We start from the raw sequence: 57,671 nt of genomic DNA, 5'->3' as shown, positions 1-57,671 counted from the left end.
AAGTCACGCTGCGCCGCACCCGGGCCCGCCACCACCGCCCGGTCAGCACCTGCCGACGATGGACGCGTCCGCGCCGTCGTCTCGACGACGGGCCGACGACGTCCCGACCCCCATCGGATCTCCCCGTGAGGACGGATCACATGGCGCTCACGCCAGTTCACCAGCAGTTCAGCACCGTTCCCGCTGCTGCGGGCCTGTACGACCCGCGCAACGAGAAGGACGCCTGCGGCCTCGCCATGGTCGCGACGCTCCGCGGGACCCCGGGCCACGACATCGTCGACGCCGCGCTCGGCGCGCTCCGCAACCTCGAGCACCGTGGTGCGATCGGCTCCGACGCGGGCACGGGCGACGGCGCCGGCATCCTCTGCCAGGTCCCCGACGCGTTCCTCCGCGCCGTCGTCGACTTCGAGCTGCCCGAGGCCGGGCAGTACGCCGTCGGCATCGCGTTCCTCCCGACCGACGAACAAGAGCGAGCCGAGCTGAAGACCGGCGTCGAGCGCATCGCGAACCTCGAGCAGCTCGACGTCCTCGGCTGGCGCGAGGTGCCCGTCCGACCCGACGAGCTCGGCTCGCTGGCCCGCGGGGCGATGCCGGCGTTCGAGCAGCTCTTCGTCCGCAGCCGTCGTCACGACGCCGACGGCGTGCCGCTCTCAGGCGTGGCGCTCGACCGCCAGGCCTACCGTCTGCGCAAGCGCTCCGAGTCGAAGCTCGGCGCCTACTTCACCTCGCTCGGCAGCCGCACCATGGTCTACAAGGGCATGGTCACGACGCTGCAGCTCGAGCCCTTCTACCCCGACCTCAGCGACGAGCGCTTCGCGTCGAAGCTGGCCGTCGTGCACTCCCGGTACTCGACGAACACGTTCCCGTCCTGGCCGCTCGCACAGCCGTTCCGGATGATCGCGCACAACGGCGAGATCAACACCGTCCGGGGCAACCGCAACTGGATGCGAGCGCGCCAGTCGCAGCTCGAGTCCGAGCTCCTCGGCGACCTCAAGCCGCTGCTGCCGGTGGTCAGCCCCGGCGCCAGCGACTCCGCGTCGTTCGACGAGGTGGTCGAGCTGCTGAGCCTCACAGGTCGCTCGCTGCCGCACGCCATCATGATGATGGTCCCCGAGGCGTGGGAGAACCAGGTCGACATCGACCCGACCCTGCGGGACTTCTACGAGTACCACTCGATGCTCATGGAGGCGTGGGACGGCCCCGCCGCCATCACCTTCACCGACGGCAGCCTCGTGGGCGCCACCCTCGACCGCAACGGCCTGCGCCCCGGTCGCTACCTGGTCACCGACGACGGCCTCGTCGTGCTCGCCAGCGAGATCGGCGTGCTGCCCGACATCGACCCCGCGAAGATCGTCCGCAAGGGGCGGCTGCGCCCCGGCAAGATGTTCCTCGTCGACACCGAGGCAGGCCGCTTGATCGAGGACGACGAGATCAAACGCGACCTCGCGGCGTCCGAGCCCTTCGGCGAGTGGCTCGCCGAGGGCCGCATCCGCCTCTCCGAGCTGCCCGAGCGCGAGCACATCGTGCACACGCCGGCCTCCGTCATCCGTCGCCAGCGCACCTTCGGCTACACCGAAGAAGAGGTGCGCATCCTGCTCACGCCGATGGCGAAGACCGGGGCCGAGCCCCTCGGTGCCATGGGCAGCGACACGCCGATCGCGGTGCTGTCCGAGCGCCCGCGCCTCCTGTTCGACTACTTCACCCAGCAGTTCGCACAGGTGACGAACCCGCCGCTCGACTCGATCCGGGAGCAGGTCGTCACGTCGCTGTCGCTCGGGCTCGGCCCGGAGCGCAACCTGCTCTCGGCGACCCCGGAGCACGCGCGCCAGGTCGTGCTCGACTTCCCCGTCATCGACAACGACGAGCTCGCGAAGATCCAGCACATCGACCCCAGCCCCGGTTCTCGCGTCACCTCGACGATCCGCGGCCTGTACCGGGCCGACAAGGGGCCGCGCGCGCTCGAGAAGCGCATCGCGGCCATGTGCAACGAGGTCGACGACGCCATCGAGGCCGGGGCCGAGTTCATCGTGCTCTCCGACCGCGACTCGAACCAGGACTTCGCGCCCGTCCCGTCCCTCCTCATGCTCGCTGCGGTCCACCACCACCTGATCCGCACCGAGAAGCGCATGTCGGTCGGCCTGATCGTCGAGGCCGGCGACGTCCGCGAGGTGCACCACGTCGCCACCCTGATCGGCTACGGCGCCTCGGCGATCAACCCGTACCTCGCCATGGAGACCTGCGAGAACCTCGTCCGGTCGGGCATGATCACCGGCATCTCGCCGGAGGACGCCGTCCACAACTTGATCAAGGCGCTCGGCAAGGGCGTGCTCAAGATCATGTCCAAGATGGGCATCTCGACCGTGTCGAGCTACGCCGCCGCCCAGGCCTTCGAGGCCGTCGGCCTGAGCCAGGAGTTCGTCGACACCTACTTCACCGGCACGTCGAGCGTGCTCGGCGGGGTGGGCATCGACGTCGTCGCGGCCGAGAACAAGCAGCGCCACACCAGCGCGTACCCGACCGACGGGTCCGTCGTGGCGCACGAGCGCCTCGCGACCGGGGGCGAGTACCAGTGGCGCCGCGAGGGCCCGCGGCACCTGTTCAACCCCGACACCGTCTTCCGCCTGCAGCACGCCACGCGCACGCGCCGGTACGACATCTTCCGCGAGTACACGAAACTCGTCGACGACCAGTCGGAGGACCTGATGACCCTCCGCGGGCTCTTCTCGTTCCGGCAGGGCCTCCGCGAGCCGGTGCCCCTCGACGAGGTCGAGCCGATCGAGTCGATCGTGAAGCGGTTCTCGACCGGCGCGATGAGCTACGGCTCCATCTCGAAGGAGGCGCACGAGACCCTCGCGATCGCCATGAACCGCCTGGGCGGCAAGTCCAACACGGGCGAAGGCGGCGAGGACGTCGACCGACTGCTCGACCCCGAGCGCCGCAGCGCGGTCAAGCAGGTCGCGTCGGGTCGGTTCGGCGTGACGAGCATGTACCTCACGCACGCCACCGACATCCAGCTCAAGATGGCCCAGGGCGCCAAGCCCGGCGAGGGCGGGCAGCTGCCCCCGACGAAGGTCTACCCGTGGGTGGCACGCACCCGCCACGCGACGCCGGGCGTCGGCCTGATCAGCCCGCCGCCGCACCACGACATCTACTCGATCGAAGACCTCAAGCAGCTCATCTTCGACGTCAAGCGCGCCAACCCGACGGCCCGGGTGCACGTCAAGCTCGTGAGCCAGTCGGGCATCGGAGCGGTCGCCGCGGGCGTGACGAAGGCCCTCGCCGACGTGGTCCTCGTCTCGGGCCACGACGGCGGCACGGGCGCCAGCCCCCTGAACTCGCTCAAGCACGCCGGCACCCCGTGGGAGATCGGCCTCGCGGAGACCCAGCAGACGCTGATGCTCAACGGCATGCGCGACCGCGTCGTGGTGCAGGTCGACGGCCAGATGAAGACGGGCCGCGACGTCGTGATCGCCGCGCTGCTCGGCGGCGAGGAGTTCGGCTTCGCGACCGCGCCGCTGATCGTCGAGGGCTGCATCATGATGCGGGTCTGCCACCTCGACACCTGCCCCGTGGGCGTCGCGACGCAGAACCCCGAGCTCCGGGCGCGGTTCTCGGGCAAGCCCGAGTTCGTCGTCAACTTCTTCGAGTTCCTGGCCCAGGAGGTGCGCGAGATCCTCGCCTCCCTCGGCTTCCGCAGCCTCGACGAGGCGATCGGCCGAACGGACGCCCTCGACGTCGACCGTGCCCTCGACCACTGGAAGGCCTCCGGTCTCGACCTGTCGCCCGTGCTGGTCGGACCGCACTTCGACGACGACGAGCCCCGTCGCAACCACCGGCAGCAGGACCACGAGCTCGAGTCGCACTTCGACGTCGAGCTCATCGCCCGCAGCTCCGACGTGCTCGAGAACGGCGGCCGGGTCGCGATCTCGCTGCCCATCCGCAACACCGAGCGTGCCGTCGGGACCATGCTCGGCCACGAGGTGACCGTCCGCCACGGCGAGCACGGCCTGCCCGAGGGCAGCATCGACGTCACCCTGACCGGCTCCGCCGGACAGTCGCTCGGTGCCTTCCTGCCGGCCGGCATCACGCTGCGCCTCGAGGGCGACAGCAACGACTACGTCGGCAAGGGCCTCTCCGGCGGCATCGTCGTCGTGCGGCCGTCGCGGGAGAGCACCTTCGTCGCCGAGGACAACGTCATCGCCGGCAACGTGATCGGCTACGGCGCGACCCAGGGCAGCCTCTTCATCCGCGGCATCGTGGGCGAGCGGTTCCTGGTGCGCAACTCGGGTGCCAGCGCCGTCGTCGAGGGCGTGGGCGATCACGCGCTCGAGTACATGACCGGCGGTCTCGCCGTCATCCTCGGCGACACGGGACGGAACCTCGGCGCGGGCATGTCCGGCGGCACGGCCTACGTGCACCGGCTCCGCAGCGAGCGGGTGAACGCCGAGTCCCTCGCGTCGGGCGAGCTCCAGCTGCACCCGCTCGGCAGCGCCGACGTCGAGATCCTCTCCGACCTCCTGTCGCGGCACCTCGCCGAGACGGGCTCGCCCGTCGCCGAGCGCCTGCTCGCCGACGTCGACGCCGCGGCGTCCGAGTTCGTCAAGGTCCTGCCGCGTGACTACGCCGCCGTCCTCGCCACCCGGCAGACGGCCGTCGACGAGGGTCTCGACCCCGATGGCGACGAAGCCTGGAAGCGAATCCTGGAGGTGACCGGTGGCTGATCCGAAGGGGTTCCTCAAGACCCAGAAGCGCGAGCTCCCGAAGCGTCGTCCCGTGTCCGTGCGGTTGATGGACTACAAGGAGGTGTACGAGCAGCAGGAGAGCGGCGAGCTCCGCCGACAGGCGGGCCGTTGCATGGACTGCGGCGTGCCGTTCTGCCACCAGGGCTGCCCCCTCGGCAACCTCATCCCCGAGTGGAACGACCTCATGTGGCGCGGCGAGGGCCGTCAGGCCAGCGAGCGGCTGCACGCGACCAACAACTTCCCCGAGTTCACGGGCCGCCTGTGCCCGGCGCCCTGCGAGGCGTCGTGCGTCCTGGGGATCAACCAGCCGCCGGTGACCATCAAGCAGGTCGAGGTCAGCATCATCGACCAGGCCTTCCAGCAGGGCTGGGTCACGCCTCACCCGCCCGAGCGCCTGACGGGCAAGACCGTCGCCGTCGTCGGGTCCGGCCCGGCCGGCCTCGCCGCGGCACAGCAGCTGACGCGGGCGGGGCACACCGTCGCGGTCTACGAGCGGGACGACCGCATCGGCGGCCTCCTCCGCTACGGCATCCCCGACTTCAAGATGGAGAAGAAGCAGATCGAGCAGCGGCTCACGCAGATGCGCGCCGAGGGAACGCGCTTCCGCGCCGGCGTCGAGATCGGCCGCGACATCGCCTGGGACGACCTCCGAGCGCGCTACGACGCCGTCGTGGTCGCCACGGGCTCCACCGTCCCGCGCGACCTCGACATTCCGGGCCGCGACCTCTCCGGCGTCCACTTCGCCATGGAGTACCTGGTGCAGCAGAACCGCACCGGTGCCGGCGACCGGGTCGACGACCAGATCACGGCCGAGGGCAAGCACGTCGTCGTCCTCGGCGGCGGCGACACCGGCGCCGACTGCATCGGCACGGCTCACCGTCAGGGCGCCCTGTCCGTGACGAACCTCGCCATCGGCCAGCAGCCCCCGGAGGAGCGGGCCGAGTCCCAGCCCTGGCCCACCTTCCCGACCCTGTTCGAGGTCGCGAGCGCGCACGAGGAGGGCGGCGAGCGGATGTACCTCGCCTCCACCGTCGAGTTCCTCCGCAACGAGGTCGGCGAGGTCCGTGCCGTCCGCGTCGCCGAGACCGAGTACCTCGACGGCCGTCGCGTTCCCAAGGCCGGCACCGAGCGCGAGATCCCGGCGGACCTCGTCCTCCTGGCCCTCGGCTTCACCGGCCCGGAGCGCGACGCCATCGAGCAGCAGCTGCGAGTGCCGTTCGACTCCCGGGGCAACCTCGACCGCGGGGGCGACTACCAGACGTCCGAGCCCGGCGTGTTCGTGACGGGGGACGCCGGCCGCGGCCAGTCGCTCATCGTGTGGGCGATCGCCGAGGGCCGGGCAGCGGCCTCGGCCGTGGACGCCTGGCTCGAGGGCGAGACGATCCTGCCGTTCCCGGTCAAGCCCACGGATCGCGCCATTTCGGTCTGACCCGGCTCGAGTCGGGAATAGGCTGGTGGAACGGGTCCCCAGCCGTCCCACCCCCTACCTACAGTAAGGAACACATGAGACGCGCAAAGATCGTCGCCACCCTCGGGCCGGCGACGTCGAGCTACGACGACATCCGGGCCATCATCGACGCCGGCGTCGACGTGGCCAGGATGAACCTCAGCCACGGCAGCTACGACGTGCACGAGTCCGTCTACGCCAACGTGCGCCAGGCAGCGGCGGACGCCGAGCGTCCCGTGGCCGTCCTCGTCGACCTGCAGGGCCCGAAGATCCGCCTGGGCAAGTTCTCCGACGGCCCGCACGACCTCGCGGTCGGCGACGTGTTCAAGATCACCACCGACGACATCCTCGGCACGAAGGAGATCTGCGGCACGACCTTCAAGGGCCTGCCCGGCGACGTCGCCGTGGGCGACCCGCTGCTGATCGACGACGGTCGCGTGAAGCTGCGCGTGCTCGAGACCGACGGAACGACCGTGACGACCGAGGTCGTCGTGGCCGGCACGGTCTCGAACAACAAGGGCATCAACCTGCCCGGCGTCGCCGTGAGCGTCCCTGCCCTCTCTGAGAAAGACGAAGCGGACCTCCGCTGGGGCCTGGCCCTCGGCGCCGACTTCATCGCGCTCTCGTTCGTCCGCGACGCCGACGACGTCACCCGCGTGCACGAGATCATGGCCGAGGAGGGGCGTCGCCTGCCCGTCATCGCCAAGATCGAGAAGCCGCAGGCCGTCGACAACCTCGAGGCGATCATCGACGCGTTCGACGGCATCATGGTCGCCCGTGGCGACCTCGGCGTCGAGCTCCCTCTCGAGGCGGTCCCCATCGTCCAGAAGCACGCCGTCGAGCTGTCCCGCCGCATGGCCAAGCCGGTCATCGTCGCGACGCAGATGCTCGAGTCGATGATCTCCAGCCCGATCCCGACGCGCGCCGAGACGTCCGACGTGGCGAACGCCGTCCTCGACGGCGCCGACGCGGTCATGCTCAGCGGCGAGACGAGCGTGGGCGAGTACCCCGTCGTGACGGTGCAGACCATGGCCCGCATCGTCGCCTCCACCGAAGAACACGGCCTCGAGCGCATCCCCCCGCTCGGCACGAAGCCGCGCACCCAGGGCGGTGCGATCACCCTGGCGGCGGCCGACGTGGCCGACTTCGTCCAGGCGCGCTACCTCTGCGTGTTCACGGAGTCGGGCGACTCCGTGCGTCGCATGTCGCGCCTCCGCCACTCGATCCCGATCCTGGCCTTCACGCCCAACGAGGCGACGCGTCGCCGCATGACGCTCAGCTGGGGCGTCCAGTCGTTCCTCGTCGAGAACGTGACCCACACGGACGCCATGTTCGAGCAGGTCGACGACATCCTCCTGGGCAACGCGCTCGCCCTCTCGGGCGAGAAGGTCATCGTCATCGCCGGGTCCCCTCCCGGCATCGCGGGGTCGACGAACGACCTCCGCGTGCACCGCGTGGGCGACGCGCACGGTGAGGCCGCCCCGGCCTACGCCAGCACGAACTAGCGACGGCAGCACGACCCCGGCACGGCCGGGTCGCCTCCCCGGAGGCGGCCCGGCCGTCGTCGTCCGCGGACCCGCTCTTGCCGAGACCCGCAGGATGCGCGCACACCCTCTCGCGCGAGGCGGGGTGCGCGCGGGTTCGACGGGTCCGCGAGGTCGGCGGCCCGCCCTCAGACTGCGGGCGTAGCCTCCCGGCATGTCCGTCGGCCCCTCGCACCCTCGTTGCTTCGTCGTCGGAGGAGCCCTGTGGGTCGTGCCGAGCGGCACCGGCCACGACGTCGCCACGACTCGGCGCAGCCGTGCGGGCACCGGGGCCGTCGACCGCGCCGGGTCCGCCGTCGTGGACGCCTGGACGTTGACCGGGGGAGCGACGGGGGGCTTCTTCATGGGGACCGTGGCGGGTGCCATCTGGCACGTCGAGGGCCTCGGCGACCTCGCGGCGTTCGTCCTCTCGGGTGCCCTCGTCGGGGCCGTGCTCGCCGTGGGCATGAAGCGGCTCTTCGCGGACTTCAGCGACCCCCGGCCTGACGTCGCACGACCGGACGGGCCGGACCGCGACCTGCCGGCCGTGCGTGTGCCGTGGGACGTCGCGAACGCGGCCCCGGACGACGCCGACGGCGACGAGCTCGCGCTGTGGTCCCTGCGCGCGGAGCGCTGGCGCCTAGCCCGGGCAGCTCGAGAGGCACGCGAGCTCCGGATCGAGCTCGACCTCGACGGGGGAGGGGCGGAGGCGGAGGCGGAGTACCGGGAAGCGGCGGCGGACTACGAACCGGTGGCGCGCCTCCTGGGGCTGCCGTTGCCGCTGCCCCGTTGACCGACCTCGAGCGGACACAGCTCTGTGACGCCCCCGCCCTCCGCTGCACCGGCCGTACGGCCGGTGCCACCGAGGGAATGAGAGAAGCCCCGACCTGCCGGAGCAGATCGGGGCTTCAGTGTCGGGGACGATCAGATCGTCTCCAGTCGGCGTCTCGAGGACGCCGCCGAGTCAGATGACGCGGATGTTCTCGGCCTGGAGGCCCTTGTTGCCCTGAGCCGTGTCGAACTCGACCTTCTGGTTCTCCTCCAGGTTGCGGTAGCCGTCGCCGGCGATCGCGGAGAAGTGCGCGAAGACGTCAGTGGATCCGTCGTCGGGGGTGATGAAGCCGAAGCCCTTTTCGGAGTTGAACCACTTAACGGTACCTGTTGCCATTTTTCTTGTTCCTTCAATCAGAGTTGTCGATCTCGATTTCGAGATCGCTCGTCGCGGTGCCTTTTTGTCCGCTCCCTCTGAGAACGACGCCCCCTGGCCGGGATTCCGAGGAACCTCGACCTGGCACGTCGCGAGATACAAATGCGTAACACAACAACCAGTTCCACCAGCGTAGTGCACGAGTGGCCCGGGTCAACCGTTTCGACGCAGGAAGTCGAGATCGTCTCGATCTCGCGACCTGCGGACGGGCGCTCGCACCGCGCGCACGGCGCGCACGGCGCGGGGCAGGGTGGGGGGAGTCGTCGACCGTGCCGGATGTGGGACTCGAACCCACACGCCCTCTCGGACAGAGCATTTTGAGTGCCCCGCGTCTGCCATTCCGCCAATCCGGCTCACGACGACCGAGGCGAGAATACCGTAGGCTCTGCTTCGTGAGTGACCAGGAAGCAACACCAGCAGCACCCCGTCGCGTCGTCGTCGCGGAGGATGAGTCCCTCATCCGCCTCGACATCGTCGAGATCCTCCGCGACAACGGATTCGAGGTGGTGGGCGAGGCCGGAGACGGCGAGACCGCCGTCGCCCTCGCGACCGAGCTGCGACCCGACCTCGTCATCATGGACGTCAAGATGCCGAAGCTCGACGGCATCTCCGCGGCCGAGACGCTGAGCAAGAACCACATCGCCCCCGTCGTGCTCCTCACGGCGTTCAGCCAGAAAGAACTGGTCGAGCGGGCCAGCGAGGCCGGCGCCCTGGCTTACGTGGTCAAGCCCTTCACGCCCAACGACCTCCTCCCCGCGATCGAGATCGCCCTCTCGCGCTACACGCAGATCATCACCCTCGAAGCCGAGGTCGCCGACCTGGTCGAGCGCTTCGAGACCCGCAAGCTCGTCGACCGGGCCAAGGGCCTGCTCAACGAGAAGATGGGCCTCACCGAGCCGGAGGCGTTCCGCTGGATCCAGAAGGCGTCGATGGATCGTCGCCTCACGATGCACGACGTCGCCCAGGCGATCATCGAGCAGCTGAGCGTCAAGAAGTAGCGAGCCCGCTCGCGACCAGAGGCCCGTCCCCGGTGGGGGCGGGCCTCTCGTCGTTCGGGCACGTTCTGGGCATCGGCCGTGAGGCGCCGGCCGAGGGAGTCAGTCGCGGGCGTCCGTCAGGTAGTTCGTGATGCGCACCGTCGACAACAGGCGTCCGTCGTCGTCCGTCATGACGACCTGGTGCGTCGCCAGGGTGCGGCCGAGGTGGACCGCGGTGCAGGTGCCGGTCACCCACCCGGTCGCGGCCGACCTGCTGTGGCTGGCGTTCAGCTCGATGCCCATCGCGAGGCGCCCCGCCCCGGCGTGGACGTTCGCCGCCACGGAGCCGAGGGTCTCGGCCAGGACGACGTGAGCCCCGCCGTGCAGGATGCCGACCGGCTGGGTGTTGCCCTCGACGGGCATCCGGCCGACCGCGCGCTCCGCGCTCATCTCGAGGATCTCGATGCCCATCTTCTCGGCGAGGGCGCCGACGCCGCGGCGCCGGAAGAGCTCGACCGCGTCGTCGCTGAGCGCGGCGTCGGGACGCACGGTCCGCTCGGCGTCGTTGGACGAGGAGGAGGTGGTCGCGTCGGTCATGGTGCTCCGGATCCGCTGTCGGGGGCGCCCGCTAGGCTGACGGGGTGTCGGACGAAACGAAGCCTACCCTCCTGGTCATCGACGGCCATTCCCTCGCGTTCCGGGCGTTCTACGCCCTGCCCGTCGACAGTTTCGTGAACCGGGAGGGTCAGCACACGAACGCGATCCACGGGTTCATCTCGATGCTGCTGAGCCTCCTCAAGAACGAGAAGCCGACCCATCTGGCGGTCGCCTTCGACATCTCGCGGTTCTCGTTCCGCACGCGTGAATACCCCGAGTACAAGGGCACGCGCTCCGAGACGCCGGTCGAGTTCGTGGGGCAGATCCCCCTCCTGCAGGAGGCGCTGCACGCCATGGGCATCACGACCATCACGAAAGAGGACTTCGAGGCCGACGACATCCTCGCGACCCTCGCCGTGAGGGGTCGCGACGACGGCTACCGCGTCCTCGTCGTCTCGGGCGACCGCGACGCCATCCAGATGGTCAACGACGACGTGACCCTGCTCTACCCCTCAGCGCGCGGCGTCAGCGAGCTCACCCGCTACGACCGCGACAAGGTGTTCGAGCGCTACGGCATCGAGCCGCACCAGTACCCCGAGATCGCGGCCCTCGTCGGCGAGACGAGCGACAACCTGATCGGCATCGACAAGGTCGGCGAGAAGACCGCCGTCAAGTGGATCACCCAGTTCGGCAGCCTCGACGAGGTCATCGCCCACGCCGACGACATCAAGGGCGTCGTGGGCGGCAACCTCCGTGAGCAGAAAGAGCGCGCGATCCGCAACCGGCGGCTCAACCGCCTCGTGACCGACGTCGAGCTCCCCGTGGCGCCCGGCGACCTCGAGCGCCGCGCCGTCGACGCCGACGCCGTGCGCGAGCTCTTCGACAAGCTCCAGTTCCGCACCCTCCTCGACCGCGTGCTCACCCTCGCCGACGCGAGCGGCGCCGCGCCCGACGCCTCGGGAGAGGGCGCCGTCGTGGCCGCCCCTGCCGGCCTGCCCGTCGTGCGCACGCTCATCGACGAAGAGCTCGCGTTCTGGCTCAAGAAGCACGCGTCCGATCCGGCGTCGCCGGTCGGGCTCAGCGTCGAGTACGGCGCCGAGGGCGTCGTGGGGCTCGGCATCTCGTCGCACGACGAGTCCGCCTACGTGCCGTGGGCCACGGGCCGCGGCGACTACGTCGCCCTCGAGGCCTGGCTCGACGCCGACTCGCCGAAGGTGCTGCACGACGCCAAGCGTGCCTACAAGGCCCTGTCCAAGGCGGGTCTCGCGCTCACCGGGATCGCCGGCGACACGCGGGTCGCGGCGTGGCTGCTCAGGCCGGGCCGCACCTCCTTCGCCCTGACCGACCTCGTCTACGAGCAGCTAGGCGAGACCCTCCCCGTCGCGGACCCGAACCAGCTCGTCCCGGCCGACGAGCAGGTGAGCGTCGCGACGGAGGCCTGGTACACGCTCCGGCTCGCCGAGTCGTTCCACGAGTCCCTCGACGAGGGCTCCCGCAGCGTCCTCACCGACCTCGAGCTGCCCTTGGTCCCCGTCCTGGGCGACATGGAGCTCACGGGCGTCGCGGCCGACCACCCGGTCCTGGCCGAGCTCTCCACGCGCCTCGGCGAGACGGCGGCGGGGCTCGCCACGGACGCGTTCGCCGAGATCGGCCGAGAGGTCAACCTCGGCTCGCCGAAGCAGCTGCAGGAGGTCCTCTTCGAGCAGCTCGAGATGCCCAAGACCCGGGCGACGAAGACCGGGTACTCCACCGACGCCGCGTCCCTCGCCGACCTGCAGGAGAAGCACCCGCACCCGTTCCTCGGTCTCTTGCTGCAGCACCGCGACGCGACGAAGCTGCGGCAGATCATCGACACACTCGACAAGTCGATCGCCGACGACGGCCGCATCCACACGACGTACGACCAGACCGGCACCACCACCGGCCGCATCTCGTCCGTCGACCCGAACCTCCAGAACATCCCGGTCAAGGCCGCGGTCGGCCGCGAGATCAGGGCGGCCTTCGTGCACGGCCCCGAGTACGAGACGCTCCTCACGGCCGACTACTCGCAGATCGAGATGCGCATCATGGCCCACCTGTCCGGCGACGCCGGGCTGATCGAGGCCTTCAACGCGGGAGAAGACCTGCACCGCTTCGTCGGCGCCCGCATCTTCGGGGTCGAGCCGGAGGACGTCAGCCCAGCCATGCGCACCAAGGTCAAGGCGATGTCGTACGGACTGGCCTACGGCCTCAGCGCGTTCGGCCTGTCGAAGCAGCTGCGGATCGAGAGCTCCGAGGCGAAGCAGCTGATGACCGACTACTTCGAGCGCTTCGGCGCGGTGAGGGAGTACCTCCGGAACGTCGTGGAGAAGGCGCGTGAAGACGGCTACACCGAGACGATCTTCGGTCGCCGGCGCCCCTTCGCCGACCTCAAGTCGCCCAACCGGGTCCTGCGCGAGAACGCCGAGCGCGCTGCGCTGAACGCGCCCATCCAGGGCTCGGCGGCCGACATCATGAAGAGGGCCATGCTCGGCGTCCGCAGCGAACTCGACGAGCGCGAGATGGCCAGCCGCGTGCTGCTGCAGGTCCACGACGAGATGATCGTCGAGGTCGCGCCGGGCGAGGTCGACGACGTTCGCGACATCGTCAGCCGTCGCATGAGCGGGGCCGCCGAGCTCCGCGTGCCGCTCGACGTCAGCGTGGGCCTCGGCAGCAGCTGGGACGCTGCGGCTCACTAGCGGCGGATCAGCGACGCACCAGGACCGGCACCGGAGCGTCACGTCGACGATGTCGGGGGTCGCAATGACGCCTTCGTCCCCCGAAACGGGCACAAGCGGGGGCGACACGCGCGTCTGACTTGACCAGGGGACGCGAACGGACTTATATAAACCGGGAACAACATCTGTTCCTGCTCTGCTTGCCCCAGCTGTCCACCCCGCTCTCCCCGCTCGGCCTCACCGCCCCGCGAGCCGCACGACTGACGACGGAGTCTCCGCGCATGTACGCTCCCGAGCGCCACCAGCAGATCCTGGACTCGGCGCGCACGCGCGGCCGCGTCGAGGTCGCCGGTCTGGCCCGCGAGCTGTCCGTGACGCCGGAGACCGTTCGCCGCGACCTGACCGCGCTCGAGCGGCGCGGGGTCCTGCGGCGCGTGCACGGCGGGGCCATCGCCGTCGAGCGCCTCGGCATCGAGCCGCACGTCGCCGACCGCGAGGGCTCGGCCGCCGGCGAGAAGGAGCGGATCGCCCGCGCAGCCCTCGACGAGCTGCCCGACGGCGGGTCGATCATCGTCGACGCCGGCACGACGACCGTCCGGTTCGCCGAGCTGCTGCCCACCGACCGCGAGCTCACCGTCGTGACGCACTCGCTGCCCGTCGCGAACGTGCTCGTCGCCCGGCCCAACGTGACCCTCCACCTCCTGGGCGGAGTCGTCCGCGGCCGCACCCTCGCCGCGGTGGGGGAGTGGACCCGGACGCAGATCGCCGAGGTCTTCGCCGACGTCGCCTTCATGGGCACGAACGGCCTCTCGGCCGAGCGGGGCCTCACCACGCCCGACCTCGCCGAGGCGCGAGTGAAGAAGGCCCTGATGGCGGCCTCCCGCCGCACGGTCATCCTCACCGACCACTCGAAGTTCGGCCGGGAGGACTTCGCCCGCGTGGCTCCGCTCTCCGAGGTCGACACGGTCATCACCGACACGGGCGTCGACGCCGACCTCGCCGACGACGTCGAGCGCTCCGGGCCCCGGGTGGTGATCGTGTGATCGTCACCGTGACCCTCAACCCGAGCCTCGACCGCACCGTCGAGGTCGGTCGTCTCGACCGCGGCGACGTCGTCCGCACGGGCGCGCCGCTCCTCGAGCCGGCGGGCAAGGGCGTCAACGTCGCCCGCGCCCTGACCGCCCACGGGGTGAACAGCGTGGCCGTGCTCCCGGTCGGCGGCCGCGAGGGCGCGGAGCTGAGCGCCCTGCTCGACGCGGCCGGCGTGAGCGCGCGGTACGTGCCCGTCTCGGGCCGCACCCGGTCGAACCTGACCGTCGCCGAGCCCGGCGGCACGGTGACCAAGCTGAACGAGCCCGGTCTCGCGCTGAGCCACGACGACCTGACCGCGATCACGGCCGTCGTCCGGGCGACGGCGGAGGACGCCACCTGGATCGTCGTGTCCGGCAGCCTGCCGCCCGAGATCAGCACGGCGACGTTCGCCCGCTTCGTCGACGACGTGCGCCGGACCGGCGCCAAGCTCGCCGTCGACACGAGCGGCGACGCCCTGTCCGCGGCGGTCGAGGCCCGGCCCGACCTGCTGAAGCCGAACCTCGCCGAGCTCGCCGAGCTCGCCGGCCGCACGCTCGACACGCTCGGCGACGTCGTCGCGGCCGCCGAGGCCGTCCGCGCCTCCGGGGTGGGTACGGTGCTCGTGAGCCTCGGGGCCGAGGGCGCCGTGCTCGTCGGCCCCGACGGCGTCGTAGTCGGCACCTCGCACGTCGCCGTGCCCCGCAGCACCGTCGGCGCGGGCGACAGCTTCCTCGCGGGCTACCTCGCGAGCGAGACCGCAGGAGGCGCCCCCCGTGACGCCCTCCTCGCCGCCCTGACCTGGGGTGCCGCCGCCACGAGGCTGCCCGGCACCACGGTCCCGGCGCCCTCCGACCTCGACGCCTCCGAGGCGTCGCTCCTGGCGCAGCCTGACCTGACGAGCCCGCTCGTCGGGGACGCGGCCGCCGCCTCCTCGATCCCCACCCGACGCACCACGTCCCTGCCCACCACCCTCACCGAGACTCACCACTGAGTACGAAGGAGTACCGCCCCTCATGTCCGAATTCACCCCCACGGTCACCGGAACGGGAGTCCGCGCGCGCGTCCAGCGCTTCGGCGGCTTCCTGGCCGGCATGGTCATGCCGAACATCGGCGCGTTCATCGCCTGGGGCCTCATCACGGCCCTCTTCATCCCCACGGGCTGGACGCCCAACGAGACCGTCGCGTCGCTGGTCGACCCGATCATCCTGTACCTGCTCCCGATCCTGATCGCGTACACCGGTGGCCGCATGGTCCACGGGCAGCGCGGGGCCGTCATCGCCTCGATCGCCGTGATGGGCGTCATCGTGGCGACCGACAAGCCGCAGTTCCTCGGCGCGATGATCGTCGGCCCGCTGGCCGCGCTGCTGCTCAAGCAGTTCGACCGCGCGCTCGACGGCCGCATCAAGTCCGGCTTCGAGATGCTCGTCAACAACTTCTCGCTCGGCATCTTCGGCGGGGCCATGGCGATCGGCGCGTACTTCGGCATCGCGCCGCTCACCTCGGGCCTGACCACGGTCCTCGGCAACGGGGTCGACTTCCTCGTCGAGCGCGGCCTGCTGCCGCTGGCGTCCCTGCTGATCGAGCCGGCGAAGATCCTGTTCCTCAACAACGCCATCAACCAGGGCGTGCTCACGCCCCTCGGGATCGACCAGGCTGCCGAGTCCGGCAAGTCCATCCTGTTCATGCTCGAGTCGAACCCCGGCCCGGGCCTCGGCATCCTGCTCGCCTTCCTCTTCTTCGGACCGCGCGCCATCCGTCCGTCGGCACCGGCTGCGATCATCGTGCAGTTCTTCGGCGGCATCCACGAGATCTACTTCCCGTACGTGCTGATGAAGCCGATCCTCCTCATCGGCGCCGTGCTCGGCGGTGCGACCGGAGTCGGCTTCTTCCTCCTCACGGGCGTCGGCCTGGTCGCGAGCCCCTCGCCCGGCAGCATCATCGCCTACGCCCTCGTCGCCGCCCCCGGCGACTTCCCGGTGATCCTGGTCGGCATCCTGCTGTCCGCCGCGGTCTCGTTCGTGGTCTGCTCGTTCCTCATGGGCTTCGGCCGCAAGGAGAAGCGCGAGGCCGCCGCCGAGGACGACGCCGCCCAGGCGCAGGCACTCGCCGACGCCCAGGCCGCCACGGCCGCCAACAAGGCGACCAGCAAGGGCACGGCCGCGCCCTCAGCGTCCAACTGATTGACTCGGGGGGCCGGCTCCGGCCGGCCCCCCACCCTGAGAAACAAGGAGACTGACATGGCAACCCTCGACGGTTCCTCCATCAAGAAGCTCATCGTCGCGTGCGACGCGGGCATGGGCAGCAGCGTCATGCTGGCCTCGACCCTCAAGAAGCAGCTCAAGAAGAGCGGCGTGACCGTCGAGCACTCGCCCGTCGCCGACATCCCGGCCGACGCCGACGTCGTCGTGACGCAGAACAACCTCGCCGAGCGTGCGCGCGGCGTCGTGCCGAACATCCCCGTCGTCCCGTTCCAGCTGTTCATGGGCGACCCCTCGGTCGCCAAGGTGGTCAAGGCCATCCAGGACGGCACGACGGTCGAGGTCTGACGATGGCGGACCAGCAGGCACCCGAGCTGACGTCGCTCCTCGCGGAGTCGTCGATCCGTCTCGACGAGAAGGCATCGAGCCGCGACGAGGCCATCCGCGCCGCGGGCCAGGCGCTCATCGAGGCCGGGGCGATCGACGAGACCTACGTCGACGCCATGTTCGAGCGCGAGAACTCGGTGTCGACCTACGTCGGCGAGGGCGTCGCGATTCCGCACGGCACGCTCGCCGGAAAGGACTCGGTGAAGAAGGACGCGCTCGTCGTGCTCCGCTTCCCGACCCCGGTCGACTGGGACGGCAACGAGGTCTCGGTCGCCGTCGGCATCGCCGCGGCGGGCAACGGCCACATCGCCATCCTCAGCCAACTCGCCAGCATCCTGATGGACCCTGACTCCGCTGCGGCCCTGCGCGGCGCCACGACGACGTCGGAGGTCTACGAGCTGCTCGCGTCGACCGACGACGACGAGTGACGGGCGGCTCGGACTCCTCGTGAGAGCAGCGAAGTGGTGGGCCCCGGGCGACGTGCGTCTCGACGACGTGGCGACGCCCGGGGTCTCTCGCGGTGAGCTACTCCTCCGCGTCGACAACTGCTCCGCCTGCGGCACCGACCTGAAGATCCTGCGGTCGGGCCACCCCCACATGACCGGCCCGCAGGTGATGGGCCACGAGGTCGCCGGCACCGTCGTCGAGGTCGGCGACGAGGTCGACCGTTGGGCCGTCGGCGACCGCGTCCAGGTGATCGCGGCCGTGCCGTGCGGCACCTGCGACGTCTGCCGAGCCGGCCGGCCGAGCGTCTGCCCCCGCCAGACGAGCATGGGCTACCAGTACGCCGGCGGCTTCGCCGAGTTCATGGTCGTCCCCGCGGCCGTCCTGGCCGTCGACGGCGTCAACCGCGTCCCCGACCACGTCTCGTCCGAGGAGGCGTCGCTCGTCGAGCCCCTCGCCTGTGTCCTCAACGGCCAGGAGCTCGCACGCGTCGGCGCGGGGGACAGCGTCCTCGTCATCGGCTCAGGACCGATCGGCTGCATGCACGTCCGCCTCGCCCGTGCCCGGGGCGCGCGCCAGGTGATCCTCGTCGACGCGAACGCGGACCGTCTCGCGCGGGCTGCCGCCCTCGTCCGCCCGGACCTCGCCCTCGCGGTGGAGGCGGGAGCGGACGGACGCCAGGTCGTCCTCGACCAGGTGCGCGCCGCCTCCGGCGGTCTGGGGGTCGACGTCGTCATCACGGCCGCGGCGTCACGACCCGCCCAGGAGCATGCTCTCGCGCTCCTCGCGCCCGGCGGCCGCCTCAGCCTCTTCGGCGGCCTCGCCCGGGACGACTCGCAGATCAGCATCGACTCGAACCTCGTGCACTACCGTGAGCTGACGATCGTGGGCGTGAACGGGTCGAGCCCGGCGCACAACCGCGAGGCGCTGCGGCTCATCGCCTCGGGCGAGGTCGTGGTGGGCGACCTGATCACCCACCGTTTCCCCCTCGACCGCCTGCACGACGCCCTCGAGGCCATCGCGAGCGGCGAGGCCATCAAGGTCACGATCGAGCCCCACCGCGACGATCGACCGACCACCCACGACTGACACGTCCAGGGCCCCGGCCCGCACCCCGACCAGACCGGTCTCGACCAAGGAGAAGAAATGCCAGAACGCACCGTCACCATCGCCTCGAGCGTCGGCCTGCACGCCCGCCCCGCCTCGCTGTTCAGCCAGGCCGCCGGCAAGAGCGGCGCCAAGGTCACGCTGACCTCGCCCGCCGGCAAGACCGTCAACGCCGCCAGCATCCTCGGTGTCCTCTCGCTCGGCATCGGCCACGGCGACGAGGTCGTCCTCGCCACCGACGGCGACAACGCCGACACCGCCCTCGACGAGCTGGCCACGCTGCTCGAGACGGATCTCGACGCCGAGTAGCACCCGTCCGTCCTGCGGGGCGTCGCGTCGACACGGGTCGACGCGACGCCCCGCCGTCGTCGCTAGCCTCGTCCCATGACCGAGCCCACGACGCCTCCCGTCCGCCCGCAGACCCCGATCGACGGCATCGCCGAGCGCTGGGTCGACCAGCTCGTCGACCTCGACCCCACCACCGCGACGTGGATCGGGCGCGAGGGCCGCACGGGCGAGTACGGCGACTACTCGCCAGCGGGCCACGAGCGCCACGTCGAGGCGGTCCGCCGCGTGCTCGCCGAGCTGGACGCCACGGAGCCCGTCGACGACGTCGACCGCGTCACCCAGGACGACCTGGGGGCCGAGCTCCGTCTCGACCTCGAGTACGCCGAGCAGCGTCTGCAGCTGCGCGACCTCAACGTCATCGCCTCACCGATCCAAGCGATCCGCGAGGTCTACGACCTGATGCCCACCGAGACCGAGGGCGACTGGGCCGACGTCGCCTCGCGCCTCGGCCGGGTCGACCAGGCCCTCGGGCAGCTGGTGGAGACCCTCCGCCAGGGCATCGCCGAGGGCGTCGTGCCCGCGCGGCGCCAGGTCGAGGCCGTGGCCGAGCAGTGCGCCCGGATCGGTTCACCGGACGGCTTCTTCGCCGAGCTCGCCTCGTCGGCGCGGCTGGCGGACGGCACCGCCCCCTCAGCCGGGCTCGCGTCCGACCTCGCGAGGGGCGCCTCCTCGGCGGTTGAGGGCTACCTCGCCGCCCGCCGGTTCCTGCTCGACGAGCTGCTGCCCGCGGCCGCCGTCGAGGACGGCGTCGGCCGCGACGCCTACGCCCTGCACTCGAGGCGGTTCCTCGGGGCGACCGTCGACCTCGACGAGACGTACGAGTGGGGCCTCGCCGAGCTCGCCCGCATGAAGAGCGAGCAGGAGGCGGTGGCGCGCGAGATCGAGCCGGGCGCGGACGTGGCGCGGGCGATCGCCGTCCTCGACGCCGACCCCGCGCGACAGCTCGAGGGCACGGAGGCGCTCCAGCAGTGGATGCAGCGGCTCAGCGACCGCGCCGTGGCCGAGCTCGCCGGCACGCACTTCGACGTGCCGGACCCCGTCCGTCGCCTTGAGTGCCGCATCGCGCCGACGAAGGACGGCGGCATCTACTACACGAGCCCCAGCGACGACTTCTCCCGTCCCGGCCGCATGTGGTGGTCGGTCCCCGAGGGCGTCACGCGCTTCGGCACCTGGCGCGAGACGACGACCGTGTTCCACGAGGGCGTACCGGGGCACCACCTCCAGCTCGGCCAGGCGGTCTACAACAGCGCCCAGCTGAACACCTGGCGCCGCCAGCTCGCCGGCACGTCGGGGCACGCCGAGGGCTGGGCCCTCTACGCGGAGAGGCTGATGGACGAGCTCGGCTGGCTCTCCGACCCGGGCGACCGCCTCGGGATGCTCGACGGCCAGCGGATGCGCGCCGCCAGGGTGGTGCTCGACGTCGGCGTGCACCTCGGCAAGACGTTCCCCGGCTCGACCGAGCCCTGGAGCCACGAGACCGCGCTGGCGTTCCTGCGCGCCAACGTCGCCATGGACGACGAGTTCGTCCGCTTCGAGGTCGACCGCTACCTCGGCTGGCCGGGCCAGGCCCCGTCGTACAAGGTCGGACAGCGGATCTGGGAGGACCTGCGTGCCGAGCGGGCTCGTCGCGAGGGAGCCGACTTCGACCTCCGCGCGTTCCACCGTGAGGCGCTCCAGCTCGGCGGCGTCGGGCTCGACACGCTGCGGCGCGCGCTGCTCTCCTGATCGTTGCCCGCCGGGGCGACGCGCAGGTAGTATGTACCAGCGCTATCTGCGCCGATCTGTCCGCACGCCGCGGTCGACACCCCCGAGAAGGCCCAGCCCTCTGGACGACCACGGCCCGATACATGCTTTCACTGGAGCACTAACTACATGACAACCGTAACGACCAAGGCACCCAAGCAGGTCGCCATCAACGACATCGGATCCGCTGATGACTTCCTGGCCGCGGTCGAGAAGACCCTGAAGTTCTTCAACGACGGCGACCTCATCGAGGGCACCGTCGTCAAGATCGACCGCGACGAGGTCCTCCTCGACGTCGGCTACAAGACCGAGGGCGTCATCCCCTCGCGCGAGCTGTCGATCAAGCACGACGTCGACCCCACCGAGGTCGTCGAGGTCGGGGACACCGTCGAGGCCCTCGTCCTCCAGAAGGAGGACAAGGAAGGCCGTCTGATCCTGTCCAAGAAGCGCGCTCAGTACGAGCGTGCCTGGGGCGACGTGGAGAAGATCAAGGACGCCGACGGCGTCGTCACCGGAACGGTCATCGAGGTCGTCAAGGGCGGCCTCATCGTCGACATCGGCCTCCGTGGCTTCCTGCCCGCGTCGCTCATCGAGCTGCGCCGCGTCCGCGACCTCACGCCCTACCTGGGCCAGGAGATCGAGGCGAAGATCCTCGAGCTCGACAAGAACCGCAACAACGTGGTCCTGTCGCGCCGTGCGCTCCTCGAGCAGACGCAGTCCGAGAGCCGCACCACGTTCCTCAACAACCTGCACAAGGGCCAGGTCCGCAAGGGCATCGTCTCCTCGATCGTCAACTTCGGCGCGTTCGTCGACCTCGGCGGCGTGGACGGCCTCGTGCACGTCTCCGAGCTCAGCTGGAAGCACATCGAGCACGCCAGCGAGGTCGTCGAGGTCGGTCAGGAAGTCACCGTCGAGATCCTCGAGGTCGACCTCGACCGTGAGCGCGTGTCGCTCTCGCTCAAGGCGACGCAGGAGGACCCGTGGCAGGTCTTCGCCCGCACCCACGCGATCGGACAGGTCGCGCCGGGCAAGGTCACGAAGCTCGTCCCCTTCGGCGCGTTCGTCCGCGTCGCGGACGGCATCGAGGGCCTCGTGCACATCTCCGAGCTGTCGGCGAAGCACGTCGAGCTGGCCGAGCAGGTCGTCGCCGTCGGCGACGAGGTGTTCGTCAAGGTCATCGACATCGACCTCGACCGTCGCCGCATCTCGCTGAGCCTCAAGCAGGCCAACGAGGGCGTGGACCCCGAGGGCACCGAGTTCGACCCGGCGCTCTACGGCATGCTCACCGAGTACGACGACCAGGGCAACTACAAGTACCCCGAGGGCTTCGACCCGGAGACGAACGAGTGGCGCGAGGGCTTCGACTCGCAGCGCGAGAAGTGGGAGCAGGACTACGCTGCCGCCCAGGCTCGCTGGGAGGCGCACAAGAAGCAGGTCGCTGCGTCGCTCACCGAAGAGGCCTCCTTCGAGGCTCCCTCGGGCTCGACCTTCTCGAGCGAGACCGCCGGTGCCGGCACCCTCGCCGACGACGAGTCGCTCGCCGCTCTGCGCGAGAAGCTGTCCAGCAGCAACTAGTCACACCCAGGTCACGGCGTCTCGGCGCCTGACCGACTCGAACGGCGGTCCCCTCCTCGAGGGGGCCGCCGTTCGGCGTTCCCGGGCCGCGGTCCCGGGTAGCCTCGACGCATGTTCGTCTGTGGCCTGACCGGGGGCATCGCCGCCGGCAAGAGCGTCGTGTCCCGCCGTCTCGCCGAGCGGGGCGCGGCCCACATCGACGCCGACCAGCTCGCCCGCGAGGTCGTCGCGCCGGGCACGCCCGGTCTCGAGGCGATCCGGCGGCGCTTCGGAGATCACGTCCTCACGCCGTCGGGCGATCTCGACCGGCCCGCCCTCGGCGCCCTGGTCTTCTCCGACCCGGCGGCCCGTCGCGACCTCGAGGCGATCACCCACCCGGCCGTCCGCGAGCTCTCCCGCCGGCGCATGGAGGAGGCGGTGGCCGACGACCCGACCAGGGTCGTCGTGTACGACGTGCCGCTCCTGGTCGAGACGCGGGGTGCGGGCGAGTTCGACGTGGTGGTCGTCGTCCACGCGCCTCGCGAGGTGCGGTTGACGCGCTTGGTCGAGCTCCGAGGGATGAGCCCTGAGGAGGCGGTCCGCCGCGTCGACGCCCAGGCCGACGACGAGGCCCGCCTCGCCGTCGCCGACCTGGTGGTCGACTCCTCGATCTCGCTGGAGGCGACCCTCGCGAGGGCGGACGAGGTCGCCGAGGTGCTGCGTTCGCTGTCAGCGGCGAAGGCGGCGGGCCCCTCGGGGCCGAGTGTCAGTGGTCGCTCCTAGACTCGGAGACATGGAACCGACCCGCAGTGTCCGCCCCTTCGAAGTAGTCAGCGAGTACGAGCCGAGCGGCGACCAGCCGGCCGCCATCGCCGAGCTCGCGGGGCGCATCAACGCGGGCGAGACCGACGTCGTGCTGCTCGGCGCGACCGGAACGGGCAAGTCCGCGACGACCGCCTGGCTCGTCGAGCAGGTCCAGCGCCCGACCCTCGTCCTGGCCCACAACAAGACCCTCGCGGCCCAGCTGGCCAACGAGTTCCGCGAGATGTTCCCGCACAACGCCGTCGAGTACTTCGTCTCGTACTACGACTACTACCAGCCCGAGGCGTACGTCCCGCAGACCGACACCTTCATCGAGAAGGACAGCTCGATCAACGCCGAGGTCGAGCGGCTGCGGCACTCCACGACCAACTCGCTGCTCAGCCGTCGCGACGTCATCGTCGTCTCGACGGTGTCCTGCATCTACGGCCTCGGCACGCCCGAGGGCTACATGCAGGCGATGATCGCCCTGCAGGTCGGCATGAAGATCGACCGCGAGACGCTGATCCGGCGCTTCGTCTCGATGCAATACCAGCGCAACGACATCGACTTCTCCCGGGGCAACTTCCGGGTGCGCGGCGACACCATCGAGATCATCCCGATGTACGAAGAGCTGGCCATCCGCATCGAGATGTTCGGCGACGAGATCGAGGCCCTCTACGCTCTCCACCCCCTCACGGGCGACGTCGTCCGCACCATGGACGCGGTGTCGGTGTTCCCCGGCTCGCACTACGTCGCGGGCACCGACGTGATGCACCGCGCCATCGGCACCATCAAAGAAGAGCTCGCCACCCGCCTCGACGAGCTCGACAAGCAGGGCAAGCTGCTCGAGTCCCAGCGCCTCCGCATGCGAACGACCTTCGATCTCGAGATGATGGAGCAGATCGGGTTCTGCAACGGCATCGAGAACTACTCGGCGCACATCGACGGCCGGGGTCCGGGCGAGGCCCCGCACTGCCTCCTCGACTACTTCGCCGACGACTTCCTCGTCGTCATCGACGAGTCCCACGTGACGGTCCCGCAGATCGGCGCGATGTACGAGGGCGACGCCTCCCGCAAGCGCACGCTCGTCGACCACGGCTTCCGACTGCCGAGTGCCCTCGACAACCGCCCGCTCAAGTTCGAGGAGTTCCTCGGCAGGGTGGGGCAGAAGGTCTACCTGTCGGCGACCCCGGGCAAGTACGAGCTCGGCATCACCGACAGCGTGGTCGAGCAGATCATCCGTCCCACGGGGCTCGTCGACCCCCAGATCGTGGTCAAGCCCTCGGAGGGCCAGATCGACGACCTGCTCGACGAGATCCGGGTCCGCGTCGAGAAGGACGAGCGCGTGCTCGTCACGACGCTCACGAAGAAGATGGCCGAAGAGCTGACCGACTTCCTCACCGAGGCCGGCGTCCGGGTCCGGTACCTGCACTCCGACGTCGACACCCTGAGACGGGTGGAGCTGCTGACGGAGCTGCGTCAGGGCGTCTACGACGTCCTCGTCGGCATCAACCTCCTCCGCGAGGGCCTCGACCTGCCCGAGGTGTCGCTGGTCGCCATCCTCGACGCCGACAAGGAGGGGTTCCTGCGGTCGTCGACGTCGCTCATCCAGACCATCGGACGTGCGGCGCGAAACGTCTCCGGCGAGGTGCACATGTACGCCGACGTCATGACCGACTCGATGCGCAACGCCCTCGAAGAGACAGACCGACGGCGCGAGAAGCAGGTCGCCTACAACCTCGAGCGCGGGATCGACCCGCAACCGCTCCGCAAGAAGATCGCCGACATCACCGAGGTCCTGGCTCGCGAGGGCGCGGACACGGCCGAGCTGCTGGCCGGCCGCCAGGGCGGCAAGCGCGCCCCGACCCCCAACCTTCGTCGAGAGGGCAAGGCGGCGAACGCCGCCAACGGACTCGAGTCGATCATCGCCGACCTCAACGACCAGATGCTCCAGGCCGCCGCCGAGCTCAAGTTCGAGCTCGCCGGTCGCCTGCGTGACGAGGTCGCCGACCTCAAGCGCGACCTTCGACAGATGGAGGCGGCCGGCCATGCCCGCTGATCGTCGCCTCCGCGTCGTCGTCACCGGGGCGACCGCGGGGCTGGGCTACTTCGCGGCCGAGCGCCTCGCCGCCCTGGGTCACCAGGTCGTGTTGGCGGCCCGGAGCCCGGAGCGGGCCGTCCGTGCGGCCGACACAGTGCGAGACCGGGTCCCCGGCGCCGACGTCTCGACCGTCGACCTCGACCTCGCCGACTTGTCCTCGGTGCAGTCCGGCGCGGACGCGCTCACGGCCGCCGGGGGCGTGGACGCCCTGCTCGCGAACGCGGGGGTCGTCGGCTCGAGCCGGCGTCAGACGACGGCCGACGGGTTCGAGCTGCAGTTCGGCACGAACCACCTCGGGCACTTCGCGTTGGTCTCGCACCTGCTGCCGGCGCTCTCCGAGTCTCCTCGCGGCCGCGTCGTCCACCTCGGCAGCATCAGCCACCGCTTCGTCCGCCTCGACCTCGACGACCCGATGATGGTCTCGAGCTACTCGGGGGCCGTCGCCTACGCGCGATCGAAGCTCGCGGTCATGACCTTCGGGCTCGAGCTCGACCGGCGCCTCCGGGCCGCCGGCTCGTCGGTGTCGAGCGTGATCGCCCACCCGGGCCTCTCGTTCGAGTCGCTCAGCGACCCGCGGCCGCCCGTCGTCGAGCCTCGTCGGCCCCCTGCGGTCGTCACCTCCGCCATGCACGCGTTCTCCCAGGGCAAGGAGGCCGGGGCCGAGCCGCTCGTCCACGCGACCGTCGACCCCGGCGTGCAGGGCGGGGAATACTGGGGCCCCTCCGGGTGGTTCCAGCTGACCGGCGCGCCCGCCGTTGTCCCCACGAAGAAGCACGCACGAGACCCGGCCGCGGCAGAACGGCTCTGGGCCGTCTCGGCCGAGCTCACCCACACAGACCCCGTCCTCTAGCGCGCGGACGCTTCTCCTGCTGCCGTCACCCGGCCGATCTCCCCGTCGGCCGGCCTCGATGTCAGGGGCTTCCGTAGAATGGTAAGAGTGTCAATCTCACCCGTAGAAGGTTCCTCCGTGCTCAGCGTGCGGGGTGCCCGAGTCCACAACCTCGACAACGTCGACCTCGAGATCCCCCGCGACTCGATGGTCGTGTTCACCGGCCTCTCCGGGTCGGGCAAGTCGTCCCTCGCGTTCGACACGATCTTCGCCGAGGGCCAACGGCGCTACGTCGAGTCGCTCTCCGCCTACGCGCGCCAGTTCCTCGGGCAGGTCGACCGCCCCGACGTCGACTTCATCGAGGGCCTCAGCCCGGCCGTGTCGATCGACCAGAAGTCGACGAACCGCAACCCACGGTCCACGGTCGGCACGATCACTGAGATCTACGACTACATGCGCCTGCTCTGGGCCCGCATCGGCATCGCGCACTGCGCCGTGTGCGGCGAGGTGATCAGCCGCCAGACCGTGCAGCAGATCGCCGACCAGCTGATGACGCTCGAGACCGGCACGCGCTTCCAGGTGCTGAGCCCCGTCGTCTCGCAGAAGAAGGGCGAGTTCGTCGATCTCTTCGCCGAGCTCGCCTCGAGCGGGTACTCCCGGGCGATCGTCGACGGCGAGCAGGTGCAGCTGAGCTCGCCGCCCAAGCTGAAGAAGCAGGTCAAACACGACATCTCGGTCGTCGTCGACCGACTCGTCGCCTCCGACGAGGGGCTCACGCGACTGACCGACTCGCTCGAGACCGCCCTGCGCCTGACCGACGGCCTCGTCACCGTCGACTTCGTCGACACGGACTCCGGCGCAGCGGGCAAGTACCGAACGTTCTCCGAGAAGCTCTCGTGCCCGAACGGCCACCCGGTGCAGCTCACCGAGATCGAGCCCCGCACCTTCTCGTTCAACGCCCCCTTCGGCGCCTGCCCCGAGTGCTCCGGCCTCGGGACGCGCATGTCGGTCGACACCGACCTCGTGCTCGGCGACCCCGACCTGAGCCTGGCCGAGGGCGTCATCCTGCCCTGGACCAACTCGGGCAAGGGCCTCTACAACTACTTCCAGAAGCTGCTCGAGGGGCTCGCGGCCGACCTCGACTTCAGCCTCAAGACCCCGTGGCGCGAGCTGCCGGCCCGCATCCAGCAGGCCGTCCTGCAGGGCAACGACTTCGAGGTGACCGTCAAGTGGAAGAACCGCTTCGGCCGTGAGATGAAGTACTCGACCGGGTTCGAGGGGGTGATGCCCTACATCGAGCGCAAGTACGCCGAGGCCGAGACCGACACACAGCGGCAGCGCTACTCCGAGTACCTCCGCGAGATCCCGTGCTCCGTCTGCGGCGGCAAGCGGTTGAAGCCCGAGGTGCTCGCGGTCACGGTCGCCGAGCAGAGCATCGCGGACGTCGCCGAGCTCAGCCTCACCGACGCGTTCGCGTTCATGAACGGGCTCACGCTGACGACCCGCGAGGCGCGCATCGCCGCACAGGTGCTCCGCGAGATCCGCGTGCGCCTCGAGTTCCTGCTCGAGGTGGGGCTCACCTACCTGTCCCTCGGCCGTGCCGCGGGGTCGCTCTCGGGCGGCGAGGCACAGCGCATCCGGCTGGCGACCCAGATCGGCTCGGGCCTGACGGGCGTGCTCTACGTGCTGGACGAGCCCAGCATCGGCCTTCACCAGCGCGACAACCGACGGCTGATCGACACCCTCGTCAAGCTCCGCGACCTCGGCAACACGCTCATCGTCGTCGAGCACGACGAGGACACGATCAAGACCGCCGACTGGGTCGTCGACATCGGACCGGGCGCCGGCGTCAACGGCGGCAAGGTCGTGCACTCGGGCAGCTACGAAGACCTGCTGACCAACACCGAGTCCTACACCGGCGACTACCTCGCCGGCCGCCGCTCGATCGCCACGCCGACCACGCGTCGCCCCGTCGACCGCGACCGCGTGGTCTCCGTCGTCGGCGCGAAGGCCAACAACCTGCGCGACGTCACCGTCGACTTCCCGCTCGGCGTCTTCGTCGCGGTGACCGGCGTGAGCGGCTCGGGCAAGTCCTCCCTGGTCAACGACATCCTCTACAAGGTGATGGCCAACAAGCTGAACGGTGCTCGCCAGATCCCGGGGCGCCACCTGCGGGTCACCGGTCTCGAGCACCTCGACAAGGTGGTGCACGTCGACCAGGCGCCGATCGGTCGGACGCCGCGCTCGAACCCCGCGACCTACACCGGCGTCTTCGACCGGATCCGCAACCTGTTCGCCGAGACCGTCGACGCGAAGGCCCGCGGCTACCTGCCGGGCCGGTTCAGCTTCAACGTCAAGGGCGGTCGCTGCGAGAACTGCGCGGGCGACGGCACGATCAAGATCGAGATGAACTTCCTGCCCGACGTCTACGTCGCCTGCGAGGTCTGCGGGGGCGCGCGCTACAACCGCGACACCCTCGCGGTCCAGTACAAGGGCAAGAACATCTCCGAGGTGCTCGACATGCCGATCAGCGAGGCGGCCGACTTCTTCGAGCCCATCTCGGCGATCTCGCGCTTCATGAAGACGCTGGTCGACGTCGGCCTCGGCTACGTGCGCCTCGGCCAGAGCGCGACCACCCTGAGCGGCGGCGAGGCGCAGCGGGTCAAGCTGGCGACCGAGCTGCAGAAGCGCTCGAACGGGCGCAGCATCTACGTGCTCGACGAGCCCACCACGGGCCTGCACTTCGAGGACGTCCGCAAGCTGCTGCTCGTGCTCGACGGCCTCGTCGACAAAGGCAACACCGTGATCACGATCGAGCACAACCTCGACGTGATCAAGTCGGCCGACTGGCTGATCGACATGGGCCCCGAGGGCGGAGCCGGGGGAGGCACCGTCCTCGCCACGGGCACGCCCGAGCACCTCGCCACCGTGCCGGAGAGCCACACCGGCGTGTTCCTCGCGGAGATCCTCGAGTCAGGCCACGCCGCGCCCGGCCCGGTCGCGGCCAAGAAGAAGAAGGTCGCGACGACGACGGGCAGCCGACGTCGGGAGGCAGTCGAGGCTCGATGAGCAACACGGTCTCCTGGCGGCCGCCAGCGCGTGAGATCCCGACCGACCCCGGGGTCTACCGCTGGCGGGACGAGCGCGGGCGTGTCCTCTACGTCGGCAAGGCGAAGAGCCTCCGTGCCCGGCTGAGCAACTACTTCGCGCCGTTGCCGACCCTGCACGAGCGCACGCGGCGGATGGTCCTCACGGCCCGCAGCGTCGAGTGGACGGTCGTCGGCAGCGACATCGAGGCGCTCCAGCTCGAGTACACCTGGATCAAGGAGTTCGACCCGCCCTTCAACGTCAAGTTCCGGGACGACAAGACGTACCCGTTCATGGCGGTGACCCTCGGCGACGAGGCCCCCCGGGTCATGGTCACGCGCAACCCGCGCATCAAGGGCGCGAAGTACTTCGGGCCGTACCCGAAGATCTGGGCCGTGCACGACACGATCGACCAGATGATCAAGGTCTTCCCGATCCGCACCTGCTCCGACAGCAGCTACAAGAAGGCGATGGAGACCGGCAAGCCGTGCTTCCCGGGCCAGATCGGTCGCTGCGGCGGGCCCTGCTCGCACAAGGTCTCGATCGAAGAGCACCGCGCGATCGTCGACGAGTTCGTCAAGTTCATGGGCAGCTACGACAAGAAGGTCATCGCCGACAAGCAGAAGGCGATGAAGACGGCCGCCCTCGAGCAGCGCTACGAGGAGGCGGCCCGCTACCGCGACCAGGTGCAGGCCCTCGAGGCGGTGCTCGACAAGTCGGCGGTCGTGCTGCGCGACTCCGTCGACCTCGACCTCTACGCCCTCGTCGAGGACGAGCTGGCGGCCGCCGTGCAGCTCTTCACCGTCCGCGGCGGCCGCATCCGCGGCTCCCGGGGCTGGGTCGTCGACAAGGAGATCGACATCACCTCAGGCGAGCTCGTCGAGCAGGTGCTGCAGGGCCGGTACACCGCCGGGTCCGAGGTGCCGCGCGAGATCGTCGTGACGACGGTGCCCGACGACAACGACGCCCTGGAGGCCGTCCTCAGCGAGATCCGGGGGAGAGGCAAGGTGCAGGTCCGCACCGCACAGCGAGGCGAGAAGGCTGCGCTCATGCAGACGGCCACGCTCAACGCGCAGCAGTCCCTGATGCTCTACAAGACCCGTCGCAGCGCCGACTTCGCGACGCGGTCCACCGCCCTGGCCGACATCCAGGAGGCGCTGGGCATGACCGAGGCGCCACTCCGGATGGAGTGCTACGACGTCTCGCACCTGTCCGGCACCAACATCGTCGCCTCGATGGTCGTCTTCGAGGACGGCCTGCCTCGCAAGGACCAGTACCGGCGCTTCAACATCCCGCAGTCGACCGACGACACGGAGTCGATCTACCAGACGCTCAGCAGGCGGCTCTCGCGCCTCGACGACGAACTCGCCCCGGTGGCCGAGGTCGGCGAGGAGCGCAAGCGCTTCGCCTACCGGCCGAACCTGCTGATCGTCGACGGGGGCCAGCCCCAGGTCGCCGCCGCCCGGCGGGCGCTCGACGACGCCGGGGTCACCGACATCGCGCTCTGCGGCATCGCCAAGCGGCTCGAGGAGATCTGGCTGCCCGACGACGACTTCCCCGTCATCCTGCCGCGCAATTCCGACGCGCTCTTCCTGATCCAGCGGATCCGCGACGAGGCCCACCGGTTCGCGATCACGCACCAGCGACAGCGTCGCAAGCGCGACATCACGACCCAGCTGGCCGAGATCCCCGGCCTCGGGCCGTCGCGCGTCGCTCGCCTGCTGAAGCACTTCGGCTCGGTGAAGAGGCTCAAGCAGGCCACGCCGGACGAGATCTCGTCGATCCGGGGCATCGGCCCGACGCTCGCCGCAGCCGTCGTCGGTCAGCTCGGGTCCGCGGAGGCCGGAGACGTCGAGCCCGACGCCGTCACCTCGGCCGACACCGACACCGACACCGACACCGATGCCTCGGTCGATGCCGAGGCGGCGGTCGAGACCACGAACGAGGCCGACGACGCCCGCGCTCCCGCCTAGACTCGACCCGCCCGTCCCGCACCGACCCGCCACCAGCGAAGGCCCCGCCACCATGAGCGACGCACACGAGCAGCAAGAGGTCATGATCGTCACCGGGATGTCCGGTGCCGGCCGGTCGACGGTCGGCAACGCCCTCGAGGATCTGGGCTGGTACGTGGTCGACAACCTGCCCGCCCAGATGCTGCGGCCCCTCCTCGACCTCGCCGAGCGCGCCGGCGACTCGCTGCCGAAGATCGCCGCGGTGGTCGACGTCCGAGGCGGTCGCCTCTTCTCCGAGGCGCAGGAGGCGGTGCGCACGCTCCGCGAGAGCATGCCGAGCAAGGTCCGCGTCCTGTTCCTCGACGCCACCGACGCCGCCCTCGTGCGCCGGTTCGAGCAGGTCCGTCGGCCGCACCCGCTCCAGGGGGACGGCACCCTGCTCGACGGCATCGTCGCCGAGCGCTCCCGGATGGAGGAGCTGCGCGAGACGAGCGACGTCATCATCGACACCTCCGAGCTGAACATCCACCAGCTCGCGACGACCATCACCGAGAAGTTCGCCGAGTCCGAGCGGGCCGGGGTGCAGGTCACGGTGCTGAGCTTCGGCTTCAAGTACGGGCTGCCCGCGGACGCCGACATGGTGGGCGACGCCCGGTTCCTGCCGAACCCGTTCTGGGTCCCCGAGCTCCGCTCGCAGACGGGCCTGGACGAGCCCGTGACGAGCTACGTGATGGCCCAGAGCGGGGCCCGCGACTTCGTCCGGGCCTTCGGCGCCGCCTGCGAGCCCGTCCTCGCCGGCTACCAGCGCGAGAACAAGAGACACGCTACGATCGCCATCGGCTGCACGGGCGGGAAGCACCGATCCGTCACCCTGGTCGGCGAGCTGGCGGCGCATCTGCGCGGGCTCCCCGGGGTGGCCGTCGCCGTGAAGCACCGCGACCTGGGCCGGGAGTGACCCGGCGGTCGCACGGGCGCGCCCTCCGGCTGCGCGGGGCCGTGCCCCGCACGCCCGACAACGACTGATGAAAGAGGAACGACCAGTGGCACAGACCGCCGACGTCAAAGAAGAACTCGCCCGCGTCGAGGTGAGCAGGACGACGGTCCGGGCCGCCGAGGTCGCGACCATCCTGCGTTTCGCCGGCGGGCTGCACGTCATCTCGGGCCGCATCGCCGTCGAGGCCGAGCTCGACAGCCCGGTGATCGCCCGCCGTGTCCGCAAGGACCTGGCCGAGCTCTACGGCGCGCGCAGCGACGTGTCCGTCGTGTCCGCGTCGGGGACGCGACGCACCGCCCAGTACCTCGTGCGCGTCCACGAGGCCGGCGAGACCCTGGCCCGCCAGACGGGTCTGATGGACGCCCGCCGCCGTCCGGTCCGCGGGCTGCCGAACCGTCTCACGACCGGGTCCCGCGACGACCTGGCGGCCATCTGGCGCGGTGCTTTCCTGGCCCAGGGCTCGTTGACCGACCCCGGCCGGTCCGCCTCGCTCGAGGTCGTCTGCCCCGGCAACGAGTCGGCCATGGCGCTCGTCGGCGCGGCCGGGCGGCTCGGCATCGCGGCCAAGGCCCGTGAGGTCCGCGGCGTCCACCGGGTGCTGGTCCGTGAGGGCGAGGCGATCAGCGCGATGTTGACGGTCATGGGCGCCCTCAAGAGCGTCAGCGAATGGGAGGAGATGCGCCAGCGCCGTGAGGTCCGGGCGACGGCCAACCGGCTCGTGAACTTCGACGACGCGAACCTGCGACGCAGCGCCCAGGCCGCCGTCGCCGCGTGCGCCCGGGTCGAGCGTGCCATGGAGCTGCTCGGCGAGGACATCCCCGACCACCTCAAGTACGCCGGCGACCTCCGCCTGGCACACCGTGACGCGAGCCTCGACGAGCTCGGCCACCACGCCGACCCGCCCATGACGAAGGACGCCGTCGCCGGGCGGATCCGCCGCCTCCTGGCCATGGCCGACAAGAAGGCGTCCGACCTCGGCCTGCCCGGGACCGAGGCCAGCCTGCCGTCCGACCTCGACCTCGACTGACGCCTCCGACGCAGGCGGCGCTGCCGGGGTCACGGAGGCGGTCGACTGGTACTGTCGTAGACGGACGCGAAGCCCGGTCGCCCCGGCCGGATCGTGAGCCACGGGCCTGGTCGCCCGCCCCCTCCACGCGTCCCCGCGACGCCTGATCAACAGGAGTTCCCTTGACCGTCAAGATCGGCATCAACGGCTTCGGTCGCATCGGCCGCAACTACTTCCGCGCGGCGCTCGCCAAGGGCACCGACATCGAGATCGTCGCCGTCAACGACCTGACCGACAACGCCGCCCTCGCGCACCTGCTCAAGTTCGACTCCATCACGGGCCGTCTCGATGCCACGGTCGAGCTCGACGGCGACTCGATCGTCGTCGACGGCAAGCCGATCAAGGTCCTCGCCGAGCGCGACCCCGCCAACCTGCCCTGGGGCGAGCTGGGCGTCGACATCGTCGTCGAGTCCACCGGCTTCTTCACGAAGGCGGAGGACGCGCAGAAGCACATCGACGCCGGCGCGAAGAAGGTCCTGATCTCGGCGCCCGCCACCGGCGACGACGCGACGATCGTCCTCGGCGTCAACGAGGGCATCTACGACCCCGCCAACCACCACATCATCTCGAACGCGTCGTGCACCACGAACAGCCTCGCGCCCCTGATGAAGGTCTTCCTCGACAACTTCGGGGTCGAGCGCGGCCTCATGACGACGGTGCACGCCTACACGGCCGACCAGAACCTGCAGGACGGCCCCCACAAGGACCCGCGTCGTGCCCGCGCCGCCGCGATCAACATCGTCCCCACCTCGACCGGTGCGGCCAAGGCCATCGGCCTCGTCATCCCCGAGCTGTCGGGCAAGCTCGACGGCTACGCGCTGCGCGTCCCGGTGCCGACCGGCTCGATCACCGACGTCACGCTGCAGACCAGCACCCCCGTCACGGTCGAGCAGATCAACGCGGCCTACAAGGCCGCGGCCGAGGGCGACCTCAAGGGCATCCTCCTCTACTCGGAGGACCCGCTCGTCTCGTCCGACATCACGACCGACCCGCACTCGTCGATCTACGACTCGGGCCTCACGAAGGTCATCGGCAACATGGTCAAGATCACGTCCTGGTACGACAACGAGTGGGGCTACTCGAACCGTCTCGTCGACCTGACGAAGTACGTCGCCGACCGCCTGTAGGCGTCCGCACCACGATCGACCCGGGAGGCGGTCAGGCCCTCGGCCTGGCCGCCTCCTCGTCTCTCCACCGACCCCCTCCACAGAATCGAGTTCCATGACCCTCCGAACCCTCGAGTCGCTCGGCTCGACGTCGGGAAAGCGCGTGATCGTCCGCTGCGACCTGAACGTCCCGCTGAAGGACGGCGCCATCACCGACGACGGCCGCGTCCGTGCATCCGTCGGCACCCTGCAGGCGCTCGTGGCCGACGGCGCCCGCGTCGTCGTCATCTCGCACCTCGGCCGCCCCGACGGCCGGCCCGTCGACGAGTTCAGCCTGCGCCCCGTGGCGGCCCGCCTCGGCGAGCTGCTCGACGCCGACGTCTCGTTCGTTCCCTCCACCGTCGGCAGCGAGGCCGAGGAGGCGGTGGCCGGCCTGGCCGACGGCCAGGTGGTCGTCCTCGAGAACCTCCGGTTCAGCCCGGCGGAGACCTCGAAGGACGCCGACGAGCGTCGCGCCTTCGCCGAGCAGCTCGCGGCGCACGGCGACCTGTTCGTCTCGGACGGCTTCGGCGTCGTGCACCGCGAGCAGGCCAGCGTCTACGAGCTGCCGCAGCTCCTCCCGAGCGCGGCCGGCACGCTCATCGAGACCGAGCTCTCCGTCCTGGAGAAGCTCACCGAGACGCCCGAGCGCCCCTACACGGTGGTGCTCGGCGGCTCGAAGGTGTCCGACAAGCTCGGCGTCATCGAGCACCTCCTGCCCCGCGTCGACTCGCTCCTGGTCGGCGGCGGCATGCTCTTCACGTTCCTCGCCGCACAGGGCCACGCCGTAGGCGGCAGCCTCCTCGAGAAGGACCAGCTCGACCGGGTGAGGGGCTACCTCGCCGACGCCGACGAGCGCGGCGTGCAGATCGTCCTGCCCACCGACGTCGTCGTCGCCTCGGCCTTCTCGGCCGACGCCGAGCACGCGGTCGTCCCTGCGGACGGCATCGAGACCTCCGAGCTCGGGGACGGGGCGATCGGCCTCGACATCGGACCGGACACGGCGACCCGCTTCGCGGAGATCGTCGCCGCCTCCAAGACCGTGTTCTGGAACGGGCCCATGGGCGTGTTCGAGTTCGACGCCTTCGCCCACGGCACGAAGACGGTCGCCGAGGCGCTCACGCGCGTCGACGGCCTGGGCGTCGTCGGGGGAGGGGACTCGGCCGCGGCCGTCCGTGCCCTCGGCTTCGACGACGACCAGTTCGGCCACATCTCCACCGGTGGTGGAGCCAGCCTCGAGTTCCTCGAGGGCAAACGACTCCCCGGACTGGAGGTCCTCGGATGGTGACCACGCGCACGCCCCTCATCGCCGGCAACTGGAAGATGAACCTCGACCACCTGCAGGCCATCGCCTTCGTGCAGAAGCTCGCCTGGAGCCTGAAGGACGCGAAGCACGACCACTCCTCCGTCGAGGCAGCCGTCTTCCCGCCCTTCACCGACCTGCGCAGCGTGCAGACCCTGCTCGACGCGGACGGCCTCTCGCTCGTCCTCGGCGCACAGGACCTGTCGGCGCACGACAGCGGTGCCTACACCGGCGAGGTCTCCGGCGCCTCCCTGGCGAAGCTCGACGTGCACTACGTCCTCGTGGGCCACTCCGAGCGCCGCACTCTGCACGCCGAGGACGACACGGTCGTCGCGACCAAGGTCGCGGCCGCGCACCGGAACGGGCTCGTCCCCGTGATCTGCGTCGGCGAGACCGCGGACGACCTCGAGACGCACGGGCCGAGCGCCGTCCCGGTCGCGCAGCTCCGCGCCTCCCTGGCCGGGGTCCCGGCCACGGCCGAGATCGTCGTCGCCTACGAGCCCGTCTGGGCGATCGGCTCGGGCAAGGCGGCGACCGCCGACCAGGCCGAGCAGGTCTGCGCAGCCCTCCGTCAGGCCCTCGTCGAGCTCGTCGGGGCCGATCGCGCCGCGGCGACCCGCATCCTCTACGGTGGCTCGGTCAAGTCGACGAACATCGCGTCGTTCCTGCGCGAGCCGAACGTCGACGGTGCGCTCGTCGGCGGTGCGAGCCTCGACGTGGACGAGTTCGCCCGCATCGTGCGCTTCGAGTCCCACGTCGGCGTCTGACGTCGACCGACAGACGGGTCCCTCTCCCGCCCGCGGGTGAGGGACCCGTCGCCGCGTGCGGCAGTTATACTCGTCAACGGTCTCACCGCATCGAAAGGTCCCCCTTGGAAATTCTGCAGGTCATCTTGCAGGTGCTGCTCGGCATCACGAGCCTCCTGCTGACCCTCCTCATCTTGCTGCACCGCGGTCGCGGCGGCGGTCTGTCCGACATGTTCGGCGGCGGTGTCACGAGCAACCTCGGTGCATCCGGGGTCGCCGAGCGCAACCTGAACCGCATCACCGTGTTCCTCGGGCTCGTCTGGATCACGTGCATCGTGGTCCTCGGCCTCATCACGAAGTTCTCGGCGGTCAGCTGATGGCCTCCGGAGGCAGCGCCATCCGTGGCTCGCGCGTCGGTGCCGGTCCCATGGGCGAGCAGGACCGCGGGTACCACGCCGAGCGCGTGACCATCTCGTACTGGGACGCCCTGGGCAACGAGGTCGTCCGCCACTTCGCCGCGAACGTGCCTGACGAAGAGATCCCCGAGACGGTCGACTCCCCGTCCAGCGGCCTCCCCGCCGGACGCGACAAGGCCAATCCGCCGACGGTCGCCAAGCTCGAGCCCTACAAGACGCACCTCGCGTACGTCAAGGAGCGACGCTCCGAGGAGGAGGCGGCCCAGCTCCTGGAGGAGGCGCTGCAGCAGCTGCGCGTCCGCCGGGGCAAGGCCTAGCCAGACCCACCGAGACCGGTCGTCACCGGTCGCCCACGAGAGAAGCCCCGCAGCTCGGCTGCGGGGCTTCTCTCGTGTCGAGGCCCGGTCCGTCACCGGACCGGGCCCACGGATCAGTAGGTCGAGGCGATCAGGTTCTCGGGGACCTCGGACGCGGCGTCGCTGTCCACGAAGAACACCGTGCGCTTGCGGCCCTTGACCCCCGCCACGGGGACCTGGTCGGCACCGGCACCGGCGAGGGCGAGACCCAGCGACGACGCCTTCTCCGCGCCGGCGAGGATCATCCACACCCGCTGCGAGTTGTTGATCACCGGCAGGCTCAACGTGAGCCGGACGGGCGGCGGCTTGGGGGAGTCGTCCACCGTCAGCACGGTCGGTCCGCTCATCCGCACCTGGGGCGCGTCCGGGAAGAGCGAGGCGACGTGGCCGTCGGGGCCCACACCGAGCAGCGTGATGTCGAAGCGAGGCGCCTCGTCGTCGCCCTGGGCGTGCTCGAGGAGCTCGGCCCGGTACGCGACCGCGGCGGCCTCGACGTCGGCGAACTCGCCCACGGCACCGAAGCGGTGCACATTCTGCGGCTCGACCCCGATGTGGCCGAGCAGGTCGATCTCGGCCTGCCGGTCGTTGCGGTCGTCGTGACCGCTCTCGACCCAGCGCTCGTCGGCCCACCAGAACGAGACCTTCGACCAGTCGACGCTGTCCCGCGCGGGGGAGGCGTTGATGGCCGCGAGCACGACCGTGCTCACCGACCCGCCGCTGACGACGACGGAGGCGTAGTTCTGCTCCTCCAGGACGTCGATGATCTTGGTGATGAAGCGCGCGGCGACCGAGGCGCCCAGCGATTCCTTGTCGGGGTGAACCAGCACCCGGCGTTCGTTGCTCACTGTGTCAGTCTGCCCTAGTTGCTCTCGACGGGCTCCGCCAGCTGGCGGACCCCCTGCTTCACGACGTCCCCGAAGAGGTCGTCGGGGTCGAGTCTACGGAGTTCCTCCGCGAGGCAGTCGCGCAGCGACCGGCGTGGCAGCGAGAGGTCGTGGGTGGGCTGGTCGGGCTGCGTCAACGTGGCGACGTCGACGACGGCTCGTTCCAGCACGATCGGCCCGGAGGGCCGGACGAGCCGGACCCCGTGGATGCCGCTGGACCCGTTGCCCCGCGTCAGCTCGTTCACGACGGGCACCTGGAGCTGCAGCCGGAGCCACGCGGCCAGCAGGAGCGTCGACGGGGAGTCGGGGGCACCGTCGACCCGGACCTCGGTCACGGGCTCGTAGGGCGGCTGGTCGAGGACGGCCGCGAGCTGGGTGCGCCAGAGCGTGAGGCGCGTCCACGCGAAGTCCGTGTCGCCGGGCTGGTAGGTCTCGGCGAGGTCGACGATGCTCTGACGCGGGTTCGGCTGGCTGGCCGCGTCGGTGATGCGGCGCTGGGCGATGCGCCCGAGAGGCGACTCGGCGACGACCTCGGGAGCGCGACCGGGCCACCAGACGACGACGGGGGCGTCAGGCAGCAGGAGACCGGTGACCAGCCCCTCCTCGTCGCTCGCGGTGTCGCCGTAGGCGCGCAGGAGGATGACCTCGCTCGCGCCCGCGTCCCCGCCGACCCGGATCTGGGCGTCGAGCCGGGGCTCCTCGTCGTCGCCGCCCGGGGCGGTCGACACCACGATGACGCGCATGGGGTGCTCACGGGACGCGTCGTTCGCGGCCTCGATGGCCTCCTCCTCCTCGCCGTGGCTCGTCGAGATGATGAGGGTGAGCACGCGCCCGAGCGCGACGACGCCGCCCTCCTCGCGGATGGTGACGAGCGTCTTCTGCACTCGGCTGATGGTGCTGGCGGGCAGATCGACGATCACGGGCGTCTCCAGGTGCGGCCGTCACGGGCCATGAGTTCATCGGCGGACTGGGGGCCCCACGTTCCGGGGCGGTACTGCTCGGGCTGGCCCTGGGTCGCCCAGAACTCCTCGATCGGGTCGAGGATCTTCCAGGAGAGCTCGACCTCCTCGTGTCGGGGGAACAGGGGCGGGTCGCCCAGCAGGACGTCGAGGATGAGGCGCTCGTAGGCCTCGGGGCTCGCCTCGGTGAAGGCGTGGCCGTAGCCGAAGTCCATCGTGACGTCGCGCACCTGGGTGCCGATCCCGGGGACCTTCGAGCCGAAGCGCAGGGTGACGCCCTCGTCGGGCTGCACGCGGATCACCAGGGCGTTCTGCCCCAGCGAGGTCTGAGTTCCGAAGATGTTCTCGGGCACCTGCTTGAAGACCACGGCGATCTCGGTCACGCGACGCCCCAGGCGCTTGCCGGCCCGGAGGTAGAAGGGCACGCCGGCCCAGCGCCGCGTCGCGATCTCGAGCTTCACCGCGGCGAAGGTCTCGGTGACGCTCTCGGGGTTCATCCCCTCCTCGTCGAGGAACCCGAGCACCCTCTCGCCGCCCTGCCAGCCTCCCGAGTACTGGCCGCGGGCAGTGCCGGCGGCGATGTCCTCGGGGATGCGCACCGCGGAGAGGACCTTCTCCTTCTCGGCACGGAGGTGCGACGCCGCGAACGTGACCGGCTCCTCCATGGCCGTCAGGGCCAGGAGCTGTAGGAGGTGGTTCTGGATGACGTCGCGAGCGGCACCGATGCCGTCGTAGTAGCCGGCACGGCCACCGACCCCGATGTCCTCCGCCATCGTGATCTGCACGTGGTCGACGTAGTTCGAGTTCCAGAGGGGCTCGTACATCTGGTTGGCGAAACGGAGGGTCAAGAGGTTCTGGACCGTCTCCTTGCCCAGGTAGTGATCGATCCGGAAGACCGAGTCGGGCTCGAAGACGCTCTCGACCACGGCGTTCAGCTCGCGGGCGGTCTTGAGGTCGCTGCCGAACGGCTTCTCGATCACCACGCGGCGCCACGCGCCGTCCTTCTCCTCGGCCAGGCCGCTGCTGCGCAGCTGCTCGGTGACCATCGGGAAGGCCTTGGGCGGGATCGAGAGGTAGAAGGCGTGGTTGCCCATCGTGCCGCGCTCACGGTCGAGCTCCTCGATCGTGTCCTTGAGGCGCGTGAACGAGTCGGCGTCGTCGAAGGTGCCCTGCACGAAGCGGAAGCCCTCCTTCAGCTGACGCCAGACGTCCTCGTCGAAGGGAGTACGGGCGTGCTGCTTGACCGCCTCGTAGACGACCTGCTCGAAGTCCTGGCCCTCGAACTCGCGGCGGGCGAACCCGACGAGCGCGAACCCGGGGGGCAGGAGGCCGCGGTGGGCGAGGTCGTACACGGCCGGCATGAGCTTCTTGCGCGACAGGTCGCCGGTGACGCCGAAGATGATGAGGCCGCTCGGGCCGGCGATCCGGTTCAGGCGTCGATCGGAGGGCAGCCGCAGGGGGTTGTGCTCCGGCGTGATCTCGACGGGTGACATCGTGGTGGTTCCTTCAGGGTCGTTCTCTCGGGCACGGTCGCGCGGCACGTGGTCGTCCGACCACGGCGAAGGGGGCCGGCGTCCTCACGGACGCCGGCCCCCTCACGCTCAGCGGACTGCGGCGAGCAGTGCGGGCAGTGCGCCCGCCACGTCGTCGACGGTCAGCCGGAGCACGGGACGACCGTGGTCGGCCAGCACGGTCGCGTCGCCGGCGGCCTGCGCCTGGACGAGCTGCCCGAAGGTGAACGGGCTCTCCGGGATCTCCAGGTCGGTGGACGCCGTCTGGGTGATCTGGAGGAACACGCCGTTGGCGGGCCCGCCCTTGTGGTACTGGCCCGTGGAGTGCAGGAAGCGAGGTCCCCACCCGAAGGTGACGGGACGCTTCGTGCGCGCCGCGAGCACGTCGCGGAGCTCCTCGAGCTGCGGGTAGGCCACGCGGTCGGCGTAGGCCTGGATCGACAGGTAACCGTCGTCGGTCAGGGCCGACAGGAGGGACGAGACAGCCGACTCGAGCGAGTCGCCGAGCTCGACGCCGCCGACCTCGCGGACCTCGACGCCCTCGGCGGTGAACGCCGGGGGAGTCGGGGCCGGACGGTCGTCGAGCAGCGCACGCGTGGCGACCTTCGCCGACTCGACGTCGGGCTGGTCGAACGGGTTGATGTCGAGCAGGCGCCCGGCCACCGCGACGGCGTACTCCCAGACCATGATCTGACCGCCGAGCGATCCGGAGATCTCGACCTCGCCGGGGGCGACCTCACGGGTCTCCGCCGCGTTCGCGACCAGGCGCACGACCTGCACGTCGTGCAGGCCCAGGCTGATCTCCGGAGCGTCCGTGCCGAGCACGACGGGGAGGAGGCCGCGGCCCTGCTTGCCCGTCGACTCGGCGATCAGCTGCTCGGCCCAGTCGGGGAACCCGATGATGTGCGTGCCGTCGGCGACGATCGCGATCTTGTCGCGCAGGGGCGAGGTGCCCGCGAGGACGGCGCCCAGCACGAGGCCGGGGTTGTCCGCGCTGTCCTGCGAGAGCTCGACCGTGACGGCGTCCGCCTCGGCGAGCAGCTCGCGGATGTCGGCACCGGCCAGGCCGGACGGCACGAGGCCGAAGGCCGACAGCGCCGAGTAGCGGCCGCCGATGGCAGGGTCGGCGTTGAAGACACGGTAGCCGGCCTCTCGGGCCTGCCCGTCCAGGGGCGAGCCCGGGTCGGTGACGACCACGATGCGCTCGACCGGGTCGATGCCGGCGTCGCGGAAGGCCTTCTCGAAGGTCTTGCGCTGGCTGGCGGTCTCGACGGTCGAGCCGGACTTCGACGACACGACGAGCACGGTCCGCTCGAGGCGGTCGTGCAGGGCCGTGAGGACCTGGCCGGGCTCCGTGGCGTCGAGCACGGTCAGCTCGACGCCGTAGGTGCGCGTGATGACCTCGGGGGCCAGCGACGAGCCGCCCATGCCCGCGAGCACGACGTGGTCGACGCCCTTGGCGGCGAGCTCCTCGCGGAGCGCGTCGATCTCGTCGAGGAGGGGCGTGGAGACCACGACGGCCTCGGTCCAGCCGAGACGCTTGGCCGACTCCTCCTCGGCGTCCGGGCCCCAGAGGGTGGGGTTCTGCGCCGTGATGCCGGAGGCGACGAGGTCGCTGACCAGCTGGGGCACGACGGTCTCGACGGCGGTGGCCGCGTCGCCGCTCGCGGCGATCGTGATGGTCACTTGGCGTCCTCCGCGGTGGGCTTCGAGGACTCGAGGGCTGCGGTGACGGTGTCGAGCAGCTCGTTCCAGGAGACGATGAACTTCTCCACGCCCTCCTTCTCGAGCAGCTCGGTGACCTCGTCGTACGAGACGCCCTGGGCCGCGATCGCGTCCATGACCTCGTTGGCGGAGGCGTAGGAGCCGCTGATCGAGTCGCCACGGACCTCGCCGTGGTCGAAGGTGGCCTCGAGGGTCTTCTCGGGCATCGTGTTGACGACGTCAGCGGCGACGAGCTCGACCACGTAGGTCGTGTCGAGGACGGCAGGGTCCTTGACGCCGGTCGAGGCCCAGAGGGGACGCTGCTTGTTGGCGCCGGCGGCGAGCAGGCCCTTCGCGCGCTCGGTGTCGAAGGCCTGGACGTAGGCCTCGTAGGCGAGCTGGGCGTTCGCGACGCCCGCCTTGCCCTTGAGCGCCGTGGCCTCGTCGGTGCCGACGGCCTCGAGGCGCTTGTCGATCTCGCTGTCGACGCGCGACACGAAGAACGACGCGACGGAGTGGATCTCGCTGATGTCGATGCCCGCGGCCTTGGCCTGCTCGAGACCGGTGAGGTAGGCGTTGATGACGGCGCGGTAGCGCTCGAGGCTGAAGATCAGGGTGACGTTGACGCTGATGCCCTTGGCGATCACGGCGGTGATGGCCTCGAGGCCCTCGACCGTCGCGGGGATCTTGATGAGCGCGTTGGGACGACCCACCTTGGCGGCGAGCTTGACGGCCTGGTCGATGGTGCCCTGCGCGTCGTGCGCGAGGCCCGGCTCGACCTCGATCGACACGCGGCCGTCGAAGCCCTTCGTGTCGTCGTAGATGCCGCGGAAGATGTCGCAGGCGCGGGTGACGTCGTCGGTCGTGATCTCGAAGACCGCGTCGGTGACGCTCACGCCGGTCTTGGCGAGCAGCGCGACCTGGTCGTCGTAGGCCTCGCCCTTGGCGAGGGCCGACGCGAAGATGGTCGGGTTCGTGGTGACGCCCACGACGTTGCGCTCGGCGATCAGCTTCTCGAGGCCGCCGGCGTTGATGCGCTCACGCGAGAGGTCGTCGAGCCAGATGCTGACGCCCGCGGCGGAGAGCTGTGCGGTGTTGGTGTCGGTCATGTCGTTCTCTTCTTTCTTGCCGGCGCTCAGAGAGCGGCCAGCGAGTCCTTGACGGCGGCCACGGCGGCTTCGGTGGTGATGCCGAACTCGCGGTAGAGCGTCTTGTAGTCGGCGGAGGCACCGAAGTGCTCGATGGAGATGCTGCGTCCGGCGTCGCCGACGATGCCGCGCCACGGGAGCGCGACGCCTGCCTCGATCGAGACGCGGGCCTTGACGGCGGCCGGGAGGACCGCCTCCTTGTACTCGGCGCTCTGCTCGTCGAACCACTCGAGGCTGGGAGCCGACACGACGCGGGCGTTGATGCCCTCGCCGCGCAGGACCTCGCGGGCCTCGACGGCGATCTGCACCTCGGAGCCCGTGGCGATCAGGATCACGTCGGGCGTGCCGCCGGGAGCCTCGGCGAGGACGTAGGCGCCCTTGGCGACGTTCGCGGCCGACGCGAAGACGTCGCCCTCGGCGTCGCCGTCGCCGCGCTCGAAGACGGGCAGGTTCTGGCGGCTGAGCGCCAGGCCGGCCGGGCCGTCGAAGCGGTCGAGGATGGTCTTCCAGGCCCACGCGGTCTCGTTGGCGTCGGCGGGGCGCACCACGGCGAAGTCGGGGATCGCGCGGAGGGCTGCGAGCTGCTCGACCGGCTGGTGCGTGGGGCCGTCCTCGCCGAGCGCGACGGAGTCGTGGGTCCAGACGTACGTCACCGGCGACTTCATCAGGGCGGCGAGACGCACGGCGGGGCGCATGTAGTCGCTGAAGATGAGGAAGGTGCCGCCGAACACGCGCGTGTTGCCGTGCAGGGCGATGCCGTTCATGATCGAGCCCATTGCGTGCTCGCGGATGCCGAAGTGCAGCACGCGACCGTAGGGGTTGCCCTGCCACTCGTGGGTCGACCACTCGGTCGGCACGAAGGAACCGCCGCCGTTGATGGTCGTGAGGTTCGACTCGGCGAGGTCGGCGGAGCCGCCCCAGAACTCGGGGACGACGCCGGCGATGGCGTTGATGACCTTGCCGGAGGCGGCTCGGGTCGAGACCTCCTTGTCGGTCGGGAAGACCGGCAGCGCCTCGTCGAGGCCCTCGGGCAGCTCGCCCTTCAGGACGCGGTCGAGGAGGGTCTTCTTGTCGGGGTTGGCCGAGGCCCACTCGTCGAACGACGTGCGCCACTCGGCGTGCTGCGCCTGGCCGCGCTCGACGGCCTTGCGGGTGTGCTCGAGGACCTCGGGGTCGACGTCGAAGGTCTTCTCGGGGTCGAAGCCGAGCACCTCCTTCAGGCCCGCCAGCTCTTCTGCGCCGAGCGCCGAGCCGTGGATCTTGCCGGAGTTCTGCTTCTTGGGCGAGGGCCAGCCGATGATCGTCTTGAGGATGATCAGCGAGGGCTTGCTCGTCTCGGCCTTGGCGGCCTCGATCGCGTCGTTGAGGGCGGCGACGTCCTCGACGTACTCGCCGGTCTTCTTCCAGTCGACGACCTGGACCTGCCAGTCGTACGCCTCGTAGCGCGCGTGGACGTCCTCGGTGAAGGCGATGTTGGTGTCGTCCTCGATCGAGATCTGGTTGGAGTCGTAGATCACGACGAGGTTGCCGAGCTGCTGGTGACCGGCGAGCGAGGACGCCTCGCTGGTGACGCCCTCCTGCAGGTCGCCGTCGCCGGCGATGACGTAGACGAAGTGGTCGAACGGCGAGGTGCCGACGGCGGCCTCGGGGTCGAACAGGCCGCGCTCGAAGCGGGCGGCGTAGGCCATGCCCACGGCGGAGGCGAGGCCCTGGCCGAGGGGACCGGTGGTGATCTCGACGCCGTCGGTGTGGCCGTACTCGGGGTGGCCGGGCGTCTTCGAGCCCCAGGTGCGCAGCGCCTTGAGGTCGTCGAGCTCGAGGCCGTAGCCGCCGAGGTAGAACTGGACGTACTGGGTCAGCGAGCTGTGCCCGACCGAGAGGACGAAGCGGTCGCGGCCGATCCACTCGCTGTCGCTGGGGTCACGACGCATGACCTTCTGGAAGAGGAGGTACGCGGCGGGCGCGAGGCTCATCGCCGTCCCCGGGTGGCCGTTCCCGACCTTCTCGACCGAGTCGGCCGCGAGGACGCGGACCGTGTCGACGGCCTTGTTGTCAATGGATTCCCACTGCAGATCTGCCACTTGGAGATGACCCTTCTTGTTGCGAACTGCGCGGGGTCGATTCGCTCCCGCGCTGACATGCGCCTGCCGAGACGTCGTCGGCTGCGGCCGCTCGGGCACGGACCGGAGGTCGCGCGACAGGGAGCCGATGGTTCGATGTCGAGGATTCCGTCGCCGTGCGGGCGTGCGACTGGCAAGCACCTGCAAGTATAGGGACGAAAGGGCTCGCTCCGCCCGCAGGAAGCGCCCTGTTCCGCCGTCAGCGTCGCCGGTCATCGCCTAGACTCGCTGGTTCGCCTAGACTCTCCGCGCCGAACCGTACATCTCGTCAGAGGGACCCATGACCGCAGCCATCGACACCCGCCCCACCACCGGACCCCGGGGCATCCGTCGCAAGGCTGGCGCCTACGTCGCGCTCACGAAGCCCCGCGTGATGGAGCTGCTGCTCGTCACCACGGCACCGACCATGTTCCTGGCCCAGGGCGGCGTGCCGAACCTGTGGCTCGTCGCGGCCACGCTCATCGGCGGGGCGCTCAGCGCCGGCTCGGCCTCCGCGTTCAACTGCTACATCGACCGCGACATCGACCGCATCATGAAGCGGACCCAGGGTCGCCCGCTCGTCACCGGCGAGGTGACGGACCGCGAGGCGCTGGCGTTCTCCTGGATCGTGGGCCTCGCCTCCATCGTCTGGCTCGCCCTGACGGTCAACCTCCTGTCGGCCGCCCTGTCGCTCGGCGCGATCTTGTTCTACGTGATCGTGTACACGCTGTGGCTCAAGCGCCGCACGCCGCAGAACATCGTCTGGGGCGGCATCGCAGGGTGCATGCCCGTCCTGATCGGCTGGGCCGCCGTCACGAACGACCTCAGCTGGCCGCCGGTCATCCTCTTCATGGTGATCTTCCTCTGGACGCCGCCGCACTACTGGCCCCTCTCCATGAAGTACCGGGACGACTACGCCGCCGCGTCGGTGCCCATGCTCGCGGTCGTCCGCGGCCGGTCGTCCGTCGGCCTCCAGGTGATCCTGTACGCATGGGCCACGGTCGCCTGCTCACTGCTGCTCGTCCCCGTCGCCCACATGGGAGTGCTGTACACGGTCGTCGCCCTCGCGAGCGGCACCTGGTTCGTCTGGGAGTCGCACCGCCTGTACAGCCGTGCGATCCAGCACGTCGCCGAGGTCCGCCCGATGCGCGTGTTCCACAGCTCGATCACGTACCTGACGCTGCTCTTCATCGCCGTCGGCATCGATCCGCTGCTGCCGTTCTGAGGCGCCCGGTGAGCGCCGGCACCGAGGACGTCCTCGACTGGACCGTCCGCGAGGGGCGACCCGACGACGTCGACGCCCTCGCCGACCTGAAGCTCGCCGCCCTCGAGCCCGACCTGAGGCGGGCGGGCGTCTGGCGTCCGGCGTACAACCGCGCGCGCTTCGAACGCGAGTTCGTGCCGACCGAGACCCGCGTGGTCGAGGTCGGGGGGCGCCTCCTCGGCTGCCTCGCGGTGCACCCGGAGGGCGACGACGTCTGGCTGCGCCACTTCTACCTGGCCGAGGAGGCGCGGGGCCGGGGGATCGGCACGCACCTGCTCCGGGAGGTGCTCGCCTCGCTCGGCTCGCGGTCCGTGCTGCTGGACGTGCTGACGGGCAGCCGCGCGGCGGGCCTGTACCTCCGGCACGGTTTCGTCCCGGTCGAGGACGACGGCGTCGACGTGATCATGCGGCGGGACGCGCCGGACGTGCCGGACGCGCTCGGTGCTCCGGCGGACGGGCCCGCTCAGACTCGGACGGACTCCGGGGAGTCGACCGTCAGCTGAGCCTCGGACGGGCTCTGGTCCTCGCGCAACGAGAGGACGAGCGCGGTCGTCGCCGCCACCAAGAGGGCCGCCAGCACCATGTGCGATCCGACGAGGAGCGGCGGCAGCCCGGTGCGCGCCTGGGCGATGCCCACCGCGATCTGGACGAGCTCGACGCCGAGGAGGGCGAGGGGGAACCGGCGCGGGAGGCCCGTCCGGAACGTCCAGACGACGACCGCGAGGGTCAGCGCGAGGGTCGCGTAGGCGGGCCAGCTGTGCACGTGGTCCATCACGGCCGGGTCCAGGCCGTTGCGGGGAGTGGCCGCGTCGCCGGCGTGCGGTCCGGAGCCGGTGGTGAGGACCCCCACGACCACGGTCAGGAGGACGACGCCGGAGACGACGTGGACGAGCCTGGCGTAGGCCGGGGGAGTCGCCGCGTGGTGCCCGCGCGGGCCGCGGAGCACCCGCCAGACGAGGACGGTCGACAGGGCGACCAGGGCGATCGAGACGAGGAAGTGCGCTCCGACGATGTACGGGTTCAGGCCCGTGAGGACGGTGATGCCGCCCAGCACCGCCTGCAGCGGGATGCTCATGCCCTGGGCGAAGGTGAGCCAGAAGAGCTCGCGACGCTGCTTGCGCATGCGGAGGACGAAGAGGAAGGCGAGCACGACGACCGCCGTGAGGACGAAGGTGAGGAGGCGGTTGCCGAACTCGATGACCCCGTGGATGCCCATCTCGGGCGTGCTGACGAACGAGTCGGCGGTGCAACGCGGCCACGTCGGGCAGCCGAGACCGGATCCGGTCAGCCGCACCGCGCCTCCGGTCCCGATCAGGAGGACCTGACAGACCAGCGAGGCCCACACGATGAACCGGACGCGTCGGTCGGTCGTCGTCGGCAGCCACCGCCAGAGGCGCGTCACGGGTCCGGGCCGGGTCACCTGTGCGTTGCTCACGAGTTGCTGCCTTTCGTCACATCCGCCGCTCTGCCCTGTAGAATCGATGAGTTCAGGGACACACCCGACACGAGCGTCGACGACGACGCCCGAGGGCCGTGGGATCCGCAGAAGCGGTACGCGGACCTCACATCAGTCTAAGCAACGCTGGCTCCGCCTCCGCTCCACGCAGGCAGCCGTCGCAGCTCGACCGGGAGTCCGTCTCGCAGCGCGAGCAGCTGGGCCCCCATCCGACGGGGAATGGTCACGACCCGACCCACGTTCGGCCCAGCAGAGAAAGAGGTAGTCATGTCAGACGTGTTGATCGACCGACCAGAGCTCGAGAGCCTGGGGCAGTACGAGTTCGGCTGGTCCGACTCCGACGCAGCGGGCGCCTCGGCGCGCCGTGGAGTGTCGCCCGAGGTGGTGACCGACATCTCGGCGCTGAAGAGCGAACCCGAGTGGATGCTCAAGAACCGGCTCAAGGGCCTGGCGCTCTTCGAGCGGAAGCCCATGCCGACCTGGGGCGCCGACCTCTCCGGCATCGACTTCGACAACATCAAGTACTTCGTCCGCTCCACCGAGAAGCAGGCGACGACGTGGGAGGAACTCCCCGACGACATCAAGAACACGTACGAGAAGCTCGGCATCCCCGAGGCGGAGCGCAACCGCCTCGTCGCGGGCGTCGCAGCCCAGTACGAGTCCGAGGTCGTCTACCACCAGATCCGCGAGGACCTGGAGGAGCAGGGCGTCATCTTCATGGACACCGACACGGCCCTCCGCGAGCACCCCGAGATCTTCCAGGAGTACTTCGGCACGGTCATCCCGGCCGGCGACAACAAGTTCGCCGCGCTGAACACGGCGGTCTGGTCGGGCGGCTCCTTCGTCTACGTGCCGAAGGGCGTCCGGGTCGAGATCCCGCTGCAGGCCTACTTCCGCATCAACACCGAGAACATGGGCCAGTTCGAGCGGACGCTGATCATCGCCGACGAGGGCAGCTACGTCCACTACATCGAGGGCTGCACGGCGCCGATCTACAAGAGCGACTCGCTGCACTCGGCCGTCGTCGAGATCATCGTGAAGAAGAACGCCCGCGTGCGCTACACGACGATCCAGAACTGGTCGAACAACGTCTACAACCTGGTGACCAAGCGCGCCATCGCCCACGAGGGCGCGACCATGGAGTGGATCGACGGCAACATCGGCTCCAAGGTGACGATGAAGTACCCGTCGATCTACCTCGTCGGCGAGCACGCCAAGGGCGAGACCTTGTCCGTCGCCTTCGCCGGTCCCGGCCAGCACCAGGACGCCGGCGCGAAGATGATCCACATGGCGCCCTACACGACGTCGTCGATCGTCTCGAAGTCGATCGCCCGCGGCGGCGGCCGAGCCGGGTACCGCGGCGAGGTCCGCGTCGACGACGCGGCACACCACTCCGCCAACACCGTGCGCTGCGACGCGCTGCTGGTCGACACCGTCTCGCGCTCCGACACCTACCCGGCGATCGACATCCGCGTCGACGACGTGCAGCTCGGCCACGAGGCGACGGTGTCCCGGGTCAGCGAGGAACAGCTCTTCTACCTCATGTCGCGAGGCATGGCGGAGGACGAGGCAATGGCCATGATCGTGCGCGGGTTCATCGAGCCGATCGCCCGAGAGCTGCCGATGGAGTACGCCCTCGAGCTCAACAAGCTCATCGAGATGAGCATGGAAGGATCAGTCGGCTAGATGTCCGCCGCAGCACCCACCACCACAGACACCGCGCCCGAGGGCGTCCAGCACGGCGCAGGGGCGCACAGCGACGGCGGATGGGGCCTCGTGCCCGTCCAGACCCGTTCTGGCCGCTTCCGCTCCACCGACCCCGCGGCCTTCGCGGCCGTCACCGGCCGGGAGGTCGACTGGAAGCTCAGTCCCGTCGACCGCCTCCGCCCGCTCATCGACGGCCCGCTCGACGGCTCGCCGTACGCGTACCTCGCCCGGGAGACCGGAGGCGCGGCCGTCGAGTGGCTCGACCGGGCCGACGCCCGCGTCGGGCGTGCCGGCGCGCCGGAGGACAAGGCCTCGGCCAACGCCTGGGCCTCGACCGAGAAGGTCCTCGCCGTGACCCTGACCGGCGACGAGCCGTCCACGGTCACGATCGGCCGGAGCGGTCTCGACCGCGAGCCCCGTGCCGGCCACACCGTCATCCACGCGACGGCGAACACCCGCTCGATGGTCGTGCTCCGCAACACCGGTTCGGCCCAGCTCGTCGAGAACGTCGAGATCGTCGTCGACGACGGTGCGCACCTGACCGTCGTCACCCTGCAGGAGTGGGACGACGACGCGATCCACCTGGCGAGCCACTTCGCCACCATCGGTCGCGACGCGCAGCTCAAGCACTTCGTCGTCTCGCTCGGCGGCTCGGTCGTGCGGGTCAACCCCTCGGCCCACCTGGCCGGGCAGGGCTCGGACACCGAGCTCTACGGCGTGTACTTCGCCGACGCGGGCCAGCACCTCGAGCAGCAGGTCTACGTGCACCACGACGCGCCCAACAGCCGCAGCCGCGTCAACTACAAGGGCGCGCTGCAGGGCGTGGGCGCCCGCACGGTCTGGATCGGCGACGTGCTGATCGCCCGCACCGCACCCGGGACCGACAGCTACGAGCAGAACCGCAACCTCGTCCTCAGCGAGGGCACGAGGGCGGACTCGATCCCGAACCTGGAGATCGAGACCGGCGACATCGCGGGGGCCGGCCACGCCAGCGCCACCGGCCGGTTCGACGACGAGCACCTCTTCTACCTGCAGTCGCGCGGCATCTCGGAGCACGAGGCACGCCGCCTCGTCGTCCTCGGGTTCCTCAGCGAGGTCGTGCAGAAGATCGGCGAGCCCGAGCTGCAGGAGCGCCTCATCGACGCGCTCGAGGTCGAGCTCACCGCAGGCGAGGGCCTCCCGACGGCAGGCGGCCTCGCCTGATGGCCGGGGTCAAGGTCTGCGGCGTCGACGACGTCACACCGGCTCAGGCGATGCGCGTCGTCGTCGATGGGGTCGCCGTGGCCGTCGTGAAGGACAGCTCCGGCGACATCCACGCGATCGGCGACACCTGCACCCACGGCGACATCTCGCTCTCCGAGGGCTTCGTCGAGGACGACACGCTCGAGTGCTGGGCCCACGGCTCGAAGTTCGAGCTGACGACCGGCAAGCCGCTCACCCTCCCTGCCTACGAACCCGTCCCGGTCTTCCGTGTCACCGTCGTCGACGGTGACGTGTACGTCGACACCACCGCGTCGTCCGCCGACGTCGCACAGTAAGGAAAAGAACGCATGTCCACTCTCGAGATCCGCGACCTCAAGGTCAGCATCGACACCGACCAGGGCGTCAAGCCCATCCTCAAGGGCGTCGACCTCACCATCAACGAGGGCGAGATCCACGCCGTCATGGGCCCGAACGGCTCCGGCAAGTCCACCCTCGCCTACACGATCGCCGGCCACCCCCGCTACAACGTCGACGGCGGCAGCATCCTGCTCGACGGCCGCGAAGTGCTCGACATGTCGGTCGACGAGCGGGCCAAGGCCGGTCTCTTCCTGGCCATGCAGTACCCGGTCGAGATCCCCGGCGTGACGGTCGCCAACTTCCTCCGCACCGCCAAGACCGCCCTGGACGGCGAGGCCCCCGCGATCCGCACCTGGATCAAGGACCTGCGCACCCACATGAGCGACCTCAAGATGGACGCCTCGTTCGCCGAGCGCAACGTCAACGAGGGCTTCTCGGGCGGCGAGAAGAAGCGTCACGAGATCATGCAGCTCGAGCTGCTGAAGCCGAAGTTCGCCGTCCTCGACGAGACCGACTCCGGTCTCGACGTCGACGCGCTCAAGATCGTCTCCGAGGGCGTCAACCGCGCCAAGGCCAACACGGGCCTCGGCCTGCTGATGATCACGCACTACACGCGGATCCTCCGCTACATCAAGCCCGACTTCGTCCACGTCTTCGTCGACGGCCAGGTCGCCGAGCAGGGCGGCCCCGAGCTGGCCGACCGTCTCGAGGACGAGGGCTACGACCGCTACGTGTCCGCTGCGGCCGCCGCAGCGGCCGAGACGACGCCGGCGGTCGGCTGACCATGGCCGTCGCCCTCGCCCCGGAGAAGTTCGACGCCACGATCGAGGCGCTCAAGGAGGTCGTCGACCCCGAGCTCGGGGTCAACATCGTCGACCTCGGCCTGATCTACGACCTCGCCATGGACGAGGAGCAGGAGAACGCCCTCATCATCAGCATGACGTTGACGTCGGCCGGCTGCCCGCTGACCGACGTGATCGAGGCCGACACGGCCAACGCCCTCGACGGCGTGGTCGACGCCTTCCGGATCAACTGGGTCTGGATGCCGCCGTGGGGCCCTGACCGGATCACCGACGACGGCCGCGACATGATGCGCGCGATCGGCTTCTCGATCTGATCCACCCCGCACGCGAAGGACGCCCCCGGTCGATGACCGGGGGCGTCCTTCGTGTGCGCGCCCGCTGAGCGAGCGGCGCTCCTACTTGCCGAGACGCCCGAGCGCGCGCCACGCGAGCGGCAGGGCCGACGCGGCGATCAGCCACTTCGCGACCCCGCCCACGATGAACGGGTACACGCCGAGCGCCAGGACGGTGCCGAGCGACGCGTCGACGCCGAGCGAGTTCAGCACGACCGCCATGTAGGGGAGTCCCGTGGCGAACGGGATGAGGCTGGCGAGGAAGAACGCGGCGGCGGACAGGGCCCACTTCTTGTCCCAGTCGCGCTGGGAGAGCCAGCCGATGACGAGCGCGGCCGGGACGAAGCCGAGGATGAAGCCGAAGCTCGGACGCAGCACGCTGAGCGGACCGCCGGAGAACTCGGCGAAGATCGGCAGCCCGGCGACGCCGAGGACGAGGTACGTGAGCATCGACAGGGCGCCGCGTCGGGCCCCCAGCGTGGCGCCGACGAGCATCACGGCCAGGGTCTGACCGGTGATCGGCACGGGCCACATGGGCACCTGCACCTGCGCGAGGGCCGACGTGAAGGCGACCCCGCCGAGCACCAGGGCGACGTCGGTGGCCCAGCTGCGGGCCACCAGCCGGTCGGCGAGGACCGGCCGCGAGATCGATGCGGCGGTGTCAGTCATGCAAGTCTCCTAGTATGGGTAGGTTGATCGGCCGAGCGGCTGGTCGGCAGCGCAGTGCTGCGACCCCTCTCCACGCGACGTCCTCATCCTAGAGGCGGCCCCACGCCGGGCCCCGTTGTGGACATCTCCCCAATCGATTGGACTTCTGCTGTGCTTTCCGTGCACGATCTCGAGATCCGCGTCGGCGCGCGTCTGCTCATGGCCGACGTGAGCTTCCGCGTCGACAAGGGCGACAAGATCGGTCTGGTCGGCCGCAACGGCGCCGGCAAGACCACCATGACCAAGACGCTCGCCGGCGAGACCCTCCCGACGGGCGGCAAGATCGACCGTCACGGCGAGATCGGCTACCTGCCGCAGGACCCTCGGAGCGGCAACCCCGAAGACCTCGCCCGCACGAGGATCCTCGACGCCCGCGGTCTCGGCCAGCTGCTGCTGGGCATCCAGGAGGCGACCCTCGCCATGGGCGATCCCGATCCGGACGTCGCGGCGCGGGCCATGAAGCGGTACGGCGACCTCGACGACCAGTTCAACGCGCTCGGGGGCTACGCCGCCGAGGCCGAGGCCGCCTCCATCGCCAGCAACCTGAGCCTGCCCGACCGCATCCTCGACCAGCCCCTCTCGACGCTGTCGGGCGGTCAGCGCCGGCGCATCGAGCTCGCGCGCATCCTGTTCTCGGCCGCGGACACGATGATCCTCGACGAGCCGACCAACCACCTCGACGCCGACAGCGTCGTGTGGCTGCGCGAGTACCTCAAGACCTACCAGGGCGGCGTCATCGTCATCAGCCACGACATCGAGCTGGTCGAGGAGGTCGTCAACCGCGTCTTCTACCTCGACGCCAACCGGCAGGCCATCGACATCTACAACATGGGCTGGCGCAACTACCAGCGCCAGCGCGCCGCCGACGAGGAGCGTCGCAAGAAGGAGCGCAGCAACGCCGAGAAGCAGGCCTCGGCGCTGCAGAAGCAGGCCGCCCGCTTCGGGGCGAAGGCCTCGAAGGCCGCCGCGGCCCACCAGATGGTCGCCCGAGCCGAGAAGTTGCTCTCCGGCCTCGAGGAGGTCCGCGCGGTCGACCGCGTCGCCAAGCTGCGGTTCCCCACCCCGGTCGCCTGCGGCAAGACGCCCCTGATGGCCTCGAACCTGTCGAAGAGCTACGGCTCGCTCGAGATCTTCACCGCCGTCGACCTCGCCATCGACCGTGGATCGAAGGTCGTCATCCTCGGCCTGAACGGCGCCGGCAAGACGACCCTGCTGCGCATCCTCGCGAGCGTCGACGAGCCCGACACCGGCCAGCTGGAGCCCGGGCACGGCCTGCGCGTGGGCTACTACGCGCAGGAGCACGAGACCATCGACGTCAAGCGCAGCGTGCTCGAGAACATGGTGTCGTCCTCGCCGAACATCACCGAGATGGAGGCGCGTCGGGTGCTCGGCTCGTTCCTCTTCACCGGAGACGACTCGGCCAAGCCCGCGGGCGTGCTCTCCGGCGGCGAGAAGACCCGTCTCGCGCTGGCGATGATCGTCGTCTCGGGCGCGAACGTCCTGCTGCTCGACGAGCCCACGAACAACCTCGACCCTGCCAGCCGCCTCGAGATCCTCGACGCCCTGGCGAACTACGAGGGCGCCGTCGTGCTCGTGAGCCACGACGAGGGCGCCGTCGAGGCGCTGAACCCCGAGCGCGTCCTCATCATGCCCGAGGGCACCGAGGACCACTGGACCCCGGACTACTCGGACCTGATCAACCTGGCCTGAGGCCGACCGGCGTCGTCGGCCGGCGTCGTCGGCCGGCGTCCGCCCCGACGCCGCCGGGCGATGACGACCTCAGCGCCCGGCGGCGTCGAGCAGCTCGTCCTCTTCTTCGTGGTCCGCCCGGGGCCGCGCGGCGCGCCGGCGCTCCCGCTCGGCCGCCTCCTCCGGGGTCTCGTCGTCGGCGGCGTCGAGCAGTTTGTTGCGTCGCTCTTGCCGGAACACGTAGAACAGGAACCCGAAGGCGCCGACCGCGAACATGATCCACTGCACGAAGTACGACAGGTTCAGGCCGGTGTCGATCTCCGGGGCGCTGGCCTTCACGGGAGCGGTCGCGGGCGCCGGGTCCTCGGAGGCGAGCAGGCCGTAGCTCGCGTCGTAGATCTGGCCGTCGACCCGCTTCTGCACCTCGCTGAGCTGGATCGTGGCGATCTGGTTCGTGCCGGGGACTCCGGTCCGGTCGCCGAGCGCGGGCTCGCCCGGCTTGAGCCGTGCGGTCACGGTGACCTCGCCGGTCGGCGGGGCCGGGACGACGTCGGGGGCGTCCTGGTCGTTGCCGGTCGGGACCCAGCCGCGGTCGATCACGAAGACGTCGCCGCCGCTCACCTGGAACGGCACGAGCACGTCGAAGCCGGGCTGGCCGTTCAGGGGCCGATTGCGGACGAGCAGCTCCTCGTCGACGAGGTAGCGGCCGGTCATCGAGACGGGCTGCCACTCGAGGGCGGCATCGTACGAGCCCAGCTCGGGCACCGCCTCCTGCAGGGGGATCGGAGCAGCGTCGTACCGCTGCTCGAGCTGGTGGACGACCGCCGTCTTCTCTTCGTGACGGCTCCACTGCCAGTGGGCGAGGAGGCCGCAGATGATCGCGAAGACCACCACGACGGCGAGGTAGCCCAGCCACTTGGAGGCGGTGGTCGGGCGAGCCGCCGACGCCCCCGGGGCGCTCAACGCGCCTCCTGGTCGACCCGGTCGACCGTCTCGCCCGCAGGCGTCAGGACGACCGGGAAGTCGCGCGCCCGGAGGAACTCGGCCAGGTAGCCGACGTGCTCGTCGCAGGCCGACCAGACCTTGACGCGCTCGAGACCGTGGATCTTCGGGTTGCGCCAGTTGACCGCGTGCACGGCAGCGGCCGTGCACCCTGCGCGGGAGCACTGCACGTCGCCAGGGCCCTGCTGCCCGAGGTCGAGCATCACCGGGCCACCCCGTCGGAGCCGACGACAGGGTCGTCGTCGGGGTCGTGGGGTGCCGGGGGAGTCCACGGCTGCTGAGGCCCCCGGTAGACCTCGAGGCCCCCGGGCCGCTCGACGTCCTGACCGCTCTCGTGGCCCACGTTGGCGAGGACGACGGCCACGTACGGGATCACCACGGCGCCGAAGACGGGGATGAGCGTCCACCAGCTGAGGGGGATGACGAAGCAGAAGATGATGCAGACGATGCGGATGCCCGTCGCCAGCAGGTACCGGCGCATGCGGGCGTGGCGGTCGTCGGCAGGCGACGGGGGAAGCGTGGTGATCGGGGTGGATGTCTTCATGGCCTCACGGGCTCGGGACGCCGAGGGTCGGCGGTTGACTAGATCGTAATCCCGGCGTCCGACAGTAGGCTGGCACGCGGTCCACGGACCCGAGCACCCCTGACGCCCACACCGAGGAGCACCATCATGACCACCCCCCGCACCGTCCTCGTCACCGGCGGCAACCGAGGGATCGGCTTCGCGATCGCCGAGGAGTTCGTCGCCCAGGGCCACCGCGTCGCCGTCACCGCGCGCAGCGGCCAGGGCCCCGAGGGCACCCTCACGGTCGTCGCCGACGTGACCGACGCCGCGAGCGTCGATGCCGCCTTCACCGCCGTCGAGGCCGAGCTCGGCCCGGTCGAGGTCGTCGTCGCGAACGCCGGCATCACGAAGGACGGCCTCCTCATGCGCATGACCGAGGAGGACTTCACCTCGGTCGTCGACACGAACCTCGGCGGGGCCTTCCGCGTCGTCAAGCGCGCCTCGAAGGGCATGCTCAAGGCCCGGTTCGGCCGCATCGTGCTCGTCTCGAGCGTCGTCGGACTGCTCGGCGGCGCCGGCCAGGCGAACTACTCGGCGTCGAAGGCGGCCCTGGTGGGCTTCGCGCGGTCGCTGACGAGGGAGGTGGGCGCCCGGGGCATCACCGCCAACGTCGTCGCCCCGGGGTTCGTCGAGACCGACATGACGGCCGTCCTGCCCGACGAGCAGCAGGCCGACTACAAGAAGAGCATCCCCGCGGGACGCTTCGGCACGGCCTCGGAGGTCGCCAAGGCGATCGCGTGGCTCGCGAGCGACGACGCCGGGTACATCTCCGGAGCGGTCGTCCCGGTCGACGGCGGCCTCGGCATGGGCCACTAGGGCCGCAGCGGCACCGCCGAACCGCGACGTCGCCGAGCGACGCGCCACCAGGCCAGGACTGCGCCCGGCTCAGCCACGGAGGCCGAGCAGCGGCAGGACCTGCGACAGGTCGCAGTGCGTCACGACCACGTCGGCGTGGTCGCGCACCCGGGGCTTGGCGTTGAACGCCACCGAGAGCGCGGCGGCGTCCATCATCAGCAGGTCGTTCGCCCCGTCGCCGACCGCGACCGTGTGGGCAGGGGCGACTCCCGCCTCCTCGGCCCACTCGCGGAGGGCGGCGGCCTTGCCCGCGGCGTCGACGACCGGACCGTCGACCCGCCCGGTCAGGGCGCCGCCGACGACCTCGAGCCGGTTGGCGCGCCAGAAGTCGAGCCCCAAGCTCTCGGCGATCGGATCGAGGACCTCGTGGAACCCGCCCGAGACGACGCCGATCACGCTGCCGTGGGCGTGCAGGCCGGCGACCAGCTCGGGCACGCCGGCCGTGAGGCGGATCCGGGCCGCGGCGTCGGCGAACACCGTCGACGGCAGCCCCGCCAGCGTCGCGACGCGCGCGTGCAGGCTCTCGGCGAAGTCGAGCTCGCCCGCCATCGCGCGCTCGGTGATGGCGGCGACCTCGTCCCGCGCACC

50 protein-coding genes and 1 tRNA gene (1 of these 51 cut by a window edge) are annotated in these 57,671 nt (G+C 70.4%); 36 read left to right on the top strand and 15 right to left on the bottom strand.

All coding sequences use genetic code 11. The annotated features are described in order from the left end of the window. Positions 1–140: 140 nt before the first annotated feature. The 4 genes from gltB to EDF20_RS01770 all read left to right on the top strand — a co-directional run bounded on the left by gltB (position 141) and on the right by EDF20_RS01770 (position 8,505). A complete protein-coding gene (gene gltB / locus EDF20_RS01785; RefSeq protein ID WP_133738072.1) occupies positions 141–4,721 on the top strand; it encodes a glutamate synthase large subunit in 4,581 nt (1,526 codons plus the stop codon). Continuing rightward, entirely contained in the window at positions 4,714–6,171 is a 1,458-nt protein-coding gene (locus EDF20_RS01780; RefSeq protein ID WP_123545861.1) for a glutamate synthase subunit beta, read from the top strand. Before gltB ends, EDF20_RS01780 begins: the two co-directional genes overlap by 8 nt. Positions 6,172–6,245: 74 nt before the next feature. Continuing rightward, entirely contained in the window at positions 6,246–7,694 is a 1,449-nt protein-coding gene (gene pyk / locus EDF20_RS01775) for a pyruvate kinase (RefSeq protein WP_133737526.1), read from the top strand. Between the two features lie 193 nt (positions 7,695–7,887). Then, positions 7,888–8,505 (top strand): hypothetical protein, encoded by a 618-nt coding sequence (locus tag EDF20_RS01770; protein ID WP_133737525.1) that lies wholly within the window; start codon positions 7,888–7,890, stop codon positions 8,503–8,505. Positions 8,506–8,676: 171 nt separating this feature from the next. Here EDF20_RS01770 and EDF20_RS01765 read toward each other — a convergent pair whose 3' ends face one another. Continuing rightward, entirely contained in the window at positions 8,677–8,880 is a 204-nt protein-coding gene (locus tag EDF20_RS01765; RefSeq protein WP_055797427.1) for a cold-shock protein, read from the bottom strand. Positions 8,881–9,189: 309 nt separating this feature from the next. Further along, positions 9,190–9,272, bottom strand: a tRNA-Leu gene (locus EDF20_RS01760). A gap of 39 nt (positions 9,273–9,311) precedes the next feature. On the opposite strand from EDF20_RS01760, the gene EDF20_RS15565 reads away from it, so the two are divergent. Next, positions 9,312–9,917 (top strand): response regulator, encoded by a 606-nt coding sequence (locus EDF20_RS15565; protein ID WP_146900783.1) that lies wholly within the window; start codon positions 9,312–9,314, stop codon positions 9,915–9,917. Positions 9,918–10,016: 99 nt separating this feature from the next. On the opposite strand, the gene EDF20_RS01750 is transcribed toward EDF20_RS15565, so the two are convergent. After that, a complete protein-coding gene (locus EDF20_RS01750; RefSeq protein ID WP_243833397.1) occupies positions 10,017–10,367 on the bottom strand; it encodes a PaaI family thioesterase in 351 nt (116 codons plus the stop codon). Between the two features lie 170 nt (positions 10,368–10,537). Between EDF20_RS01750 and polA the strand changes: the two genes are divergently transcribed. The 22 genes from polA to EDF20_RS01645 all read left to right on the top strand — a co-directional run bounded on the left by polA (position 10,538) and on the right by EDF20_RS01645 (position 36,798). Beyond that, the gene (gene polA / locus EDF20_RS01745; RefSeq protein ID WP_133737523.1) at positions 10,538–13,210 is read left to right on the top strand and encodes a DNA polymerase I; all 2,673 of its coding nucleotides are present in this window, start codon (positions 10,538–10,540) and stop codon (positions 13,208–13,210) included. A gap of 260 nt (positions 13,211–13,470) precedes the next feature. Further along, positions 13,471–14,232 carry a DeoR/GlpR family DNA-binding transcription regulator gene (locus EDF20_RS01740; RefSeq protein WP_123545849.1) on the top strand — a complete coding sequence of 254 codons (762 nt, stop codon included), beginning with the start codon at positions 13,471–13,473 and terminating at the stop codon, positions 14,230–14,232. Between the two features lie 8 nt (positions 14,233–14,240). After that, entirely contained in the window at positions 14,241–15,251 is a 1,011-nt protein-coding gene (locus EDF20_RS01735; RefSeq protein WP_233568939.1) for a 1-phosphofructokinase family hexose kinase, read from the top strand. A 22-nt stretch (positions 15,252–15,273) separates the two neighbouring features. Beyond that, positions 15,274–16,440, top strand: coding sequence for a PTS mannitol transporter subunit IICB (locus EDF20_RS01730; RefSeq protein ID WP_146900796.1), 1,167 nt, complete (start codon positions 15,274–15,276; stop codon positions 16,438–16,440). 57 nt (positions 16,441–16,497) lie between these two features. After that, a complete protein-coding gene (locus EDF20_RS15860) occupies positions 16,498–16,806 on the top strand; it encodes a PTS lactose transporter subunit IIB (RefSeq protein WP_146900799.1) in 309 nt (102 codons plus the stop codon). A gap of 2 nt (positions 16,807–16,808) precedes the next feature. Continuing rightward, on the top strand, positions 16,809–17,273 hold the full coding sequence (locus EDF20_RS01725) for a PTS sugar transporter subunit IIA (protein WP_123545845.1): 465 nt from the start codon (positions 16,809–16,811) through the stop codon (positions 17,271–17,273). Positions 17,274–17,292: 19 nt separating this feature from the next. Beyond that, on the top strand, positions 17,293–18,378 hold the full coding sequence (locus tag EDF20_RS01720) for a zinc-dependent dehydrogenase (protein ID WP_133737522.1): 1,086 nt from the start codon (positions 17,293–17,295) through the stop codon (positions 18,376–18,378). Between the two features lie 57 nt (positions 18,379–18,435). Beyond that, complete coding sequence (locus tag EDF20_RS01715) at positions 18,436–18,705, top strand: HPr family phosphocarrier protein (protein ID WP_123545842.1); 270 nt, start codon at positions 18,436–18,438, stop codon at positions 18,703–18,705. Positions 18,706–18,780: 75 nt separating this feature from the next. Continuing rightward, entirely contained in the window at positions 18,781–20,469 is a 1,689-nt protein-coding gene (locus EDF20_RS01710; protein ID WP_133737521.1) for a DUF885 domain-containing protein, read from the top strand. A 147-nt stretch (positions 20,470–20,616) separates the two neighbouring features. Beyond that, positions 20,617–22,062 (top strand): 30S ribosomal protein S1, encoded by a 1,446-nt coding sequence (gene rpsA, locus EDF20_RS01705; RefSeq protein ID WP_123545838.1) that lies wholly within the window; start codon positions 20,617–20,619, stop codon positions 22,060–22,062. A 111-nt stretch (positions 22,063–22,173) separates the two neighbouring features. Beyond that, on the top strand, positions 22,174–22,824 hold the full coding sequence (gene coaE, locus EDF20_RS01700) for a dephospho-CoA kinase (protein WP_123545836.1): 651 nt from the start codon (positions 22,174–22,176) through the stop codon (positions 22,822–22,824). A 10-nt stretch (positions 22,825–22,834) separates the two neighbouring features. After that, positions 22,835–24,901 (top strand): excinuclease ABC subunit UvrB, encoded by a 2,067-nt coding sequence (gene uvrB, locus EDF20_RS01695; protein ID WP_123545834.1) that lies wholly within the window; start codon positions 22,835–22,837, stop codon positions 24,899–24,901. Continuing rightward, positions 24,891–25,793, top strand: coding sequence for an SDR family NAD(P)-dependent oxidoreductase (locus tag EDF20_RS01690; RefSeq protein ID WP_133737520.1), 903 nt, complete (start codon positions 24,891–24,893; stop codon positions 25,791–25,793). Before uvrB ends, EDF20_RS01690 begins: the two co-directional genes overlap by 11 nt. 78 nt (positions 25,794–25,871) lie before the next feature. Continuing rightward, positions 25,872–28,841 (top strand): excinuclease ABC subunit UvrA, encoded by a 2,970-nt coding sequence (gene uvrA / locus EDF20_RS01685; protein ID WP_133737519.1) that lies wholly within the window; start codon positions 25,872–25,874, stop codon positions 28,839–28,841. Further along, entirely contained in the window at positions 28,838–30,832 is a 1,995-nt protein-coding gene (uvrC, locus tag EDF20_RS01680; protein ID WP_123545828.1) for an excinuclease ABC subunit UvrC, read from the top strand. The genes uvrA and uvrC overlap by 4 nt, the downstream gene beginning before the upstream one ends. A 52-nt stretch (positions 30,833–30,884) precedes the next feature. After that, entirely contained in the window at positions 30,885–31,766 is an 882-nt protein-coding gene (gene rapZ, locus EDF20_RS01675; RefSeq protein ID WP_123545826.1) for an RNase adapter RapZ, read from the top strand. Positions 31,767–31,851: 85 nt separating this feature from the next. Further along, positions 31,852–32,832, top strand: coding sequence for a DNA-binding protein WhiA (gene whiA / locus EDF20_RS01670; protein ID WP_123545824.1), 981 nt, complete (start codon positions 31,852–31,854; stop codon positions 32,830–32,832). Positions 32,833–32,993: 161 nt separating this feature from the next. Then, on the top strand, positions 32,994–33,998 hold the full coding sequence (gap, locus tag EDF20_RS01665; RefSeq protein WP_123545822.1) for a type I glyceraldehyde-3-phosphate dehydrogenase: 1,005 nt from the start codon (positions 32,994–32,996) through the stop codon (positions 33,996–33,998). 94 nt (positions 33,999–34,092) lie between these two features. Beyond that, complete coding sequence (locus EDF20_RS01660; protein WP_123545820.1) at positions 34,093–35,304, top strand: phosphoglycerate kinase; 1,212 nt, start codon at positions 34,093–34,095, stop codon at positions 35,302–35,304. Then, the gene (gene tpiA / locus EDF20_RS01655; RefSeq protein WP_133737518.1) at positions 35,298–36,086 is read left to right on the top strand and encodes a triose-phosphate isomerase; all 789 of its coding nucleotides are present in this window, start codon (positions 35,298–35,300) and stop codon (positions 36,084–36,086) included. The genes EDF20_RS01660 and tpiA overlap by 7 nt, the downstream gene beginning before the upstream one ends. A gap of 104 nt (positions 36,087–36,190) precedes the next feature. Next, positions 36,191–36,442 (top strand): preprotein translocase subunit SecG, encoded by a 252-nt coding sequence (gene secG, locus EDF20_RS01650; RefSeq protein ID WP_056054823.1) that lies wholly within the window; start codon positions 36,191–36,193, stop codon positions 36,440–36,442. Continuing rightward, complete coding sequence (locus tag EDF20_RS01645; protein ID WP_123545816.1) at positions 36,442–36,798, top strand: RNA polymerase-binding protein RbpA; 357 nt, start codon at positions 36,442–36,444, stop codon at positions 36,796–36,798. Before secG ends, EDF20_RS01645 begins: the two co-directional genes overlap by 1 nt. A gap of 113 nt (positions 36,799–36,911) precedes the next feature. Here EDF20_RS01645 and pgl read toward each other — a convergent pair whose 3' ends face one another. The 6 genes from pgl to tkt all read right to left on the bottom strand — a co-directional run bounded on the left by pgl (position 36,912) and on the right by tkt (position 45,124). Further along, positions 36,912–37,682, bottom strand: a complete 771-nt coding sequence (gene pgl, locus EDF20_RS01640; RefSeq protein WP_123545814.1) for a 6-phosphogluconolactonase — start codon at positions 37,680–37,682, stop codon at positions 36,912–36,914. Positions 37,683–37,696: 14 nt separating this feature from the next. Then, positions 37,697–38,641 (bottom strand): glucose-6-phosphate dehydrogenase assembly protein OpcA, encoded by a 945-nt coding sequence (locus EDF20_RS01635; protein ID WP_123545812.1) that lies wholly within the window; start codon positions 38,639–38,641, stop codon positions 37,697–37,699. Then, positions 38,638–40,173, bottom strand: a complete 1,536-nt coding sequence (zwf, locus tag EDF20_RS01630; RefSeq protein ID WP_123545810.1) for a glucose-6-phosphate dehydrogenase — start codon at positions 40,171–40,173, stop codon at positions 38,638–38,640. The genes EDF20_RS01635 and zwf overlap by 4 nt, the downstream gene beginning before the upstream one ends. A 108-nt stretch (positions 40,174–40,281) precedes the next feature. Continuing rightward, entirely contained in the window at positions 40,282–41,877 is a 1,596-nt protein-coding gene (locus EDF20_RS01625) for a glucose-6-phosphate isomerase (protein ID WP_123545809.1), read from the bottom strand. Then, on the bottom strand, positions 41,874–43,004 hold the full coding sequence (tal, locus tag EDF20_RS01620; protein ID WP_123545806.1) for a transaldolase: 1,131 nt from the start codon (positions 43,002–43,004) through the stop codon (positions 41,874–41,876). The genes EDF20_RS01625 and tal overlap by 4 nt, the downstream gene beginning before the upstream one ends. A 26-nt stretch (positions 43,005–43,030) precedes the next feature. Further along, complete coding sequence (tkt, locus tag EDF20_RS01615) at positions 43,031–45,124, bottom strand: transketolase (protein ID WP_123545804.1); 2,094 nt, start codon at positions 45,122–45,124, stop codon at positions 43,031–43,033. A 319-nt stretch (positions 45,125–45,443) separates the two neighbouring features. Between tkt and EDF20_RS01610 the strand changes: the two genes are divergently transcribed. Further along, positions 45,444–46,367 carry a heme o synthase gene (locus EDF20_RS01610; RefSeq protein ID WP_123545802.1) on the top strand — a complete coding sequence of 308 codons (924 nt, stop codon included), beginning with the start codon at positions 45,444–45,446 and terminating at the stop codon, positions 46,365–46,367. 8 nt (positions 46,368–46,375) lie between these two features. Then, positions 46,376–46,909, top strand: coding sequence for a GNAT family N-acetyltransferase (locus tag EDF20_RS01605; RefSeq protein ID WP_158614596.1), 534 nt, complete (start codon positions 46,376–46,378; stop codon positions 46,907–46,909). Here EDF20_RS01605 and EDF20_RS01600 read toward each other — a convergent pair. Continuing rightward, the gene (locus EDF20_RS01600) at positions 46,870–47,808 is read right to left on the bottom strand and encodes a COX15/CtaA family protein (RefSeq protein ID WP_123547218.1); all 939 of its coding nucleotides are present in this window, start codon (positions 47,806–47,808) and stop codon (positions 46,870–46,872) included. The two genes, EDF20_RS01605 and EDF20_RS01600, sit on opposite strands and share 40 nt — an antisense overlap. A gap of 321 nt (positions 47,809–48,129) precedes the next feature. Here EDF20_RS01600 and sufB point away from each other — a divergent pair, with 321 nt between their 5' ends. From sufB to EDF20_RS01575, 5 genes are read left to right on the top strand one after another with little or no spacing between them, the layout of a single operon-like run. Beyond that, positions 48,130–49,548 (top strand): Fe-S cluster assembly protein SufB, encoded by a 1,419-nt coding sequence (gene sufB, locus EDF20_RS01595; RefSeq protein WP_123545798.1) that lies wholly within the window; start codon positions 48,130–48,132, stop codon positions 49,546–49,548. Further along, positions 49,549–50,772, top strand: coding sequence for a Fe-S cluster assembly protein SufD (sufD, locus tag EDF20_RS01590; protein WP_123545796.1), 1,224 nt, complete (start codon positions 49,549–49,551; stop codon positions 50,770–50,772). Next, on the top strand, positions 50,772–51,107 hold the full coding sequence (locus EDF20_RS01585) for a non-heme iron oxygenase ferredoxin subunit (RefSeq protein ID WP_133737517.1): 336 nt from the start codon (positions 50,772–50,774) through the stop codon (positions 51,105–51,107). The genes sufD and EDF20_RS01585 overlap by 1 nt, the downstream gene beginning before the upstream one ends. 12 nt (positions 51,108–51,119) lie before the next feature. Further along, entirely contained in the window at positions 51,120–51,911 is a 792-nt protein-coding gene (gene sufC / locus EDF20_RS01580; RefSeq protein WP_123545792.1) for a Fe-S cluster assembly ATPase SufC, read from the top strand. A gap of 2 nt (positions 51,912–51,913) precedes the next feature. Then, complete coding sequence (locus EDF20_RS01575) at positions 51,914–52,246, top strand: metal-sulfur cluster assembly factor (RefSeq protein WP_123545790.1); 333 nt, start codon at positions 51,914–51,916, stop codon at positions 52,244–52,246. A gap of 81 nt (positions 52,247–52,327) precedes the next feature. Here EDF20_RS01575 and EDF20_RS01570 read toward each other — a convergent pair whose 3' ends face one another. Continuing rightward, positions 52,328–52,933: a biotin transporter BioY gene (locus EDF20_RS01570; protein ID WP_123545788.1), complete on the bottom strand. Its 606-nt coding sequence runs from the start codon at positions 52,931–52,933 to the stop codon at positions 52,328–52,330. Between the two features lie 150 nt (positions 52,934–53,083). Here EDF20_RS01570 and EDF20_RS01565 point away from each other — a divergent pair, with 150 nt between their 5' ends. Further along, positions 53,084–54,682: an ABC-F family ATP-binding cassette domain-containing protein gene (locus EDF20_RS01565; RefSeq protein ID WP_123545786.1), complete on the top strand. Its 1,599-nt coding sequence runs from the start codon at positions 53,084–53,086 to the stop codon at positions 54,680–54,682. A gap of 69 nt (positions 54,683–54,751) precedes the next feature. Here the strand turns inward: EDF20_RS01565 and EDF20_RS01560 are convergent, their stop codons facing one another. The 3 genes from EDF20_RS01560 to EDF20_RS01550 are packed head-to-tail and all read right to left on the bottom strand — an operon-like array spanning position 54,752 to position 56,207. Next, the gene (locus EDF20_RS01560) at positions 54,752–55,624 is read right to left on the bottom strand and encodes an SURF1 family protein (protein WP_233568938.1); all 873 of its coding nucleotides are present in this window, start codon (positions 55,622–55,624) and stop codon (positions 54,752–54,754) included. Next, entirely contained in the window at positions 55,621–55,866 is a 246-nt protein-coding gene (locus EDF20_RS01555; protein WP_123547216.1) for a hypothetical protein, read from the bottom strand. The genes EDF20_RS01560 and EDF20_RS01555 overlap by 4 nt, the downstream gene beginning before the upstream one ends. Next, positions 55,866–56,207: a DUF3099 domain-containing protein gene (locus tag EDF20_RS01550; RefSeq protein WP_123545784.1), complete on the bottom strand. Its 342-nt coding sequence runs from the start codon at positions 56,205–56,207 to the stop codon at positions 55,866–55,868. Before EDF20_RS01550 ends, EDF20_RS01555 begins: the two co-directional genes overlap by 1 nt. A 126-nt stretch (positions 56,208–56,333) precedes the next feature. Between EDF20_RS01550 and fabG the strand changes: the two genes are divergently transcribed. Further along, a complete protein-coding gene (fabG, locus tag EDF20_RS01545; protein ID WP_123545782.1) occupies positions 56,334–57,044 on the top strand; it encodes a 3-oxoacyl-ACP reductase FabG in 711 nt (236 codons plus the stop codon). Positions 57,045–57,113: 69 nt separating this feature from the next. Here the strand turns inward: fabG and serB are convergent, their stop codons facing one another. Beyond that, positions 57,114–57,671, bottom strand: the 3' portion of a protein-coding gene (serB, locus tag EDF20_RS01540; protein ID WP_123545780.1) for a phosphoserine phosphatase SerB. The gene runs 81 nt beyond the window's last position; only the last 558 of its 639 coding nucleotides appear in the window; its start codon lies beyond the right edge, outside the window; its stop codon occupies positions 57,114–57,116.

Origin of the sequence: Frigoribacterium sp. PhB116 (assembly GCF_004364285.1) — a bacterium.
Classification (GTDB): Bacteria; Actinomycetota; Actinomycetes; order Actinomycetales; family Microbacteriaceae; genus Frigoribacterium.
The sequence above is the reverse complement of the archived record's forward strand: the minus strand, read 5'-3'. Positions and strand labels throughout refer to the sequence as shown.

Coding starts and splice junctions, on each gene's coding strand:
- EDF20_RS01690 (WP_133737520.1), top strand. CDS start 24,891: ATGCCCGCTGATCGTCGCCTCCGCGTCGTCGTCACCGGGGCGACCGCG.
- EDF20_RS01725 (WP_123545845.1), top strand. CDS start 16,809: ATGGCGGACCAGCAGGCACCCGAGCTGACGTCGCTCCTCGCGGAGTCG.
- uvrB (WP_123545834.1), top strand. CDS start 22,835: ATGGAACCGACCCGCAGTGTCCGCCCCTTCGAAGTAGTCAGCGAGTAC.
- tal (WP_123545806.1), bottom strand. CDS start 43,004: ATGACCGACACCAACACCGCACAGCTCTCCGCCGCGGGCGTCAGCATC.
- sufD (WP_123545796.1), top strand. CDS start 49,549: ATGTCCGCCGCAGCACCCACCACCACAGACACCGCGCCCGAGGGCGTC.
- rapZ (WP_123545826.1), top strand. CDS start 30,885: ATGAGCGACGCACACGAGCAGCAAGAGGTCATGATCGTCACCGGGATG.
- EDF20_RS01645 (WP_123545816.1), top strand. CDS start 36,442: ATGGCCTCCGGAGGCAGCGCCATCCGTGGCTCGCGCGTCGGTGCCGGT.
- sufC (WP_123545792.1), top strand. CDS start 51,120: ATGTCCACTCTCGAGATCCGCGACCTCAAGGTCAGCATCGACACCGAC.
- EDF20_RS01730 (WP_146900796.1), top strand. CDS start 15,274: ATGTCCGAATTCACCCCCACGGTCACCGGAACGGGAGTCCGCGCGCGC.
- EDF20_RS01660 (WP_123545820.1), top strand. CDS start 34,093: ATGACCCTCCGAACCCTCGAGTCGCTCGGCTCGACGTCGGGAAAGCGC.
- EDF20_RS01555 (WP_123547216.1), bottom strand. CDS start 55,866: ATGCTCGACCTCGGGCAGCAGGGCCCTGGCGACGTGCAGTGCTCCCGC.
- EDF20_RS01575 (WP_123545790.1), top strand. CDS start 51,914: ATGGCCGTCGCCCTCGCCCCGGAGAAGTTCGACGCCACGATCGAGGCG.
- EDF20_RS01710 (WP_133737521.1), top strand. CDS start 18,781: ATGACCGAGCCCACGACGCCTCCCGTCCGCCCGCAGACCCCGATCGAC.
- pyk (WP_133737526.1), top strand. CDS start 6,246: ATGAGACGCGCAAAGATCGTCGCCACCCTCGGGCCGGCGACGTCGAGC.
- EDF20_RS01740 (WP_123545849.1), top strand. CDS start 13,471: ATGTACGCTCCCGAGCGCCACCAGCAGATCCTGGACTCGGCGCGCACG.
- EDF20_RS01750 (WP_243833397.1), bottom strand. CDS start 10,367: ATGGGCATCGAGATCCTCGAGATGAGCGCGGAGCGCGCGGTCGGCCGG.
- sufB (WP_123545798.1), top strand. CDS start 48,130: ATGTCAGACGTGTTGATCGACCGACCAGAGCTCGAGAGCCTGGGGCAG.
- gltB (WP_133738072.1), top strand. CDS start 141: ATGGCGCTCACGCCAGTTCACCAGCAGTTCAGCACCGTTCCCGCTGCT.
- EDF20_RS01550 (WP_123545784.1), bottom strand. CDS start 56,207: ATGAAGACATCCACCCCGATCACCACGCTTCCCCCGTCGCCTGCCGAC.
- fabG (WP_123545782.1), top strand. CDS start 56,334: ATGACCACCCCCCGCACCGTCCTCGTCACCGGCGGCAACCGAGGGATC.
- tpiA (WP_133737518.1), top strand. CDS start 35,298: ATGGTGACCACGCGCACGCCCCTCATCGCCGGCAACTGGAAGATGAAC.
- EDF20_RS01715 (WP_123545842.1), top strand. CDS start 18,436: ATGCCAGAACGCACCGTCACCATCGCCTCGAGCGTCGGCCTGCACGCC.
- rpsA (WP_123545838.1), top strand. CDS start 20,617: ATGACAACCGTAACGACCAAGGCACCCAAGCAGGTCGCCATCAACGAC.
- uvrC (WP_123545828.1), top strand. CDS start 28,838: ATGAGCAACACGGTCTCCTGGCGGCCGCCAGCGCGTGAGATCCCGACC.
- EDF20_RS01585 (WP_133737517.1), top strand. CDS start 50,772: ATGGCCGGGGTCAAGGTCTGCGGCGTCGACGACGTCACACCGGCTCAG.
- uvrA (WP_133737519.1), top strand. CDS start 25,872: ATGGTAAGAGTGTCAATCTCACCCGTAGAAGGTTCCTCCGTGCTCAGC.
- EDF20_RS01765 (WP_055797427.1), bottom strand. CDS start 8,880: ATGGCAACAGGTACCGTTAAGTGGTTCAACTCCGAAAAGGGCTTCGGC.
- EDF20_RS15860 (WP_146900799.1), top strand. CDS start 16,498: ATGGCAACCCTCGACGGTTCCTCCATCAAGAAGCTCATCGTCGCGTGC.
- EDF20_RS01610 (WP_123545802.1), top strand. CDS start 45,444: ATGACCGCAGCCATCGACACCCGCCCCACCACCGGACCCCGGGGCATC.
- coaE (WP_123545836.1), top strand. CDS start 22,174: ATGTTCGTCTGTGGCCTGACCGGGGGCATCGCCGCCGGCAAGAGCGTC.
- EDF20_RS01570 (WP_123545788.1), bottom strand. CDS start 52,933: ATGACTGACACCGCCGCATCGATCTCGCGGCCGGTCCTCGCCGACCGG.
- EDF20_RS01770 (WP_133737525.1), top strand. CDS start 7,888: ATGTCCGTCGGCCCCTCGCACCCTCGTTGCTTCGTCGTCGGAGGAGCC.
- zwf (WP_123545810.1), bottom strand. CDS start 40,173: ATGTCACCCGTCGAGATCACGCCGGAGCACAACCCCCTGCGGCTGCCC.